This window comes from Pseudoalteromonas rubra (genome assembly GCF_005886805.2).
GTDB lineage: Bacteria > Pseudomonadota > Gammaproteobacteria > Enterobacterales > Alteromonadaceae > Pseudoalteromonas > Pseudoalteromonas rubra_D.
The window spans coordinates 57,672-115,342 of the sequence record NZ_CP045430.1 but is presented as its reverse complement, the minus strand read 5'-3'; the positions used below and the strand labels follow the sequence as shown (position 1 = coordinate 115,342).

45 protein-coding genes (2 of these 45 cut by a window edge) are annotated in these 57,671 nt (G+C 44.8%); 25 read left to right on the top strand and 20 right to left on the bottom strand.

What is annotated here, in order from left to right; genetic code table 11:
- From CWC22_RS20035 to CWC22_RS20015, 5 genes are all read left to right on the top strand, one after another.
- Window positions 1–740, top strand: the 3' portion of a protein-coding gene (locus CWC22_RS20035; protein ID WP_138537936.1) for a TonB-dependent receptor plug domain-containing protein. Its footprint begins 1,252 nt before the window's first position; only the last 740 of its 1,992 coding nucleotides appear in the window; its start codon lies off the left edge, out of view; its stop codon occupies window positions 738–740.
- A 178-nt stretch (window positions 741–918) separates the two neighbouring features.
- A complete protein-coding gene (locus CWC22_RS20030; RefSeq protein WP_125557159.1) occupies window positions 919–1,419 on the top strand; it encodes a hypothetical protein in 501 nt (166 codons plus the stop codon).
- 360 nt (window positions 1,420–1,779) lie between these two features.
- Window positions 1,780–3,969: a M4 family metallopeptidase gene (locus CWC22_RS20025; protein ID WP_138537935.1), complete on the top strand. Its 2,190-nt coding sequence runs from the start codon at window positions 1,780–1,782 to the stop codon at window positions 3,967–3,969.
- Between the two features lie 65 nt (window positions 3,970–4,034).
- A complete protein-coding gene (locus CWC22_RS20020) occupies window positions 4,035–5,906 on the top strand; it encodes a M28 family metallopeptidase (protein WP_138537934.1) in 1,872 nt (623 codons plus the stop codon).
- 77 nt (window positions 5,907–5,983) lie between these two features.
- Complete coding sequence (locus CWC22_RS20015) at window positions 5,984–7,435, top strand: SLC13 family permease (RefSeq protein ID WP_138537933.1); 1,452 nt, start codon at window positions 5,984–5,986, stop codon at window positions 7,433–7,435.
- Between the two features lie 438 nt (window positions 7,436–7,873).
- Here CWC22_RS20015 and CWC22_RS20010 read toward each other — a convergent pair whose 3' ends face one another.
- A complete protein-coding gene (locus CWC22_RS20010) occupies window positions 7,874–8,605 on the bottom strand; it encodes a tetratricopeptide repeat protein (RefSeq protein ID WP_125557147.1) in 732 nt (243 codons plus the stop codon).
- A 463-nt stretch (window positions 8,606–9,068) separates the two neighbouring features.
- Between CWC22_RS20010 and ppc the strand changes: the two genes are divergently transcribed.
- The 3 genes from ppc to cdd all read left to right on the top strand — a co-directional run bounded on the left by ppc (window position 9,069) and on the right by cdd (window position 13,204).
- Entirely contained in the window at window positions 9,069–11,702 is a 2,634-nt protein-coding gene (gene ppc / locus CWC22_RS20005) for a phosphoenolpyruvate carboxylase (RefSeq protein WP_138537932.1), read from the top strand.
- A 182-nt stretch (window positions 11,703–11,884) separates the two neighbouring features.
- Window positions 11,885–12,253, top strand: a complete 369-nt coding sequence (locus tag CWC22_RS20000; RefSeq protein WP_010381034.1) for a hypothetical protein — start codon at window positions 11,885–11,887, stop codon at window positions 12,251–12,253.
- Window positions 12,254–12,334: 81 nt separating this feature from the next.
- Complete coding sequence (gene cdd / locus CWC22_RS19995) at window positions 12,335–13,204, top strand: cytidine deaminase (protein WP_125557143.1); 870 nt, start codon at window positions 12,335–12,337, stop codon at window positions 13,202–13,204.
- On the opposite strand, the gene udp is transcribed toward cdd, so the two are convergent.
- A complete protein-coding gene (udp, locus tag CWC22_RS19990; protein ID WP_125557141.1) occupies window positions 13,201–13,971 on the bottom strand; it encodes a uridine phosphorylase in 771 nt (256 codons plus the stop codon). The genes cdd and udp overlap by 4 nt on opposite strands.
- Before the next feature lie 318 nt (window positions 13,972–14,289).
- On the opposite strand from udp, the gene CWC22_RS19985 reads away from it, so the two are divergent.
- The 3 genes from CWC22_RS19985 (at window position 14,290) to CWC22_RS19975 (ending at window position 17,319) form a co-directional block, all read left to right on the top strand.
- Window positions 14,290–15,069, top strand: coding sequence for a DUF2189 domain-containing protein (locus tag CWC22_RS19985; RefSeq protein ID WP_125557139.1), 780 nt, complete (start codon window positions 14,290–14,292; stop codon window positions 15,067–15,069).
- 282 nt (window positions 15,070–15,351) lie between these two features.
- Window positions 15,352–16,464, top strand: coding sequence for an arginase family protein (locus CWC22_RS19980; protein ID WP_125557137.1), 1,113 nt, complete (start codon window positions 15,352–15,354; stop codon window positions 16,462–16,464).
- 156 nt (window positions 16,465–16,620) lie between these two features.
- Window positions 16,621–17,319, top strand: a complete 699-nt coding sequence (locus CWC22_RS19975) for a substrate-binding periplasmic protein (RefSeq protein WP_125557135.1) — start codon at window positions 16,621–16,623, stop codon at window positions 17,317–17,319.
- Here the strand turns inward: CWC22_RS19975 and CWC22_RS19970 are convergent.
- Together CWC22_RS19970 and CWC22_RS19965 are read right to left on the bottom strand one after the other, a co-directional pair.
- Window positions 17,316–17,564: a VF530 family DNA-binding protein gene (locus CWC22_RS19970; protein WP_138537931.1), complete on the bottom strand. Its 249-nt coding sequence runs from the start codon at window positions 17,562–17,564 to the stop codon at window positions 17,316–17,318. The two genes, CWC22_RS19975 and CWC22_RS19970, sit on opposite strands and share 4 nt — an antisense overlap.
- A 27-nt stretch (window positions 17,565–17,591) precedes the next feature.
- A complete protein-coding gene (locus CWC22_RS19965) occupies window positions 17,592–17,876 on the bottom strand; it encodes a DUF1496 domain-containing protein (protein ID WP_010381046.1) in 285 nt (94 codons plus the stop codon).
- A gap of 153 nt (window positions 17,877–18,029) precedes the next feature.
- On the opposite strand from CWC22_RS19965, the gene CWC22_RS19960 reads away from it, so the two are divergent.
- On the top strand, window positions 18,030–18,260 hold the full coding sequence (locus tag CWC22_RS19960; RefSeq protein ID WP_010381049.1) for a TIGR02647 family protein: 231 nt from the start codon (window positions 18,030–18,032) through the stop codon (window positions 18,258–18,260).
- A 49-nt stretch (window positions 18,261–18,309) separates the two neighbouring features.
- Here CWC22_RS19960 and maiA read toward each other — a convergent pair whose 3' ends face one another.
- Complete coding sequence (gene maiA / locus CWC22_RS19955) at window positions 18,310–18,939, bottom strand: maleylacetoacetate isomerase (RefSeq protein ID WP_138537930.1); 630 nt, start codon at window positions 18,937–18,939, stop codon at window positions 18,310–18,312.
- A gap of 130 nt (window positions 18,940–19,069) precedes the next feature.
- A complete protein-coding gene (gene hmgA / locus CWC22_RS19950; protein WP_010381053.1) occupies window positions 19,070–20,365 on the bottom strand; it encodes a homogentisate 1,2-dioxygenase in 1,296 nt (431 codons plus the stop codon).
- Window positions 20,366–20,492: 127 nt separating this feature from the next.
- Here hmgA and CWC22_RS19945 point away from each other — a divergent pair, with 127 nt between their 5' ends.
- Window positions 20,493–20,924 (top strand): MarR family winged helix-turn-helix transcriptional regulator, encoded by a 432-nt coding sequence (locus tag CWC22_RS19945; RefSeq protein WP_138537929.1) that lies wholly within the window; start codon window positions 20,493–20,495, stop codon window positions 20,922–20,924.
- 198 nt (window positions 20,925–21,122) lie between these two features.
- On the opposite strand, the gene drt3b is transcribed toward CWC22_RS19945, so the two are convergent.
- The 5 genes from drt3b to CWC22_RS19920 form a co-directional block, all read right to left on the bottom strand.
- The gene (gene drt3b, locus CWC22_RS19940) at window positions 21,123–23,048 is read right to left on the bottom strand and encodes an antiviral reverse transcriptase Drt3b (protein WP_138537928.1); all 1,926 of its coding nucleotides are present in this window, start codon (window positions 23,046–23,048) and stop codon (window positions 21,123–21,125) included.
- Window positions 23,038–24,219: an antiviral reverse transcriptase Drt3a gene (gene drt3a, locus CWC22_RS19935; protein WP_138537927.1), complete on the bottom strand. Its 1,182-nt coding sequence runs from the start codon at window positions 24,217–24,219 to the stop codon at window positions 23,038–23,040. Before drt3a ends, drt3b begins: the two co-directional genes overlap by 11 nt.
- Window positions 24,212–24,808 carry an SLATT domain-containing protein gene (locus tag CWC22_RS19930; protein ID WP_138537926.1) on the bottom strand — a complete coding sequence of 199 codons (597 nt, stop codon included), beginning with the start codon at window positions 24,806–24,808 and terminating at the stop codon, window positions 24,212–24,214. Before CWC22_RS19930 ends, drt3a begins: the two co-directional genes overlap by 8 nt.
- Window positions 24,809–25,154: 346 nt before the next feature.
- A complete protein-coding gene (locus CWC22_RS19925; RefSeq protein WP_138537925.1) occupies window positions 25,155–28,313 on the bottom strand; it encodes a TonB-dependent receptor in 3,159 nt (1,052 codons plus the stop codon).
- Between the two features lie 47 nt (window positions 28,314–28,360).
- A complete protein-coding gene (locus CWC22_RS19920) occupies window positions 28,361–29,197 on the bottom strand; it encodes a S1/P1 nuclease (RefSeq protein WP_138537924.1) in 837 nt (278 codons plus the stop codon).
- Between the two features lie 395 nt (window positions 29,198–29,592).
- On the opposite strand from CWC22_RS19920, the gene CWC22_RS19915 reads away from it, so the two are divergent.
- Together CWC22_RS19915 and CWC22_RS19910 are read left to right on the top strand one after the other, a co-directional pair.
- Window positions 29,593–30,315 carry a PhnD/SsuA/transferrin family substrate-binding protein gene (locus CWC22_RS19915; protein WP_228553170.1) on the top strand — a complete coding sequence of 241 codons (723 nt, stop codon included), beginning with the start codon at window positions 29,593–29,595 and terminating at the stop codon, window positions 30,313–30,315.
- Window positions 30,305–31,225 carry a hypothetical protein gene (locus CWC22_RS19910; RefSeq protein WP_125557122.1) on the top strand — a complete coding sequence of 307 codons (921 nt, stop codon included), beginning with the start codon at window positions 30,305–30,307 and terminating at the stop codon, window positions 31,223–31,225. Before CWC22_RS19915 ends, CWC22_RS19910 begins: the two co-directional genes overlap by 11 nt.
- 44 nt (window positions 31,226–31,269) lie before the next feature.
- On the opposite strand, the gene ushA is transcribed toward CWC22_RS19910, so the two are convergent.
- Both ushA and CWC22_RS24470 read right to left on the bottom strand, forming a co-directional pair.
- On the bottom strand, window positions 31,270–32,871 hold the full coding sequence (ushA, locus tag CWC22_RS19905) for a bifunctional UDP-sugar hydrolase/5'-nucleotidase UshA (RefSeq protein WP_138537923.1): 1,602 nt from the start codon (window positions 32,869–32,871) through the stop codon (window positions 31,270–31,272).
- Window positions 32,872–32,942: 71 nt separating this feature from the next.
- Window positions 32,943–33,128: a hypothetical protein gene (locus CWC22_RS24470; RefSeq protein ID WP_138537922.1), complete on the bottom strand. Its 186-nt coding sequence runs from the start codon at window positions 33,126–33,128 to the stop codon at window positions 32,943–32,945.
- Between the two features lie 291 nt (window positions 33,129–33,419).
- On the opposite strand from CWC22_RS24470, the gene CWC22_RS19900 reads away from it, so the two are divergent.
- Window positions 33,420–36,296, top strand: coding sequence for an insulinase family protein (locus tag CWC22_RS19900; RefSeq protein WP_138537921.1), 2,877 nt, complete (start codon window positions 33,420–33,422; stop codon window positions 36,294–36,296).
- A gap of 54 nt (window positions 36,297–36,350) precedes the next feature.
- Entirely contained in the window at window positions 36,351–36,869 is a 519-nt protein-coding gene (locus CWC22_RS19895) for a GNAT family N-acetyltransferase (protein WP_138537920.1), read from the top strand.
- On the opposite strand, the gene CWC22_RS19890 is transcribed toward CWC22_RS19895, so the two are convergent.
- From CWC22_RS19890 to CWC22_RS19875, 4 genes are read right to left on the bottom strand one after another with little or no spacing between them, the layout of a single operon-like run.
- On the bottom strand, window positions 36,850–37,449 hold the full coding sequence (locus tag CWC22_RS19890; protein ID WP_138537919.1) for a PqiC family protein: 600 nt from the start codon (window positions 37,447–37,449) through the stop codon (window positions 36,850–36,852). The two genes, CWC22_RS19895 and CWC22_RS19890, sit on opposite strands and share 20 nt — an antisense overlap.
- Window positions 37,449–39,107, bottom strand: coding sequence for an intermembrane transport protein PqiB (pqiB, locus tag CWC22_RS19885; RefSeq protein ID WP_138537918.1), 1,659 nt, complete (start codon window positions 39,105–39,107; stop codon window positions 37,449–37,451). The genes CWC22_RS19890 and pqiB overlap by 1 nt, the downstream gene beginning before the upstream one ends.
- A complete protein-coding gene (locus CWC22_RS19880) occupies window positions 39,100–40,308 on the bottom strand; it encodes a paraquat-inducible protein A (protein ID WP_138537917.1) in 1,209 nt (402 codons plus the stop codon). Before CWC22_RS19880 ends, pqiB begins: the two co-directional genes overlap by 8 nt.
- 59 nt (window positions 40,309–40,367) lie before the next feature.
- Window positions 40,368–41,174, bottom strand: coding sequence for an acyl-CoA thioesterase (locus CWC22_RS19875; protein ID WP_138537916.1), 807 nt, complete (start codon window positions 41,172–41,174; stop codon window positions 40,368–40,370).
- Between the two features lie 196 nt (window positions 41,175–41,370).
- Here CWC22_RS19875 and dnaK point away from each other — a divergent pair, with 196 nt between their 5' ends.
- The 6 genes from dnaK to CWC22_RS19845 all read left to right on the top strand — a co-directional run bounded on the left by dnaK (window position 41,371) and on the right by CWC22_RS19845 (window position 50,144).
- Window positions 41,371–43,311 carry a molecular chaperone DnaK gene (dnaK, locus tag CWC22_RS19870; protein WP_323744728.1) on the top strand — a complete coding sequence of 647 codons (1,941 nt, stop codon included), beginning with the start codon at window positions 41,371–41,373 and terminating at the stop codon, window positions 43,309–43,311.
- Window positions 43,312–43,540: 229 nt separating this feature from the next.
- Window positions 43,541–44,671, top strand: a complete 1,131-nt coding sequence (dnaJ, locus tag CWC22_RS19865; RefSeq protein ID WP_010381085.1) for a molecular chaperone DnaJ — start codon at window positions 43,541–43,543, stop codon at window positions 44,669–44,671.
- Window positions 44,672–45,255: 584 nt separating this feature from the next.
- Window positions 45,256–45,714, top strand: coding sequence for a Cys-tRNA(Pro) deacylase (gene ybaK / locus CWC22_RS19860; protein ID WP_125557104.1), 459 nt, complete (start codon window positions 45,256–45,258; stop codon window positions 45,712–45,714).
- A gap of 256 nt (window positions 45,715–45,970) precedes the next feature.
- Complete coding sequence (locus CWC22_RS19855) at window positions 45,971–48,223, top strand: acyl-CoA dehydrogenase (protein WP_138537915.1); 2,253 nt, start codon at window positions 45,971–45,973, stop codon at window positions 48,221–48,223.
- A gap of 152 nt (window positions 48,224–48,375) precedes the next feature.
- A complete protein-coding gene (locus tag CWC22_RS19850; RefSeq protein ID WP_138537914.1) occupies window positions 48,376–49,329 on the top strand; it encodes a phosphotransferase in 954 nt (317 codons plus the stop codon).
- On the top strand, window positions 49,326–50,144 hold the full coding sequence (locus tag CWC22_RS19845) for a DMT family transporter (RefSeq protein WP_230090682.1): 819 nt from the start codon (window positions 49,326–49,328) through the stop codon (window positions 50,142–50,144). The genes CWC22_RS19850 and CWC22_RS19845 overlap by 4 nt, the downstream gene beginning before the upstream one ends.
- Window positions 50,145–50,210: 66 nt before the next feature.
- On the opposite strand, the gene CWC22_RS19840 is transcribed toward CWC22_RS19845, so the two are convergent.
- Both CWC22_RS19840 and CWC22_RS19835 read right to left on the bottom strand, forming a co-directional pair.
- A complete protein-coding gene (locus CWC22_RS19840) occupies window positions 50,211–51,854 on the bottom strand; it encodes a S8 family serine peptidase (protein WP_125557096.1) in 1,644 nt (547 codons plus the stop codon).
- Window positions 51,855–52,043: 189 nt separating this feature from the next.
- A complete protein-coding gene (locus tag CWC22_RS19835) occupies window positions 52,044–53,093 on the bottom strand; it encodes an ABC transporter substrate-binding protein (RefSeq protein WP_138537913.1) in 1,050 nt (349 codons plus the stop codon).
- 81 nt (window positions 53,094–53,174) lie between these two features.
- Here CWC22_RS19835 and CWC22_RS19830 point away from each other — a divergent pair, with 81 nt between their 5' ends.
- Window positions 53,175–53,570, top strand: a complete 396-nt coding sequence (locus CWC22_RS19830) for a cytochrome b562 (RefSeq protein ID WP_138537912.1) — start codon at window positions 53,175–53,177, stop codon at window positions 53,568–53,570.
- A gap of 62 nt (window positions 53,571–53,632) precedes the next feature.
- Here the strand turns inward: CWC22_RS19830 and CWC22_RS19825 are convergent, their stop codons facing one another.
- Complete coding sequence (locus CWC22_RS19825) at window positions 53,633–55,480, bottom strand: TonB-dependent receptor (protein WP_138537911.1); 1,848 nt, start codon at window positions 55,478–55,480, stop codon at window positions 53,633–53,635.
- Between the two features lie 261 nt (window positions 55,481–55,741).
- On the opposite strand from CWC22_RS19825, the gene CWC22_RS19820 reads away from it, so the two are divergent.
- Window positions 55,742–57,671, top strand: the 5' portion of a protein-coding gene (locus CWC22_RS19820) for a rhombosortase-dependent cadherin domain-containing protein (RefSeq protein WP_125557882.1). It continues 1,484 nt past the right edge of the window; only the first 1,930 of its 3,414 coding nucleotides appear in the window; it begins with the start codon at window positions 55,742–55,744; its stop codon lies beyond the right edge, outside the window.

Sequence of the window (57,671 nt, the reverse complement as noted above, 5' to 3'; positions counted from 1 at the left end):
TTATCGACATAGACGGCAAGTTGTCTCCGCGCATTGCAACCATTTATCAGTTTAATCCACAGCATGCATTTAAGCTGCAATACGGAGAGTCATTTCGGATCCCGGTGAGTAATGAACTTAATTCTAATGATGATATTACTCAGGGTAATGCGCAGCTTAAGTCAGAAAATATTAAAACGACTGAACTCGTTTGGCATATGGCATACACACGCTGGCAACTCGATCTGGTGTTATTTGAAAACCAGCTGGATGATTTTATCATTCTGGAACCGGTTGATATGGCACAAAGCCGGTTCACGTTTAATAACGCCTACTCTACGAACATGCAAGGGCTCGAGGTCAGTGCTTCATTTGAGTTAAGTGATGCCAGCTGGTTCAAATTAAACTATACCCAGCATTTTGACGATCCATTCAGTGCCAGCTACAAACGTTTTGGATCGTGGCAGTTACACCATAAGTTTGGTAGTTGGCAGATTGGGCTCAATGGGGTGTGGCGATCTCAGGTTAAAGTATTCCCTGTGTTTATACCGGATGATCCTGATTTCCAACATTATGATCAGGAAGCACACTGGTTGATAGGAGGCACTATTACCTGGCACTTTGCTGCGAATAAGCAGCTCAGGATTAAGGCACAAAACTTGTTTGATAAACAAACGAGTGCATTCGACCCCAGAGTGTTCGACGGCCGAGTGCCACAATCCGGACAGCAGCTATCACTAGAATACTCATATTCGTTCTAATTAGTTAATGGCAATCACTGCGGTTTGTGGCGCGATGATCTGCTTTGGCTGTTTACTCTTTGGCAGCCGTACTTTGCGTTTCACTAAGAGAGTTAATTATAAAGGTCTGATTATACTATGCATAATTGCATAACCCTCATATAATAGCGGTATCGTTCACTTTTTATATGCTACTGAAATGAAACTATTTATCTTTGCATTGTTAGTTACTCTGTTGAGTGCCTGTTCGTCTGTGCCTCCTAAACCAGTTATAAAATCGGAGATGCCAAGTGTCTCTTATCAGGGAAGAGGCGCAGCTGCTGGGCCTATGTTGATGGGGGCGTTGGGCCCTGCCGGCATTGCGGTTGGATTCGCTATTGACGTTGGAATAGGTAAGGACATAGCGACTGCTATGGAAGAATCAAAAGATCAGGGATTCCAGCTAATAACAACTCGTATTGCAGAGCAATATCCGGATGTCTCTTCTGCCACTCTGTTGAAAGTGGATTTTCATGCCCAGCGCGGAGACGACGAGCTCGCTTATGCTACCGTTGAGCTATTGCTGGTAACCGCCGAGGGAGAGCAATCAGTATGTCTTCAAACAGAACCCGGGAATTTACCGGAGTTAAAGGAAACTCCAATTAGCTGGTCACTGATTGCCACAGCAATTACAGCCCGCCAAGCATGCTCAAGTGACTAGCATCTGATCAAGATACCACGGTCAAAAAACGTTTTGTTATAGTATAACAACCTTGTATTGGCAACCTTAAGGTACATTTATAGAGCACTGATATTAGCTCGCGTGTAACAAAATTCTTACACTTAGTGCATGCTAAACTCAAATTTGTGTCAGAAGGTTGCCTTTAACTAGATGTAAATAAAGCTAATTTTTAATTTTAAAAAGGTGTAAATTTCGGAATAACTAAAAGTTAATAAAAGTTTATTTTTTTAGCTTTATCACTAGTCTCTATGTTGCGCACTCGTTAAATGTGCGTTTTGCACTGTGGATAGCAATATCCCGGTTGCACATAAAACAACAAGTAATCATGGAGCAAATCAAGTGAAACTATCAAAAATAGCTTTGGCAACAGCTGCCGGTCTGGTACTGGTGTCAGGCACTGCAAATGCAGCTCAAAAGCGCTTCCTCAACACACATAATACCATTTCTGCGATGCTGGAATCTGCGGCACCGGCTGTTTTGTCGGCACAACCAGAGCAGCTCATTGGGCTTGATGCAGGCAGCACACTGGTTGAGCTGAAGTCATACCCTCATGCGAATGGTGCGGTTACGACACGTTACCAACAAATGTACAAAGGCTTGCCGGTTATCGGAGACACAGTCAGCCTGACCTATAACAACGCAGGCGCATTAAAGCGCGCACATGGTGCTGCTGTTTATGAGATTGCGGCTGATTTGAATACCGTCACGCCAAAACTGTCTATGCAGGCAATGCAAAGCCAACTGGAAGCTCAGTTTTCGGCACAACAAAATGGCGAAGAAATCGCGCTGGCTAAGCATAATGAAACCAGCCGACTAGGGATCTGGCTTGATGACCAGTCTCAGGCCAGACTGGTCTACGAGGTGACCTATGTGACCTATGGCAAATCGCCCTCACGACCTTACAAAATTATTGATGCCAACAGTGGCGAGTTGTTGATGGAGTTTGACAACATCCAGCATGCGAATGCAACCGGACCGGGTGGCAACCAAAAAACAGGTCGTTATCAGTATGGTACTGACTATGGTCATTTGGATGTGTCTCAGTCGGGCAACACCTGTACGATGAATAATGCAAACGTTAAGACCATTAACCTCAATCATGGTAGTAGCGGGTCTACGGCGCACAGTTTTACCTGTCCGGAGAATACAGTTAAGGAAATTAACGGCGCCTATTCTCCGTTAAATGATGCACACTATTTTGGTAATGTCGTTTTCAATATGTACAACGACTGGTTAGGTACAGCGCCGTTAACTTTCCAGCTTAAAATGCGTGTTCATTATGGTAATAACTACGAAAACGCGTTTTGGGATGGCAGTGCGATGACATTTGGTGATGGCCAGAATCGCTTCTATCCATTGGTTAGCCTGGACGTGTCGGCACACGAAGTCAGTCATGGTTTTACTGAGCAAAACTCCGGCCTTGTTTATCGTTACAAATCAGGTGGCCTGAATGAAGCTTTTTCTGATATGGCAGGTGAGGCCGCTGAGTTCTACATGAAAGGCAGTAATGACTGGATGGTCGGTGAAGAGATCTTTAAATCCACAGGTGCACTGCGCTATATGGATGACCCCACTAAAGATGGAAACTCTATTGGTCATCAGTCAGATTATACTTCCAGTATGGATGTGCATCACAGCTCAGGTGTATTTAACAAAGCGTTCTATACTTTGGCGAATAAAGCAGGCTGGGATACTAAGAAAGCTTTCATCGTGATGGCGAAAGCAAACCAATTATACTGGACGGCCAGCACTGACTGGGATACCGCAGGTAACGGCGTTATGGACGCTGCTTGTGACCTGGGCTATAACCATGATGATGTTAAAGATGCGCTTGCAGTTGTGGGCGTAACTTCTCAGCTAAGCCCGGGTAGTTCATGTGGCACTACTGAACCACCCCAGGATGAGCTGCTAACCAATGGTGTTGCTCGCACCGGGATCAGCGGTTCGTCTAAAGCTCAAAGCTTCTTCCGTTTGGAAGTTCCGGCTGATGCGACGAATCTGTCGTTTGTGACTTCTGGTGGTACTGGTGACGCTGATCTTTATGTTAAGTTTGGCAGCCGTCCTTCGTTGCAAACTTATGACTGCAATAGTACCACGTCCAGCAGTAATGAAACCTGTAACATCAGCAATGTTCAGGCTGGGACCTATTATGTGATGGTCGAAGCGTGGAATGCGATTTCTGGTGTGTCTCTGACTGGCTCATACACCTCGGGTGGTACAGGTACGCCCCCAATTGACCGAACAGAGAGTAATGTTAGTGTTGGATCGGGACAATGGCAACGCTTTACGCAAGACTTAAGTGCCGGCTATTCGAACCTGACAGTAACTATCTCTGGTGGTTCAGGTGATGCTGATCTGTATGTCAACTATGGTAGCCAATCCACCACATCCACCTATCAATGCCGCCCTTACCGCAACGGCAATAGTGAGACTTGTACTTTTACTAACCCTCAAGCGGGAACCTGGCACATTGACTTACGTGGCTACTCAGCAGCCAGTGGTGTCACAGTGAATATTCAGGCTAATTAATCATCGATTAAGGGAGCATATCGCTCCCTTTTTTTGTTCAATCACATTAATTAAGGGGTGTTGCGATGATAGTTCAACGACCCGTTCGTGTGCTGAGCTTATTAATGGCCGCGAACTTTACACTTTTCTCAGGCGGTGCAGCATTTGCTAGTGTACCGTTAGAGCCCGAAAGAGCTTGGATCACACTAGATACCATGGCCGGGCAACATTATCAGTTACAAAACCTGCTGACAGGTAAATACGTTAACGCACAGGTGAGTGCAATCCCAGGTGTTAGCATAGCGCAGCTTGATGAGATAGAGCATGGTGAACTCAGTCATTTTATGCATGAAAACTACCACCGCTGTGGTGGGTTTGTTGCTCATGAATCGAAAGCTGACGCCGAGGCGTATCTGTCCCAACTGAGTCTGGCACATACCAGCCAACCATTGCAGACGTACACCATAGATAACCCAGCTATGGTTAACGCTATGATAGGAGAGGTGAGCACCACGAGCCTGGATAGTACAGTAGCGAATCTCACTGCGTTCCATAACCGTTATTATACGCAGCAAAGTGGAGTAGATGCGGCTCAGTGGATTAAACAAAACTGGCAATCAATCACACAGTCTCGCAGTGACATCAGTGTAGATTTTTATAACCATAGCTGGTCTCAATCGTCGGTTGTTGTGACGATAGCCGGAGCCGAGAATGCCAGTGAAATCGTCGTTATTGGTGGACACCTCGACTCTATCAATCAGTCTAGTCCTACGGCGGGTAGAGCACCAGGTGCAGATGATAATGCATCTGGAATTGCCGTGTTAACAGAAGCGCTTAAAGCTCTGGTCGCAGCGGATTACAAACCCCAACGGACGATTCAGATCATGGGCTTTGCGGCTGAAGAAGTGGGCCTGAGAGGCTCTAAAGCCATTGCACAAGATTACAAGTCTCAGGGTAAAAATGTGGTCGGCATGGTGCAGTTTGATATGACCGGAAATAATGGCAGTACGCAGGACATCACCATGATTACGGATTACACCAACAGTGGTCAGAATCAGTTTTTGTCGCAGCTGCTTGACGCCTATTTACCCAATTTAAGTTATGGCTATGATCAGTGTGGTTACGGCTGTTCAGATCATGCTTCCTGGTATCAACAGGGGTTTGCAGCCTCTATGCCTTTCGAATCCCGGATGTCTGAAATCAACAGAAAAATACACACCAGCAATGACACTTCGTTTGATGCTACACATGCCAGTAAATTTGCCAAACTGGCGGTCGCTTATCTGGCTGAAATGGGTAAAAACGCCGGTTCTACTCCACCGCCTGATCCTGGCAAGTTACAAAATGGTGTGCCAAAAACGGGTATTAGCGGCATAGCTAAGTCTCAGCATGACTTTTCTCTGGCTGTACCTGCTGGTAGCAGTAACCTGACTTTTAAAACATCAGGCGGCACGGGAGATGCAGATCTGTATGTTAAGTACGGCTCTAAGCCAACACTGCAAAGCTATGACTGTAAAAGCACTACGTCGAGCAGCAATGAAACCTGCACCATTAGTAACGTCAGTGAAGGGACTTATTATGTCATGGTTGAAGCCTGGAATGAGATTCAGAATGTCTCTTTGGTAGGCGAGTATCAACAAGGTGGGACCACGCCAGCTCCCATCAATCGTACCGAATCTAACTTATCAGTGGCGCAGGGCGGCTGGGTTAACTTTTCTCAATCTCTGGGCAATGGGTATCAGTCTTTGACCGTGACATTGTCGGGCGGAGTGGGGGATGGTGACCTGTATGTTAAATATGGCTCAGAGGTTGGGGACAATAGCTACGATTGTCGTCCTTATAAAAGCGGCAATGCAGAAACCTGTACTTTCAATGCACCTGGTGCTGGTAACTGGTTTATCGGTATAAAAGGTTACCAAAGTGCCAGTGGAATGACGTTGTCCATATCGGCACAGTAGACAGATTTTCCATACTCTGTACTTATTTTACTGGCATAATACGCCCAGAGTGTTAAATCCAGGTAAAAATATAAGTAATGGATAATTTGAAGAAGTCAAAACTCTGGACCGACAGGCTATGTCTGCTGCTCGGTCCGGCATTTATGCTGCTGACGTGTTTGACAGCAGCCCCTGAAGGGATGAGTGTTGAAGCCTGGCGTACTGCCGGACTTGCGCTATGGCTGGGGATCTGGTGGGTCAGTGAGGTTGTGCCCATACCGGCAACTTCTCTGGTGCCTTTGCTTGTGGTGCCTTTGGCGGGAATAAACGACATTAAATCTGCTTCGAGTTTATACGCACACCCGCTGATCTTTTTGTTCCTTGGCGGCTTTTTGATCTCTATTGCAATGGAAAGATGGCAGCTACACAAACGTATTGCCTTGCATACCATGTTACGCAGTGGAAACAATCCTAAGACTCAGATCCTGGCAATGATGCTGGTCAGCGGGTTTCTATCTATGTGGATCAACAATACAGCGACCACTTTAATGATGCTGCCAATTGCCTTGTCAGTGATTCATGTACTGAAGGATAACCAATCTCAGGATAATAACTATGGTATTGCCCTGTTGCTGGCGATTGCCTATAGCGCGAGTCTGGGCGGAGTAGGGACCATTATTGGCACCGCTCCCAACGCGTTGATGGTCGCATATCTGTGGGAAAACTATCAGATAAAAATTGGTTTCGCGCAATGGATGGTGATGGCTGTTCCATTCACATTTGGCATGATTTTATTGTGCTGGGTGTGGTTGACGCGTTTTGCGTTTAAAGTGCAAAAAACCAATAATGACACAGATTTGACGCAAATTTTTACCAAGCAATTAGGTGAATTAGGCCGCATGAGCCTGGCCGAAAAAAATGTGCTGCTTGTTTTTGTTTTTGCCGCAGTTAGCTGGATCAGCCGACCTTACCTGGCAAGCTGGACAGGTCTGGACATTACCGACACGGGAATTGCTATGGCGGCTGCGCTTTTGCTATTTGTTCTGCCAGCAAAGAGTGGCAGTGATACTCGCCTAATGGACTGGCAAGCCGCGCAGCAAGTGCCCTGGGGGATCTTATTGTTGTTTGGTGGCGGTTTAACACTGGCGTCCCAGATTAAAGGCTCGGGGCTGGCTGAGTACATTGCCAACATGCTGGCCGGCGCCAGTGCAATACCTTTGGTGCTGGGTGTATTGGCTGTTGCTGCGCTCATTACCTTTTTAACGGAGCTGACCAGTAACACGGCTACGGCTGCGGGTTTTTTACCTTTACTTGGTCCTGTCGCTGAGCAAATTGCCGGCACACCGCTCATCTGGGTAATACCTGCTGCTATGGCGGCAAGTTGTGCTTTTATGATGCCAGTGGCAACACCGCCAAACGCCATTGTGTTTGGATCCGGAGAGATAAAAATCCGCGATATGATCAAGGCAGGCTTTGTTATGAACCTGTTTGCGATTGTGGTGATCACAACATTGACTATGCTGGTGGGCAGCCGGCTGTTTGGCTATTAGACTTGGTGATATTTTCTAAAATTGATAAAAAACAAGCCGCAAATGCGGCTTGTTTTTCGCTATTGAACCGCCTTGATTGAAAGCAGATACTATATGTAATCGTGTTATCGAACAGGTAAAGTCATAGTGCCAGTTTTAATCGTCTTATCGCCCTTAAGCTGTAGCTTGTAGGTAAATGAAACTTCGTTGGTGGTATCGGCTGTATTGTCATTCAAGGCAACATTAGTCCATACCCGAATATAGTTACCGTTTGCCAGAGTTGTACCGGCTTTAATTTCAGTGTAATGATAGGTATAGCTAATGTGCTCGCAACTTCAATTTGACCCTACGTTCCTGTTTGGCTGTCACCTACGAGGGTCATACTTCACTAGGTCGACAAAAGTGAGATTGGCAATCCGTGCAACGATGAATAAGTGACACGGATTGCTTTAGGGCAGATCAGTCTTCTGTAATTTGCGACCCTGCTATATAGGTTCCAGCCTGGATTTTGTGATAAATGGTATCAGCTATCTCTTGTGCATCCTCTCGCTGCGAGCGAGACATGCTTTTTTCATCCAGCCTGCGACTGGTTGAAGCTGGGCGATAGCCATTATACTCTGCCAGTGTGTTCCAGATGTAGGATCGCTGAATGTTCTTTTCTCCACCGAGTCCCTGATAATACAAAAGCGCAAGATTGAACATGGCAAGTGTATAGTTATTAGCGGCGGCACGTTCGTACCAGAACTTAGCCTGGTTATAATCTTGTGTTACTCCATCCCCGTTGGCGTGCATCACGCCGAGGTTAAACTGCGCGGCGGGCATGTTTTTTCTGGCTGCTGCCATAAACAGGTCGACAGCTTTTTGCTTGTCGATTTTTACGCCTTTACCTTGTTCATACATGACAGCCAATGAAAACATGGCGTCGGCACTGCCAAGTTTAACCGCCTGCTGCATAAGCTCAGCCGCTTTATGTGGATTTCTCGGTACACCATATCCACCCTCATACATCTTGGCTAGCTCGTAGATACCTGGTGCGTATCCCATATCAGCAAGATATCTGAATTCTTTGAGAGCAACATCAAATTGTCCGGCATTGGCTGCTGCAATACCTTCTTCGAGCCCGGCTTGTGCTGCGGGCGTATTGGCGAGCAGGCCGACAAAGGCCAGTGCGTAAGTAAGTTTTTGCCACATGAGCGTTCTCCTTCATAACCGATGTTGTAAATCACCAGACCTGAGTGCAGAGTATAGCAGTCTGGGTTGCGCCGGTGCTAGCTAGTAGTAATGCCAAGTGAATAGTATAAGCGATTGAAGCAGAATAAAAAAAGCCCTTTCGGGCTTTTCTGATACATATCAACCGTCACTGATATGAGCAATGTAGCAAGTAAATGAGTACGTTTACCAACTCCCCCTGTGAAAAGTCGTTGGCATATCAACGTTAATGAAGCCGGAAACGGAGAATCGAGCAACGAGGTGTTTAGGACTTCATTGAGAATGATTATCACTTGAGAATGTTTATATGTCAAACAATAAATGATAATTAATTGCATTTGTGGCTTTTATAACTTTTTGCCTCTGTCTGTCATCAAAGTATCTTTTCTTTTTCTTTGTATAGTCAGTATATTGGAGTGAGTGAAAATTGTTCAGGGAGCAAGTTATGCAACAGCAATACACAGAATTGAAAAGAAACGTGAGTCTGCTTGGCGAGCTGTTAGGCACCACTATCGCCCATTCCCAGGGAGCGGAGGTACTCGAAAAAGTTGAGTTGATCCGACACCTGGCGAAATCGTCACGCGGTGGTGATGTACAGGCGAGAGAAACGTTAATTGAAACCCTGCAGTCCTTGCCTGATGAAGAGCTACTGCCTGTATGTCGGGCATTTAGCCATTTCCTTAACCTGGCAAACGTTGCAGAGCAGCAACACACCATTTCTGACTCAGGATGCCCACAAGGTCCATTTGAGACTCTGCAAACCACCTTGTCTGAAATCACGAGAAAAGTAAATCAGGGTGAGACAGATCAGCATAAAGTTGCTGAAGTAATTGAAAATTTATCTATTGAACTGGTACTTACGGCACACCCAACGGAAGTAACCCGTCGCACTTTGATCAGTAAGCATGTTGAGCTGAGTGATTGTCTGTCTGAGCTGGCTGCATGTCAGGATAGCAGCTTGTGTCGGAATGAAGTCATCGCGCGGATCGAGCAGCTGATCTGCCAGGCATGGCATACCAATGAAATCAGGAACAAGCGTCCAACCCCTCTTGAAGAAGCAAAATGGGGCTTTGCTGTTATTGAAAATAGCCTGTGGGATGCGGTGCCTAAATTTACCCGCACACTCACTCAGCTTGCTGAAGGTCAACTTGGTATCACGCTCCCGGAAGAATATGCACCGATTAGTCTGGCTTCCTGGATGGGGGGAGACAGAGACGGTAATCCCAATGTGACTGCCCAAGTGACTCAAAGCGTGCTTGATCATGGGCGCTGGATGGCGCTGGATCTGTATTATCGTGATTTGGATGTGCTGAGTGCTGAACTTTCTATGGCGCCGGCGAATGACGAATTAAAAAAACTGACCGGGGACCATCCGGAACCATATAGGGCGTTACTCAAACAACTCAAAGCTGATATTAATGAGACGATATTGTCGCTGGAGCACAAGATCAAACATAAACCCAGTTCGTATCAGGATAAGGTCCGCTCAAAAGAACAACTGATGACGCCGCTAAATGCCTGTTATCGCTCGCTGACCGAGTGTGGAATGGAAGTGGTGGCCAATGGTATGTTGCTGGATGTCATGCACAGATTAAGATGCTTTGGTGTACAGCTGTGTAAATTGGACATTCGTCAGGACTCAGGCAGGCACTGTGATGTGCTCTCTGAAGTAACACGCTATTTGGGCGTGGGAGATTACGGACAATGGTCTGAGCAGGACAAGCAGGCGTTTCTGTTGTCTGAGTTATCGTCGCGGCGCCCATTGTTACCAAAGCACTGGCAACCCAGCGAGGAAGTACAAGAAGTGCTTGATACTTTCGCTGTTATTGCCAACCAGGATAGAGCCTCTTTGGGGATCTATATTATCTCTATGGCCAAAGAAGCATCTGATGTACTGGCTGTTGAACTGTTACTTCAGGAAAGCGGGTGTCAGTTTAAGCTGCCTGTAGCACCACTTTTTGAAACACTGGATGACCTGAATAATGCACAGAAGGTGATGCAGCAGTTATTCGACTCAAGCTGGTATAAAGGACATGTGGGCCAGCAACAGTATGTCATGATTGGATATTCCGATTCTGCCAAAGATGCGGGCATGATGGCAGCTGGCTGGGCACAGTATCTTGCGATGGAGCAGCTCATTGAAGTAGGCGAGCAATACCAGGTTGAGATGCATCTGTTCCATGGCCGAGGCGGTACCATTGGACGGGGTGGGGCGCCTGCTGCACAGGCGCTGCGTTCACAGCCTCCAGGTTCACTGAGTCATGGCTTACGTGTGACGGAGCAAGGAGAGATGATCCGTTTCAAATTTGGCCTGACACCCGTCGCCATTCAAAGCTTGTCTCTGTACGCCAGTGCGATTATAGAAAATAACCTTTGTCCGCCGCCACAACCTAAGTCTGACTGGCGCGATGCCATGGCTCTGCTGAGTGAGCATTCTTGTAATCAATATCGGGATTTTGTTCGCGGGAATGCAGACTTTGTATCTTATTTCAGGGCTGCGACGCCTGAAATTGAGTTGGCGAAGTTACCTTTGGGTTCTCGTCCGGCTAAACGTAAACCTCAAGGTGGGATAGAAAGTCTTCGTGCCATTCCCTGGATCTTTGCCTGGAGTCAGAATCGCTTAATGTTACCAGCCTGGCTTGGTGCTTTGGCTGGCATACAAAGTGTCGTGAAAGCGCATGGTGAGGCACTGCTAGGTGAGATGAGTGAGCAGTGGCCATTTTTTAGAACACGTCTCGAGATGCTTGAGATGGTATTTTGTAAAACAGATCTCTGGCTAAGCGAATACTACGATGAGCGTCTGGTGCCGGCGCAATTGCGCCCACTCGGGGAGTCTTTGCGCAAAGAGCTGACTGAGGCTACGCTATTTATTGAAAAGTATGCGCCAAAAGGTTCGCTACTATCAGCACAACCTTGGATCCGTGAATCAATTGAATTACGAAATCCGTATACCGATCCACTTAATGTGCTTCAGGTTGAGTTACTTAAACGGACCCGGGACAAAGATAATCAGGACTTAGACAGTGCATTGATGATCACTATGATGGGTATTGCGGCTGGACTAAGAAATACGGGTTAATTTAATTTGCTGCAATAGCAGTTTTATCCCCTCATAACAAAAACCAATCCTATAGGGTTGGTTTTTTCATTTTATCTAGTTTTTTATGGTTGTTTTGTTGACATCAATTCTTAATTAACTAGAATCCCCTGCTACCTTGTAAACGCGCTTAACACGAATTAAGGCAATAGTCAGAGGCTGAAATGTCAACGCTTTCAACCAGTATCACATATGATGAAACCACAACCCTGATCATGATGACCCTTAGAGGGAAAGCAGGGGTAGATGATGTTGTTAATGCCTACAGGGCGGCGAACAATTATGCTTCTAAACACCAGAGTAGTAAGTTGTTGGTGGATGTTTCTGAGTTGGAGCACCGGTTTGCAGCAATAGATGTGGTTAATATTATGCCAAAAGTCGCACATCAGGTGAAAAACATGCAGATTGCCAGAGTGGTGGGTATTGAAGGGTTTATGCATGATTTGTTCTTGCAAAAGGTTCAGCGATTTGGCATTAACGCGGAGAATTTTGAGTGCTTCAAAAGTGCTAAGGAATGGTTGAGTAAAAGCTGATTCAGGCGTAAACTGGTCTGCCATGAAACAAGCGCAAAACAGCGCTGTACAGGCGCAAGTCTGTGCGAATAATAACGATATATGGCAGATACTGACAACAAGCTAATTCCTTCCGTACTGGAAGCGTGTAAAACCGCCAACGGCGTACTAAATTCAGAACTTCAAACTCATATTCAGGCCTTATTGGGTTGCAGTAAAGCTCAGTTAGGGCAGGCGTTGTTGCCATATGCAGCAAGCTTTGCTCAGGCCCCTATCTCTTCTTTTCTGGTCGGTGCAGTGGCATACGATAAGCATAGTGATCACTATTTCCTGGGTGCTAATCTGGAGTTTTCGCACCGGGCGTTGTCTTTGGTGGTGCATGCCGAGCAAGCTGCTATTAACAACGCGTGGCTGAATGGCGCTAAGGAAATTACCAGCCTGGATATTACGGCTGCTCCTTGTGGTTACTGTCGCCAGTTTATGAATGAACTAAGTAATGCAAAACAGCTGAAAATCACTCTTCCAACAGGGGAGACGACGTTAACACAGCTGCTGCCGGGAGACTTTGGGCCCACAGATTTAGGCAATCAGGAATCACTATTTGACAGTGCTCCGGTAGCTATTAATAAGGTGGATGAGCTATCCGATACGCTGGTCAGTCACCTTAGCCAGGTTTATGCACCGTACACCAAAAACATAGCAGCGGCTGAGTTGGTGATGAAAAACGGCAAGCGTTTTTATGGTCGCTATGTCGAAAATGCAGCATACAGCCCAAGTTTATCACCGATGCAAAGTGCACTGAGCCAGTTGGCTATGAGCGGTGAAATACTAGCTGAGGCTAAGCTGGAGCGGGCGACTTTGGTAGAAACAAAAGGAAGAGAAAACCAGCGTGCGGTGACAGAAGCTGTAATAAGCAGCTTTAACGAAACGCTAAAGCTACATTATTATCTAATAGAGTCAAAGCAGGTTTAAGCCTGCTTTGCTTTTTCCAGTACCAGTTCAGCGGCTTTGATGACAACAGAGACCGCATTTTTTTCAACCATCTGATGATCGACGTTCGGGATTTCCTGACGGGTACGGTTAACCAACACGCCTGCAACACAGGCTGCTTTTAGTCCCAGCGCAGCACACATAGTAAACAGGGTAGCTGATTCCATTTCATAGTTCATTACATTGAGCTTTTGCCACTCTTCGCATGAGCCCTGAAATGCTTTTGGTACGTATCCTGAGAAGGTATCATATCGTTCCTGACCCGGATAGAAAGTATCACTCGAAGCAGTAATGCCCGTGTGATAGGTGACGCCCATGTGTTCACAAGCCTCGACCATGGCCGCGGTACAGTGGAAGTCAGACACAGCCGGGTAGGCAAGTGGGGCGAAGTGCTGGCTGGCACCATCAAGGCGCACAGAAGCTGTGCTGACCAGAATATCACCTTCGTTAATATGTGGCTGGATAGCGCCAGTGGTGCCAATACGAAGGAAGGTATTTACACCCAGTTGAGCGAGCTCTTCAATAGCAATCGAAGTAGAGGGCCCACCAATGCCGGTTGAGCAAATCACGATGGATTGGCCGTTGATATCGCCAAGATAAACATGAAACTCTCGGGTTTGAGCCAAACATTTGGGGTTGTCGAGTTGCGAAGCTATACGCTCTGAACGTTTAGGGTCGCCAGGTACGATAGCCAGTGTTGCACCGTTGAGATCTGCTTTCGAAAGACCCAGGTGAAATACCTTTTCCATATATAAACCTTGTATAGTTCTAAAGCCCAATGGTCAATTTTACCTGCATTTAAGTACAGGACGAATGTCCTTATGTTGGCCTTTGAGCATGACAAATGTATTTTTTACTTTAAATCCTATAAATGCTCAGGATAAATCGCCAATTCAAGGTGTAATGGCATCTTAAACAATAGGTTGCTCACTAGTATTATACAAAGATATTAACGCGAAACAGCGCCGTTTGTAACCTTAGGTATCATTCAAATTAACCAATTGCTTGCAACATTGTCGACTGTCTTCTAAACCTTAATAAGGAGAAGCAAATGGGGAATACCTACAATGCCTACAACACAATCGATAGACAAGCACACCGAGTTTGCCCGCTGTTTTGAAAGCAACAAGTTAAGCCCCTTTGTGGCTTTTCACTGGCTCGCATTGGCGTTCAAAGACATCGCCAGGGCTCCTTTACTCAGTCTTATATATGGACTGGTTTTCACAACAATACCAGCTGCGATTATGTGGCTTGCATTTGAAGTTGATTCACACCTTGTGATCTTACCCGCTGCCGTTGCATTTGCATTGATTGGCCCCGCATTTGCCGCAGGTCTTTACGATGTTGCCTGGGAGCTGGAAAAAGGCCATAAGCCTACGCTCGGTCATAGTCTTAAATCTATGTTCAGAAACCCAGCAGGAGAATGGGGATTCGCCATTTTACTGATGGTGATAATGATTGTCTGGATGCGTCTGGCAGCGCTCATTCATGCGCTTTATCCCAATGTGCCAAACCCCAACTTTGAGCAATTATCGGCATTCCTTGGGTTGGGAACCTTGGTAGGGGGCATATTGGTTGTGACTGTGTTTGCCATTTCTGCGTTCACACCACAGATAATGATGGAGCGCCGTGTCGACATTATGACTGCCGTGGTTTCGTCAATCCACGCAGTGAGATCTAATGCTGCAGCGATGATTGTATGGGGCGCGACAATTGGTGTTTTGGTTATAGTTGGCTTCTTAACGGGCACGGCCGGGTTTATCGTGATAATGCCGTTACTCGCCTATGCAAGTTGGCATGGATACATTGCAACGATAAAAACCAAAAAACCCAGAAAATACGAATAAGCAAACACTTAGCCTGCATATTCAACCGCTTTGGCAAACTTCGGTGGTGCCAGGGCGGTTGACTTATCTCCCAGCCATGTTATACCGACACCAGCACAGTATATTTTAGCGTTTTAAAGTCCACTTTATATTCGTAACTCATTGAAAGCTATGGCTTTGATGTTTTTGTTGTGAAAGGTGTTTGATATATTTGGGGAATTTTCCCTGCCTATTCAGTGAACCTGACAATAAATCCGTGAGTAACGGCGTGGCATGTTTATGCAGTTGACTGAGGAGGTCTCAATGAGTGATAGCAAAGCAAAATTTCATCAGAAAATAGAAAACTGTCTGTGTCCGCCAGGAGATGGCGTGTTTACCGTTAACACGGCAAAAGAAAGAAAAGCGGCGTTACGCGAAAAACTCTACGGGCAGACTGAAAACATTGAGCCTCTGTGGAAAGCGTCATTAAATGCACTGGGTGAAAGTGAGCACAAAGCCGCCATTTTGGGGATCAGCTCTGACTGTGGCGGTGGTATCCTGAGAGGCGCGAACTGGGGTCCGTTATTCCTTCGCTCAACATTGCTGACACAGCAGCCACAAGTGAGTGCGTTTGATCTAGGTGACGTGCGTGTTATCCCTCACCTACTACATGATAAGTACCTGAATGAAGGGACAATCAGCAACTGTCAAAAGGCGCTCTATCAGGACGAAAATAGCGAATACCATGTATCGCCTTTGTCTATTACAGAGGATGTTTGTGATGGCTTTTATGCTAATTATCCTGACAAAGGCATTTTTGGTATCGGCGGTGACCACTCAATTAGCTATCCACTTACCAAAGCTTACCTTAAGGCGAAACGTGAGCAGGGTAAACGCACTGCGATTATCCACTTTGATGCACACACTGACCTGCTGGTAGAGCGATTGGGTATTGATCTTTGCTTTGGCTCATGGTGTACACATATATTGGAGTTTTTGCCAGCTCCGCACCATTTGATCCAGTTCGGGATCCGTTCAAGCGGCAAGAGCAAACAGCATTGGGAGTCAACATTCGGTGTTAAGCAGCACTGGGCCAATGAGATCCGTGAACAAGGCGCTGAGGCCATTGTGGAGCAGGTGATTAAGCAGCTCAAAGAAGACAAGGTTGACGAGCTGTACGTGAGTTTTGACATTGATGCGTTGGATGAGCAGTTTGCTGCGGCAACGGGCACACCAGAATCAGGCGGTATGACGCCAGATGAAGCAATGACAATACTGACGGCTCTGAGCAAAGAGTTTCCTATCACAGGTGCTGATATGATGGAGATTGCTCCATTTACGGATAGCTCGCTGGCAGGATTATCGAGCTCAGAAACGACGCTTCGTGAAGGCGCTAAGCTATCAGCTTTCCTGATTGACGCCATCAACAAAGGCTAATCACATGCACAAAGAGGGCGGCAGGCCCTCTTTGTGGCCGCATATCATGCGCATTTATGCTATCACATCAAAAATTTACCTACTTTTATATTCACAGTATCCGAATATTTTCCTATATTAAAAATTGCATTCTGAATCGATCATAAGGAGCGATGCTTGGTACGCTGGTTTGTTTATTTGTGGCTGGCCTTAGGTAATGCAAGCGTATCCGCTTATACACTGACTCTGGTAACTGAGAACTTTGCACATTTTCAATATGTGAACGGAGAGGGGGAGCTGACGGGTCATGCTGCTGAGAAAGTGACTTCTGTGCTTAATGAGGCGCAGATAGATTATCGTATTTCTGTTGATAACTGGAGTAGTTCCTACAACAGTGCTAAACGCGATCCGAATACCTGCATTTTTTCAATTGCTAAAAGTGAGCAACGTAACGCCTTATTTAACTGGGTGTTTCCCATTGGTGCTTTTACGACCTCATTTTATGCCTTGAAGACCGCAAACATCAGTATTGACTCTCTCGATCAAGCCAGACAGTATAAAATTGCTGTGATACGCGACAACTTTAGCCATCAGTATCTTAAAAGTCAGGGGTTTGTAGAAGGCCAACAACTGCTATTGATCCAATCTTTTGATCGAGTATTTCAGCTCCTCGCGACGCGCCGGAACATTGTTGACCTGGTCATTTTGAGTGATGCGCAATTTGAGCATAAGAGCAAGAGTGAACCTATGAGCAGTGAACTCGAGCCGGTTATGACAATAGATAACATGAACACTCAGCTTTATTTCGCGTGTAATAAGAAAGTGCCAGCACGGATAATCAGCCGTATTCAGGCAGCATACAAGCGCTTATACTAGGGCTTTTTAGCCTCAGGCCAGCTGAAGCCATGGAACGTATCCAAATACAGCGCCTCCACCTTGTCTCTTGCCCATGGCGTTTTGCGCAGAAACTTCAGGCTTGACTTCACAGATGGGTCCTTTTTGAAACAATTGATATCCACCGCTTTTGCCATGGCTTCCCAACCAAGTTGCTCAACCAGGCGTTCTACGATGTCCTGAAGTTTGACCCCATGCAAGGGGTTATTGGGTTGTGATCCACTCATACTGCTTTGTTCGCTTAATTAAAACGGCTAGTGTACCCTGATTTTACCTTTCATTTCTACTCTGATTGGTTCGCCCTTGTCGTCCAGCTTAAGCCATATCAACGGGCTTTGCGGCTGGTTTTTATAGCGGTGAGTACAGACATACAACATTTCGGCTTGTTTGATTACCGCGCCTTCAGTATAACGAAGATCCTGATACCAGCACACCGCCTGTAACTGCTCGAGGTAGAGATTCGTCTCGTTGCCATAGGCCACACCTTTGAGTGGAATCAATAAAATTGTAAATAAAAAGCAAATTAGCTTATTTTTCATGGCATAACTCCAAGTTCGAGCTAAATTTAAGGGGGTAAAGCTAATGTACTATACACCTTAGCTATTGGTAATGTGCTGACACACCTTTTTTGGTCTGTCAGTTGTTGTAATACATGCAGAAGTCGGGCCTATTTTATGGTCTCAGGAGGGAATATGGCATTTGATGAAAAACTAATGGCTGAGCTGGAACTACTGGTGAAATTTCCACGTAGTAGTTTGCATCAGGGGATAAAAATACACAAAAATGCAGATCAGGATATTCTATCGGCAGCCGAGCGGTTATATGCCAAAGGGGTGATTGATCAGCCTGATGGGGGTTATCTAACAGATCTCGGGCACGATTTGTTGGTGCATTTAGACCAGGTGCACAGTGCACTTAAATAGTTGGACCGGCGGTATCAGGAGCGTATTCTCAACGCTCCTGAGGCCGTTTTTACTGAGGGGCGTCGGCTTGGTTTTCCGGTGCTGCATCTTTAAATGCCGGCAATGTGTTACAGTGTTCGTAGATACGCGCAATTTTAGGGAAATCATTCATATCGACTTTGAAGCGCAGCGCATTATAAACCTGAGGTACCAGGCAAACATCAGCAAGCGATGGCTTATCACCGAAACAAAACAGGCTGTCGCCTAGCATCACTTCTAACTTTTTGAACCCTTCAATTACCCAATGGCGATACCAGGTGTTTTTTTGCTCATCTGATACGGATAGCTCGTTACTCAGGTATTTTAGTACTCTGAGGTTGTCGATCGGATGAATATCGCAAGCAATAGCGTAACAGAAGTTGCGCACTTGTGCTTTTTCCCAGGCATCAGCAGGCAGTAACGGAGCCGCTTCATAAGTTTCTTCCAGCCATTCAAGAATAGCCAATGACTGAGCCAGTACGCCCTGATCTGTTTCCAGTGCAGGCAGTAGCCCCTGATTGTTTTTACTCAGATAGTCAGTTCCTTGTTGTTCTGACTTTAGCAGGTTAACCGGTACTAATTCATGATCCAGGTTTTTCAGGTTGAGTGCAATTCGCACACGATATGCGGCAGAAGAGCGAAAATAAGTATACAGTTTCATGTTTGTTCCTTTTGTTCACGACGTTGGCTCTGCTATAAAATAGCCTGCTCATTATTGAGGTCGAATAAAATACGATGAAAAGCGGGCATTGAGCCCGCTTAATCTGTCATATGTTATTTACCAATTTATTTTATGCACCTTTGTAGTACTTTTTGATGCCTTTCCAGCAATCAAGGTAATTTGGCTGGCGCTCTTTGCCTTCCAGTGCGTACTTGGTCGGAGAAATGACGTAACGCGATTCAAACATGAAGGCCAGAGTATTTTCATAACGTTGTGGCTCAAGTTCTGCGTTCGACGCTTTTTCGAAAACATCAGCCTCAGGACCATGCGGCGACATACAGTTATGCAAGCTCATGCCTCCAGGTACAAAACCATGCTCTTTTGCATCATAAACACCTTCAATCAGACCCATAAACTCACTCATGATATTGCGGTGGTAGTAAGGTGGGCGGAATGTATCTTCTGCAACCATCCAGCGTGGCGGGAAGATAACAAAGTCGACGTTTGCTACACCAGGTGTACCAGAGGGTGAAGTCAGTACTGTAAAAATTGACGGATCCGGGTGGTCGAAACTGACGGTGTTCATCACGTTAAAGCGGGCCAGATCATATTTGTAAGGGGCACTGTTACCAGTCCAGGCAACAACATCTAACGGAGAATGTCCGATATCACAGCGGAACAGGTTACCATTGAACTTAGCGACGAGCTCGAAATCACCTTCTAAGTCTTCGAAAGAGGCAACCGGATATAAGAAGTCACGTTCGTTTGTATAGCCATTGGCACCGACTGGGCCACGCTCAGGTAAAATGTAAGGATTACCGTAGTTTTCGCAGATGTAACCACGAACCTGTTCGCTCAGTAGTTCAACGCGGAACTTAATTCCGCGCGGGATCACGGCAATTTCCCCCGGCTTAATTGCCAGCTTGCCACACTCAGTGTGAAGCACCAGCTCACCAAGCTGAGGCACAAACAGCAGCTCGCCGTCTGCATTGTAAAAATAACGACCTTCCATAGAAGCGTTGGCAACGTAGACATGGATACCTATACCAGCTTGACCGTTCGCACTACCGTTAGCTGCCATAGTCACTAAGCCATCGACAAAGTCTGTTTTTTCAGCCGGAACTTCAACCGGATTCCAGCGTAACATAGTTGGCGGTGTCGGGACTTCTGTGATCGGTGCTGTACGTAACAGACCATTATCCATAGCCTGATAATCACCCTGTACAACTGAAGGGCGAATTCGGTAAAACCAGTTTCTGCGATTTTCCGCGCGTGGTGCTGTGAAAGCAGTGGTGTTGTACTGCTCAGCATATAAATCATATTTTACTTTTTGTGGTGAAAACTGACCGACTGGCAGGGCACCAGGCAGGGCTTCAGTTTCAAATTCATTACCAAAACCACTCATGTACTCGAATTCTGCACTCATTTTGCATAGACTCCGTTGATGTTTTTTGTAAAGATACTCTCATGTGAGAGTATTTTCAATCTTTGGCCAATATTGATGTGTAAATTTTTATGTACAGGATTTGGGCCGGTGTACCAGGAGCTTGATAGTGGCATTTGATATTAATGAATTTCTTCCTTATCGCATGGTTCGGCTGGCGAATGCCATGAGTGAGGCCTTTTCCGAAGTATATGAGCAAGCAGGTTTGACTGTGCCTCAGTGGCGGGTACTGGTTCATTTGGCTCAGCATCCGGGAGCGACAGCTAAACAGCTATGCGATCTGGCAAGTATGGATAAATCAACGGTGTCACGCGCTATTAAACAGTTACAGCAACAAAGCATGCTCGTGGCGCAGCAAAGTGAGACAGATAAACGTGCAACAGAAATGCACTTGACCCCGCAAGGGGTTGCGTTGTACGAAACCTTAACGCCGAAAGCACTGGCGTGGGAAAGCACATTGTTGAGTGAACTAAAGCCCGAAGAAAAGCAGGCACTGTTAGTGATGATGCAAAAGCTGGAAGGGCACTTTCTCACCCCTTAAACTGAGGTATCAATTCGCATTCGGCATCAATGAATTGAAGTAACATCTAATAACTAGCATGTATGTGATACTTAATAAGAGTCAGCATACGATCCATGACAAGATGATGGCCCGAGTAAATGTAGTGTGTGTTGCATAGCAAATTATACAACTCGGCAGTAAACCGTATAATTCTCGGGCCACCAACATTCTAGTCCCTCAATATGGTGAACGCAATTGTTTCTTTTTTAACAATCTTTTAATGGAGAGTTCGCTCCAATCTACAAACCATTTGTTACTTGTAGTGACTTTGTAGAACTCAGATTTATCAATCGATTTTGGTATGATTTGATTGCTATATAAAGCCTCAACAAAGGACTTCTTATATTTTGAGCTGAGATAAGGGCATGTAAGAGTATCAAAAATAATATGGACACACTCACTATCTTTAAGCGGATTTCGAGTTTTCTGAATTCTTTTTAAAGCTCTATCACATAATTCTTTCTTAACTCTATAGAAACTACTTTGGTTTTTAATAAAGTAAAGACCTACAACTAATTGGAAGTAATTAATAGAAGTGTCCCTATCTGAAATATTTAGAAGACCCTTCAGATCGTTGCTTGATAAGCTATTTTCCGTATTCAGAATTTGTAGTGATAGTGCGAGGTTTAGTGACTCTACATTATCTATTCCTTTGATTGTGTTTTTTATGGAAAACTTGGCTTCTTGAATAATCTTATCGGTAATCATAAGTTCAGACTCATAGCTCAACTTCTTACAAATACCTGATATTTGTATTATTATCTCGCTAACTAGGTATGTAGCACGGACTCTGCTATCCATTGAGTAAACAAAAAACATAAGTTCAGAAACTAATAACAAAAATCTCGAAATGGATTCGCCAGTCTTAGCTTCAATGGCTCTCTCCGAGAAGATATGACCTATCTCAGCCATTTTTTTTCTGAGTATTGTTAGGAAATAGCCTGTAATGCTTTCATATTCAATATTGTGAGAGCTAATTATGCACTTTAACTTAGTGATTAGCTTATTAGATGTCTTATTGTAATTATAGAAGCTAGAGGTTGTTTCTATGTTTAATGATCTAGTATCGATATTAATATGTTCAAACAATTCGTTAAAAAAAGAACTTATAGACATTTTTGCACTAGTTACGCCAGTTATGAATGGCCTTGTGAAGTCTTCATTTTTTGACTCATTAATAAATAGTTTGTAGCTACTGAGAGCTTCCGTTGCTTCATGCATAATGGAGCCAACAAGTTCTTCATCATTGTAAAATAAAAAGTAATCATCAACATATCGCTTAATTACATAATCAGTCCCATAATTGATGTTTAAGGAACTTAACTTTTTCTCAATATGTGAATCAATTTGTTGCAATAGTATTTCAGCGTAAATACGAGAAAACTCTGGACCTATGACTATTCCGTGAGTTCTACTATAATTTGTGTAAGAGAGTAATTCTGAAAATTTTGACTCAAATGTATTTGATGAGTAATGAGAGCTAATGAAAAGTTCTTCGCTTCTTAAGGCTATTGGAAGCATATCAATGGATAGGTTTTCAAAGCACTTTGATATATCAAATTTGTGAAGGTGCCTAAATCTCCTCTCTATTCTATGGAAGTTGTAAGAGTCATAGAACTTGTATAAAAAATTGTATTTTTTGTATGTAAAGAAAGAACTTGCGTATGCTGGTATTAGTTGTTCTGATTCACAGATAGTGTCAACGCCCTCATCTTTTAAATTACTTTCTAAGTCTTCTTCTCTGTTCTCAATATAATATAGTGCTATATCTACAGGATATCTGAGTGAATACCTGCTAAAGCTACATTTAGACTTGATGATATCGTGATACTTCCGATAGAAATCTGTGAATTTTAATTGCGAGTATGGATGAATTAAACTCAACTTACGAAAAGAGCCCTCACTTTTTGTTATCTTAAAATCATAAGGCTTAAGCTCATTGAATGATGAGAATAACTGATCTAAAATGTTGTGCTTGTTATTGTTCTTAATATATGAATAGAATCCTTCGTTTGTGATAATAAAAGGTAGCTCATAAGGCTGCACATCAGTTAAAACAACACGATAATAGTCATGTTTGTTTATTTTTATTTCATTTCCCATGCTTCCAGCACCTTACAATTATAGACAACCTATTGCTCGAGAATTTTACAATGTTTTTATTGATGTAACCTTTAAAGAAAGAAATTTTCATACATTCATCTATAATTTCTTGAGGTATTACTTTGGTGATCTTAGCTAGACTACCTTTTTTTGCTGTTAGAGACTTTCTTAAAAAGGTATTTAGGTCGCTAAGTTGAGTATAATCGTTAATAAACTGATTGTTATAGTAAATTCCAACTCTTAGATTGTTTGATTCGGTATTTGTAAATAACTTATAGTTCCCTGCTAGGAAATTTATTCTATCTAATAGAAGTTGACTATCTCTGTTTTTTCTAAAGTCAACTATAGCGCTAATAATTCTTGTTTTTATAGTTTTTAATTTTTTCGATGATAGCTGTCTAATAATTCCTTTATTGCTGAAATTGAATCTGACTCCTAAATAATCAAACGCTTCAGGCTCATATATGTTCTTAATTACCTGATATTTTTCATTCTCTGAAAGCCCAATTATGGCTAATGATTTCTTCAGCAGTTCCTCAACTTTTTCGACATTATCTAGACACACAATAATGATATCGTCAACATATCGGGAGTAAAAATATACATTTGGGTCGGTTCTTAAGGTTTGGTCGAAGTTACGAAGGTATAGTTCAGAAAGAGTTGAACTAATTGAAAGCCCTCTTGGCAAGCCTTGACAATTTTCCTTGCTAAGATATAGGTCAAGATTATTTAACTTTTTAATCATTAAGCTACCAAGGAAAGAGTCTTTCTTTATTTTACTTATGATATCTTTTCGCCTAACTTCGCCAAAGAAATCTCTAATATCAGCGCGTATGATCTGATAGTCTGAACCATCATTTATAATGTCTATGAACTGCTTGAGTGTTTCATTTCTACTGTTCTGTTTGACCTGATATAGTCTTTTTATTACATAGTTTAGTTTCTTAATAGCAAAGTACTCATTGGTGTCCTTGGTAGAATATACAATTTTCCCGTTTAGTACTTTCTTGCTTATTTTTTTGAAACTGAAATCATCTTGAGATACTTCATAGGAAATGGAAGTGACTGAGTTCATGACAGATGTTTTATCAGTACCTAATTTATGCTTCCTGATGTCATCATCTGAAACTATTCTTAATAACGCCCTAGGGTTGAAAGTCTGATTAAGCATATTTGATACAATAATAAATCATGATTGAAAAAATAATTAGAGAAATTGCCGATATAAGATAAAAAGCTATAATCGGTGCCCAATACTCAATCCAATTCCACCATGAAGGTTTATCAGTATTGCTCAGTGGTTGGTTAGTTTTTTCTAACTTACGCTCGGCTCGACCTCTAGCATAGTTAAACCGTTGGTGGTTATCTGCATTTTTTCTTAACGTGGCGTACTCATTAATAATGTTTCTAGATTCTTCATCGCTGGTTGTTATATCTAGCCTATCTATAAGGTCAATTATATCATTCCCAACTTTTAGACACCTTTCAGACTTGAGTGTAAATGACGCGAAAGAAACTACGAGAGAAAGCACAAGTATTATGATCGACACAACGATAGAAAATAGTTCGATAAGTTCTCCTTTAATTGCTGGGCAAAGATCTAAAGCGTATTTACTAAAAATGCCTATGAAGATTAGTAGAAGTGATGCAGATGTCAGCGCGAAAAGGGACGTGTTGTTTAGTCTTTCGTAACGTTTATGAGCATCAAACTTAGCATATGCAGTTGTTTTCATTCTCTTTTTGATTGCTTGTATATCCATTGCTGTACTCACCTAGTTCACTATAAGCTAGATCTTGCACTACTTAGGTAGTTAAAACAATACTTTGCAATGTATATAGGGAGGTGTAGACATTGAATCGTGAGGGATCTTAATGATTAGCGTTTAGATGATTGCTTTCTGATGAAGTATACGGTCGTCATAGTCCTAGAGTTGAGTTACAAAGTTCTTTTCAGATCTCACAGGCGATGAGGGTTTGCAAGTCGTTGTATCGCTTCGGCTTTGTTTTTCAGTTTTAAGAACAACCTATTTGCGAGTGATGGAACTAAAACGAAAAAAGGTCAACCGAAGTTGACCTTTGAGATTATCTGATTACGTGTGTTAGATATTAGAAAGTGTACTTAACGCCTACACGCATTTCCCAAACAGACGCATCTTTTTGAATTGAAGGCTGTACTGAGTCCGCGTTAAAGCCAGAGTATACGAATCTACCATCAACATTGTTGACTTTAACAATGTTGTTACCCACAAAGTTACCTTTGCGCATAACACCCCATTCGTCATTCAGTAAGTTAGTCAGGTTGTCTATTACGAAGAAGACTTCACCTTTGTGACCATCCATTAGGCCAGGCAGTTCTTGAGTCACTTTAAAGTCAAACTTAACCAACCAGTCGGCATTTTTAGAGTTACGGGCTACGATTTGGCCACGCTCAAGACCTTCCGCTGCAATAAAGTCGTTAAACTCTTTTAGCTCTTCAGCAGACATGTCGTATTCTACGTTTGGATCGTTTTCAAGTGGTACGTAAATTAGTTGACGACCTGAACGGTTCCAGCTTGAATCGCCCCATGTATACGTGCCTGTTTTTCTATCATTTCGATACAGGTAGCTATATGGCTGGCCTTCACTCGCTTGTCCAAACAGGTTGAACTTAGTCGCGTAACCGTCGAAGAACTCATGCTTATAACCTAACTGAAGTGTAAAGCGGTGTGGTACTTCATAGTCAGAAGTTGCCAGACCTGGGTTAGTTGGGTTACTGACTGCAAGGTTGCCGTAGTTAGAGCCTGCAGTAGAGCTAGTCATTGGGTTTACGTCTTTTGAATCAGTGTAAGCATAAGACAATGTGAAGTTGATTCCATTCTCATAACGCTTAGCAACAGAGAAAGACAGAGTCTGCGCTTCACCGTCGTCACCTGAGACGTTGGTCAGCATGTAGTCGCCTGAACGAGAGTCATTCGAGTCATATGCTTCGATGATAGGGCGACCGTCAAATGTTGTTTTACCTGAGTCTTTCAGGGCAACATCAATAACCAGTGCTGAATCACGCTTCTTCGTGTATAGCCAGTCTGCGCTGAATACATACTCATCTTCTGTTGTATAAGTTGCACCAAGGGCAAATTTCCACTCTGAAGGTAGTTCGAAATTAGGAGCAATAAAGTTTACGGCACCGTCACCTGCGCCCACAGTTTTACCAGCTACTTCATCAAACATTTCCTGAGGTACATCGAAGCCAGCGGTACCACCATTGAAGTTTGTGAACGTTGCCCCAGCCAGGTTGTAATCGCGACGAGATGTGCCGATTTGTGTTACACCGTCATTTGAGTAAGAGTTAGACACCCAAACGTTCGGGTTACCACCTGAGTACAGGCCGACACCGCCGCGTAGTTCTAGTGCGTCGTCAACGTACCAGTTGAAACCTACACGAGGTTGCACAAGATCGATACCGTCCATATTTTTACTGTTATCGAGTGGCATACCATCTGCCGTTACATAACGCTCGCTAAAGTTTTCATTTTTGGTGGGGCGGTCATCACTGGTGTATTTGTCATAACGTAAACCGAATGTCAAAGTCGCATCAATATCAGTGAAGCTGTACTCATCTTGGATGTAGAATGTATGCTGCTGATAAGAGAATGATGCCGCGACATCATCCGGGTTGTTTGTGCCAGCCGCGTTATTATAGTCAATTTTAGAGGCTACCTGGTTTTCAAAATTTTCAATAGAGTCAAAAACGAACTCACCTTGCGTTTGCTGCATAAACAGATTGAAAACGTTGAGGTCTTCGTATTCATAGCCTGCTGTGATGGTATGTTGGTCCAGGTAGTATGTACCAGCTAGCTTCAGTGTGAAGTTATCCCAATCCAGGTCATTGGAGTGGCGAGAATCATCAGGGCCGAAGTAAACTGTACCTTCACCGACAGTATCAACCTGGAACTCACCAAAACCGCTTGCCGCATCTAGCGATTGCTGGCGCGCGTCAAGGTCAGATTTTCCAACACGTACTTCTGTAGAGAAATCGTCATTCCAGTCAGAATAGACTGAAGCAACGATAGACGTGAACTCAGCGCCTTGCTCATAGAAGTGGCTACCAAGAGATAACTTATTACTGGCCTGATCAGACTGGTCTAGTCTGAAACCATCATTGTAGTTATACACTAGGTTTGCACGGTGAGAATCATTGATGTTCCAGTCAAGCTTAACGAGTAGTTTCTCGTCTTCTACTGGCATACTCGGTGTCATGCCACCAACATCGTAACCATACTTTTCAGCTGCAATTTTTGTGATTCTGTCAATATCGTCGCGGGTAACAGTTTTTTCTAATGCTGAGTACTGGAACTGCTCTACACCCTCTAGCTTTTCGTAAGAAGTGAACAAGAACAGTTTGTCTTTTATCACTGGTAAACCCACGTTAAAACCGTAGCGTTTTTCAGTGTAGTTACCTGGATCAAATTCTTCGCCGTCTGCTTTGTCACCTTTCATTGAATCGTTGGTGTAGTCATAGAATACGCCACCGTGGATTTCGTTTGAACCAGTCTTAGTTACAGCATTGATATTACAAGACGTGAAACCACCGTATTGAACATCAAAAGGTGCCAGTTCTACTGCTACTTGCTCGATTGAGTCGAAAGAGAAAGGAGCACGTACAGTTGGGTAACCGTTTGAGCTTAGACCGAAGTTGTCGTTCATACGAACGCCATCTAGTGTCAAGCTGTTGAAACGTGGGTGGCCACCACCACACTGGATTGCACCGCGGCTTTCGTCAACGTATACACGTGGATCTGCACGAACGATGTCTTTCAGGTCGCGGTTAATAGCCGGCGCTTCTTGTAGATTTTCTAGAGTGAAAGTTGCCGCTGGACCTGTACCACCAGACATTTGGCTGATAGGACGACCAGTAACCACGATCTGTTCCATGCTTGATTGCGGCTGCAGTTGAACGTTTACTGGGTACTCAGAGCCCAGAGAAAGATAAACGTTTTCCAGCAGCTGATCTTCATATTTGTTTGAATCAACGATAATTTGGTAAGGACCACCAACGCGCAGACCCTTGGCACTGAAGTAACCTGCATCGTTAACACTTGTGACTTTTGTAGAGCCAGTAGGTAAGTGCATGATCGTGATAGTTGTGCCTACGGCAGGGTTGCCGTTAGGGCCAACGATCTGACCTTTAACAGATGAAGAGGTTTCGTTAGCGAATGCAGCACCACTAGCGCCAATACCTGCAATAACTGCAAGCGATAGGGCCGTTTTGCGTAGTTGCGTTTTCATTATGTTGTTTCCCGTGTTATAGGTTTATTAAATAATAATCGTCAAGTTCACTTAACTGCTTTCAATGCAGTTTCGAGTGGCCTTGAATTTTTGTCAAAAATTTGGTTTAGCAATCCAGCTAGCCTAATCCCACCGTGTAGAAGCCGAGACTTTACAACGGGGGTGTACCTGTAAATATACCCCCAGCTGATGTCAGTTTCATTGCTGTCATAAATCTTTTCAGCTATTTGATTTGACTCCAAAAGCCAGTCGGCAGGGCGGCTGTCTAACATGTGAGCAATTTTCTGCTTGTCGCGCGTGATAATAAAGTCGCTTAGCTCGCGATATGACAGAGACTGATGCTCAATGAGTTTAGTATCGAATACGGAATGTAGATTAGTTTCTTCTTTAAAAAAGGTCACTTTAATTAAGTTACCACCGCGATCTTCGCTGCGACCTGCATGAAATGGTTGATGAGCATCACCTACAAGATGCACCAGGAACTTTAAGGCAAACTGCTTGTCTTCTTTTGAGGCTTTGGTATTTTTTAGTGTGGTAACGGCGTAATTGATCCCATCGAGAATATGCTTAACCTGATGTTTGTGCTCAATCGCTTTGTTGTGTTGAGCCATCTTGTTGGGATCTTTAATATTGATGTAATGCCACTTGCCAGATTGTTTTTTCCAAAACGTATCTGGGTTAGCACGCATTTCGTCTGCCCAGGTAGATACCTCGGCCAAAGAATCTTCAGATAACAGGGCTTTTACTGCTTTTTCTGTCGCAGGGGTGAGGTGCTGTTGGGCTAACTCACCTACTACTCTGTGGCCATTCATGCCCCAAGACCAGGCACTGGTGCTTATAAGCAGCGCAGATAACGCTAAACCCTTAATAGAAGCTAGTAACATCAAAATCTCTCATTACCTAAAATGGGTATTGTTTACTCATTTGGAATGCGGCCAATTGTCCGGATTTTTCAGAAAAAGAAAAGGACTCAATGAGATTCATAATTTCTTGTTAATAAAGCAGTAAAAACAAATGCTTATATCTTTTTAGTAAGATTACCTATTGCAATGAGTAATAAAAATTGATCTAATATAGGGGCGCGCAATAAAAGAAATATGATGTTTTGAAATATAATCACTCTCTAAGCAATAAAACAACTATTGTTACAGTTTTGTTTCTCTCAGTCTGGTGCTGTTGGTTACTTGCTAGTAACCTCACGGCCAGACCCATTGGTGAGTTACCAAAACTGGTTGAAAGTAGCGTCTCATGTAAAACACGTTCCAGCAGTAACCAAGCCGTGTTCAGGGTACATGTACCCGTCGAACCATTGGCCCGCAGGCTGGCGCCTGCCTTGTGTCTGAATGAAGTGGTGGCCAAACAATATGGCCACGTCGAAGTGCGCTATAGTGGTGAGCTGGCTGAGCAAATTGACTATATCGCGAAGGGGCTTGCTGATCTGACGTTGTCAAAAGACAATGTTATGGCCGCGCTGAAAGCACAATCGACCTACAATTATATGCCAGTCGTGGGTTACCCTACCTACACAGCCTTTTTTATCTCAAATCGGGAAAAGCCGAGATTAGACAAAGCCTATTTTTTAGATAAAAAAATTGGCTTGCTCGATTATCCCACCAGTCGTTCCGGCCACATTATTCCTAAGCAGATGTTTAAACGGCTTGAACTGGATATGCGTGTTCTGGATATCCAGTACGTCAGCTCCCATCAGGTACTGAGAGAAAAGCTGTCATCTGGCGAGCTGGACATTATCGCCACCTACTGGCAAGAAAGCGACGAAAGCCGCTTTTCTGCTAATTACATTACACCGATTGGAGAAAATATTAGTGGTAGCCGTTGGTACATGAAAATGGATGTCGACAACACGGATCTGGCTTGTGCGTTACAGAATCTATTACAGGAAGTAGCCAAAAACAATGGCTCAAGTTACTTTGACGAATTAGATTTGTACTGGCAATGCAACAAATTACCTGTTTATTTTATTGGAGAAAAAAATGAGTCGTAAAACGGGTATGCTTGCGTTTGCTATATATAGTGTCATTTTTACGGTGATTTTTGCTTTTGCACATGAGCACGCAATTCGACACGCTATCGAGCAAGATTTAGATAGTATTAAGTTAAGAGTGGCGCTGGATAAGAACAGGCTTCCTATTGCGGTCCCACACCTGAATTACGCCGGTGACGCAACCCGGGTGCAGGCGTACATTGATGCGCTCAACGACAACTTACAAAAGAAAACCAGTCGGATCCGGATAGAGAGTATTGCCAGTAGTGACGGAGAGTTGAAAGAAGGCCAGCTGTTACTTTCAGGTGCAGATGGCGATACGGCTATCGGCTATCAGGCTAATACCAGCCATAACTATTGGTTGTACATCATTCCCATTTTAATCGCATTGTTAAACCTGGCTTTTTATAAATCCGTATCAAATAAAAGAGAACAGGCTAAGCGGCAAAAAGCAACAACAGTGACGGCTAAACCTCAACCACAGCACCTGGTTGTGGATTTATACTCAAAGACCTTATGTCTTAGTGGAGACAAAGCGTGTCAGGTTCAGTTGGCCAACAAGCCCTTGTGTTTTTATCTTGCGTTACTGGAGTTTTGTTTACATAACCCGAAAGTATCGTTGAACCAGAATAAAGAGTTGCCAGATGAGCTATTGGATATTGCTGATAAGTACTTTCATCGCTTAGTCGCGTTGGGACATACTATCAGGAAGCGTCCTAACTTTTCGAACAGTCTGGAGAAAACTCTCAGTGAAATACGTGCTGCACTGGATGAGTTACTGACACACCAACCCGATCTCAGGTTAAAGCTTTACCCGCCTAAAGCACATGGCGAAGGTTCACGTTCTAAGTTGCATAGCTATGGGCTAAAGGCATTGGGAGCCAATGACGTTGAAGTTATTGGTAAGTAGCACGTTGGGGTATGTATTTGGTATACCCCAACATTTTTTAATGACTATAAAGACGAGCGCTTGATCGGAGTATGACGTTCAATATAGTCTTTCAGGACCTGAGCATCTGTGCTGTCTGTCGCTGTGAATCCCGGTTGGTCAGTTAACACTGGGTAGCCATCGCCCCCGGCAGCATTATAGCTATTGATACTCATACGATAGGTCTTGTCTGGTTCAACGCGCTGCCCCTGGATTTTTACGTTCGCCAGTTCACCATTGAGTAAATCGAATTCGATACCGTGATATTGCAAATAGGCGCCTGAGTCTGGCGGAAAGCGACTAACCACTGACAAATAGTCTAGGAGCTGTTCGCCACGCCAATCGATATAAGCAATTCGGTTTCCGAATGGGTGCACGGTAAGAATATCTTTATAGCTTATTTCGCCTGCTTTAATACTGGCGCGTATACCGCCACCACTGATAAAGCCAAAGTCTGCTCCAACGGCCGCCATTTGCGCTTTGATAACTAAATCTCCCAATGGACTTTGTTTAAAGCGAACCGTGCTTCTGCGTCCATCCAGAAAGGCATCAACTTCACCAACAGCCCCTGAGATTTTGCTTTCACCTGTTTTCTGGAATGGTGCAAGGAAAGCTTTTAATTCAGGATCGTGTTCGATGTATTTAGTAGCCCATTGTCCCTGAGCGTTTTTAAGATTAACCGGTAACAACTCATAACTTTGTAGTGTTTTTTTGCCGTCTGAAATTTTGAATACCGCTTTACCGACATATTTACCCCATTCATGAGCTTGCATTATCCAGATACCGTTTTGTTGATCTGGTTTACACGCCTTCCCAGGTACGAAGTTATTGTCTTCAGTACCATTTTCGTCGATACATACGGGCTCCTGTGAATGACCACCGATGATCATATCGAGCGTACCTTCAGGCACGTTGCGGGCAAGTGTCACGTCACCTGGTGCGTTAATTCCAAAAGAAGCGTCGTGGTAATGGCCCATGTGGGTTACTGCAATGGTTACATCAGGATTGTATTGCGATTTGATCTGCTCAGATAGCTGGGCAGTGATAGGCGCAGGATCTACAAAATCTAAGCCCCCTACAAACTCTGGATTAGCAATTTTTACTGTATCAACGGTCGTCAATCCAATAATTGCGATCTTAAGACCTTGCTTCTCAATAACAGTATAAGGCTGATAGGCGTGCTCGCCATTGTGCTTATGTAATATATTAGCTGACAGGAGCGGGAAGTTGGCCCAGGCAATTTGTTTATCAAGCACATCCAGCGGATTGTCAAACTCATGGTTTCCGATGGCCATAGCATCATAGCCTAGCCGGCTCATGCCTTTGAAGTCAGGTTCGGCATGTTGTAAATCGGACTCAGGCACACCAGTATTTATATCACCGCCAGACAGTAATACGACACTGTGGCCTTGCGCATGGGCTTTCGCTCTGAGTTGGTCAAGCAGGGTTTTCCTGGCTGCCATACCATACTCACCATCTTCATTGTGCCAAAAACGGCCATGGTGATCATTGGTGTGTAACACAGTGAGGTAGCGGATCGTATTATCTGTTGACGGATTAGTTGACTGTTGTGTCGAATAGCACGCTGTCAGCGATAGTGCCAGCAGCGACGGAATGATAAAGCGCATAAATTTACTTCAGTGGGGACTAAAACTATGCGCTCTAGTTTAAACTAAAAGCTCTAAGTAAATATAGCTGATTATTGAACTTTTGACTTCATTCTTGAGTCACATACTGCATTGTGCCTGCGAGTAAGTTCATCTTTGGCTAACGCCTGTTTGGCATGGCCGGTTGCGACCATCCAGTTCAGAAAGCTCACTGGTAATTTGCAGTATGGTTCTCCGCTGTGTAGCCCAAAATCGCAGATCGGTTGATTTATTTCCATTATGTGCCCCTGATGATCTGTAGTTGTCATTATATTTTGCGCCTAATGTTATCAAATGGATAAACTAATGTGATAAAAAATTCTTTTAAGTTTTGTGATTATTATTACTAATAGGCATAAGAAGGCCTAACGGGTGAGTCCCGAGCGCTTGAAAGATAGGTGTATTGGGCCTGTAAGTGGCTAAAATATATGGCGGAGATTGAATTGTATCGGGGTTAAATGGTAGCGTTTGAATATCGATAATAGCCTTGGATTCACCAGGCTAAAATAGTGTATTGAGATGGATAGTTAATGAAAAAAACGATGTTAGTGGCCAGTATCACGCTGGCTTTGTTGTCCGGGTGTGTGGCAACGCATAACGGAGCGGGAAATACCTCAGTTGCACCTTTAGCTAAGGAGCTGGTTGTCAGCCCGAATGACAATCGACAGTATAAGACGCTTACTCTATCAAATGGCATAGAAGTCATTCTCGTTTCAGACCCTGAAGTTGAAAAGTCAGCAGCGGCGTTAAGTGTCGGCGTTGGTTTACTTCATGATCCTATGTCACAGCAAGGGATGGCCCACTACCTGGAACATATGCTTTTTCTGGGCACTGACCGTTTTCCCGATACACAGGGTTACAAAGACTTTATGAGCCGTAATGGCGGGTCTCACAACGCTTATACCTGGTTAGACATCACTAACTATATGTTCAAGGTAAATAATCAGGCCTATGATGAAGCACTCGACCGCTTTTCTGATTTTTTTAAAGCACCCAAGCTTTACCCTGAGTATACCGACAAAGAGAAGAATGCAGTTAACGCCGAATGGTCAATGCGCCGTGAATTGGACTTCTTTGGTCAATATAAACTGTCACGTAGTATGATGGGCTCGCATCCGGCGAATCGCTTTTTGATTGGAAACCTGGAAACCTTAGGCGACAAGCCTGGCAGTAATCTGCATCAGGAAACCGTTGCTTTTTATAACAAGTATTATTCTTCAAATATCATGAAGTTGGCGATGATATCTAATTTACCTTTGTCTGATATGACTAAAAAAGCGCAGCGATATTTTGCTACGATTGAAGACAAGCAAATAGAAAAGCCACAAGTAGACGCTGAGCTGGATTTTTTGAAGCTAGGAAAGAAGCGTATTCATTATGTGCCTAATGAAGATGTTAAGACGCTGAAGCTGGACTTTACCATCGCCAATAATCGCGAAGAATTTGCGTTTAAGCCAAATTATTTCGTGACGTATCTGCTTAGTAATGAAATGCAAGGCAGTCCGGCGCAGGTGCTTAAACAAAAAGGGTGGATCTCTGAGCTCACAGCTAATGCTACGCCAGATTTGTACGGTAACTTCGGCGCTTTAAGCGTAGATATCCAGTTGACCGATCAAGGCATGCAACAACGTGAGCAAATTGTCGCGACTGTCATGCAATATATTGCATTGATCAAAGAGCAGGGAATCGACAGCAAGTACTTTAATGAGATCAGAACTTCTCTTGCCAATCAGTTTCGTTTCTTAGAGCGGGGTGATGAATTTGCTTACGTTTCTGATCTTGCCGATAGTATGCAAAAATATCCGTTGAACCATGCTATTAATGCACCTTACCACTTTGCTGATTTTAACGAGCAAGCCGTTAAAAGTGTTTTGGAACAACTGAATCCACAACGGCTAAGGGTTTGGTATATCAGCAAACAAGAACCAAATGACCAAAAACTACATTTTTATGATGGTCGTTATCAGATTACCGATATCACAGAGCAAGAAATTGCATCTTGGCAAGGTGAGCCAGCGCCAGAGTTGTCGCTCCCAAGTATAAATCGTCTACTTCCTGAGCAATTCGATGTTGTTACGCAGTCAGAAAGTTCGGATACAGTCGACAAAATATATGAAGATAGTACAGTCGCAGTTTGGCAAAAGACCAGCGAAAAATATGGTGAACAACCAAAGGGTCGCTTATTGGTTCATATTAACTCTCCGCTGATGTTAGACAGTGTGCAGGTGCGGGTTGCCGCAGCACTGTGGGCCGATCTATACGCAATAGAAAAAGCGAAATTGCAAACAGAAGCATCGGTTGCGGGTATGGGGATGCGAATGAGTGTGAACAATGGCTTATTGCTTACCTTATCAGGGTTTACAGATAAGCAGGGGATGCTGTTGTCTCAGTCACTGGAAGGGTTAAAAGTGCAACCAACGGCTAAGCAACTTGAACAGGCCGTTGATCGATTTATCCGCAATATTAAAAATCAACGTCAGCAATTTCCGTTCTATCAGGCATTCGGTCGGTATCAATCTCTTGTACGTACAGGTAATTTCGATGAAGTACGATTGATTGATACGGCCTCTAAGATGACCAGAGATACATTCAGTAAGGCTCAAAATGATATTTTGAACCATCACACTGTGCGAATATTTGGGTATGGTAATTACGATAAACAATTCCTTGCGGAGGTAGTGAAACAGGTCAAGGGAACACTGTCAAAGCCTGTTGAGCGCAATGACTATGTTCGTGCTGATTTTCTAAAACCGAAAGCAGGAGAAGCGCTGGTCTGGCAGCAAGACAGTGAGACGGCAGACGTCGCTATTGTTGATATGTTTGTCCACCCGGTACCTGGGTATGCTCAAAAAGCAGCGGCCCAGATACTTAAATCCCATTTGAGCAGCCATTTATTTAATGCTTTACGCACCGAAGAGCAGCTAGCCTACGCTGTAGGCGCAGTTGCACAAAGTATTGACGAGCACTCGGCGTTTGGCTTTTATATTCAGACTCCCGTATTAGATGTGCAGTCAATGCAGGCACGATTTGACCGCTATCGACAGGAATATACCCAGGCATTGAAAGAGCTCGATGAAGAAGCCTTTATACAGCTCAAGCAGGCTGCCCTTTTGTCTTTGAAGCAGGTCCCTAAGAATCTTGCAGAAGAGTCTCAGCCATTCCTGATTGACTGGTATCGTGACAATTTGACATTTGACTCCAAAGCAAAGCTCATCGCCGCAATGGAACAGGTGACACTGGCTGATATCCAGTCTTATTACCAGCAAAGTATGCTCAATACTGAGGCATCAAGAATCAATGTGCAGATCCGTGGCAAGAAGTTCGCTGATAAACCATTCGCGACTTTACCAAATGAAGTGAAGCTCGACTCTATGGCTGAGCTCTATAAGAAGGCGCGTTTTGAATAAACGGCCATAACGTTTGCGGGACAAGTTGTCCCGCTTTCTCGAGGATCCACTGTTATGTCAGACATAGTAACGCGCACAGAGCGGTTAATTATTCGCAGAGCTCAAATCGCAGACGCGGAGTTGATTTTTGAACTGCTTAACCAACGGAGCTTTATCGATAACGTTGCGGATAAAGAGATCCGAACCTTGTCCGATGCACAAAAGTATATTGAAAGTGCTTTTTTTACACCATACGACCTGGCAGCGCCAAGCCCCTACATTGTCGCGCTAAATGACGGAACTGCGATTGGTATTTGCGGTCTCTATCAGCGGCCTTATCTGGAGTTTCCTGATCTGGGATACGCTTTTCTCGATCGGTATTGTGGGAAAGGGTATGCTTTCGAAGCGGCAGCGGCATTACTGTCATTTGTTCATAAGTGTGGCAAGTATAAGGCGCTCGGAGCTATTACAACCCCTGAAAATACGGCGAGTAACAAGCTGTTAGCAAAGCTCAACTTTGTTTTGGTTGGCCGGTTTGAGCTTGTGCCGGGTATGGCGCAGACTAACTTATACGTTAATCTGCTGGAGAGATAATATCCCCTGACCCGATTTCAGCGTGCAGTTGTGCCATCAAAAGCTGCCAGTTAGCCTGGTGAGCGCTTATCAGAGCCGTGAAGCCATCTTGCGAGAGCGCTGATTGATAGTCAAAGTGTTTAACACGGATCAGCCTGGTTCCATTATCACTTGTTTGATATAGGTGCCAGGCACCTCTCAAAATGGCGCCTTGCTGGTAATGACCGGCCAGATCTGAGACTTCAATAAGCAATCTGAAATCACCAGTATTGAAATCACTGGCATGGGCAGAGAGTACGGGCGACAAGCCTTTACCTTCGAGATGCTTGAGTGTTTCTTTGGTCAGTATTAGCTTCGGGTGTTCTGCCCAATAATGATAGTTAGCAATGTGAACAGTATGCTCTGAAGTATACTGGACCAGTGCTTGCTGGTCGGCAACCCCAACAATGTTGACCTCATCGACGTATACTCTGGGGGCACCAATGCGGGGGCTTTCCTTTGTATCGAGCGCTGAATCAAAGCGGTAGTACTGATATTGAGCTGGGTCTGATCCCGCACAGCCTGTCAGTATGATTGCCAGCAGCGCAATAACCGCTCTCATTAGCGCTGCTTCCTGGGTTCAGGATCTGCCAAAGTCTCTTTATCGAACAGCAGCATATTAGGCTGTTCATTTAGGCCTTTCGACACAGGCTTGAGCGAGTTACTAAGGCTTTCAAGTTCTTGCAGAGTATCTGTCAGTTGCTCGACCATACCTGAGCCTTTCTGGTAGTTGTTTAGTGTTTGCTCAAATTGTTTGAGGCTGGCAGTGAGTTGTGCCAGCGTTCCCTGTAATTGTGTTAGATTTTTTTCCACTTTTTCAGATACTTTCGTTGTGTTGAAACTATTTACCAGTGCCTGCGTTTCTTCTGCCAGTGCTGTGAACGCCTGCATCGTTTGTTGTGCTTCATTGAGCGAGTTATCTAGTGGCAGTTTGTTGAGTTTGTTCAACAAAGCCATAACTTGCTCTGATAAAGCTGTAAATCCACTCGGTACACTCGGCAACACCGGGTACGCGAAATTCATCCCTAAGCTGGTTGGAGGGGTTGAATTGTAAAAATCTAGCTCTATATATACCGCACCTGTTAAAATATTACCACTTTTTAGTGACGCCCTTAGGCCATTTTTAATCCATTGTTCTATATTTTCCTGCCAATATTGTTTGGCTTTGGCATCGACTTCATAAATGCGTCCGTACTCAATTTTGATAAGTACAGGAATAGACGTGTTGCCCTGTTGAAAGTAAAGTGGCTGTCCATTTTGCTCGAGCCTTGCTGGGACTTGCTCAACGGTCCCGATACGCATACCCCGATACTCAACCGGTGCACCGGGTTTTAATCCCCGAATTGATTGTTCAAATTCAACCAAATAGTGATCAAACAAATCAAAGCGACGCTCCAATGCAACCGCGAAATTTTGATGCAGCGTAAATGCTCTGCCTTCCTGAGCAACCTCTGTGCCGTCTTGCCCAGGTGGATAATCTACAGATATTCCGCCTTTAATCATCTTTGCGAGTGAACCTGTATTGAGGTTAATGCCCTCACTAGTCAGCGAAAGCTCTACCCCTGAATTGATCCAGAAAATCGCATTATGAGTGATTAGGCGGTCGTAGGGAGAGTGAATGAACACCCCGTACTCCATTTGTAAAGAGTCGGTATTAAACACTGAGCTCTCAATCTGCCCCACATGATAATTACGGAAAAAGATCCCGGTGCCCACATCCAGCACTTCGCCACTGGTTGAGCTGAGCTGGAAACGCACACCTTCAATGTCTGTCGAGATAAGAGCTGGCTGCTCCTGGAGCGTATATAGACTGGTGCGCTGCTTACTTTCTCCCGGCAGCAACTCGATATATACACCAGATAATAAGGTGTTAAGTCCGCTTATTCCAGATTGATCAATACGTGGTTTCACTATCCAAAACTTAGCGTCTTCTGTGAGCAAATTATCATAATGCTTTTCGATACGCACAGTGGCAACAACGGCTTTCTGCTCTACTTGCAGACGAAGTGATTCAACCACACCAACTTTAACACTGCGGACTCTTATCTCCGTCTTGCCAGCAATGATACCATCGGCACTTTTCATCTTGATGTAAACTTGATGGCCTTTGTTTTGTTGATGCTGATAAAGCATCCAGCCCGTTATCAAAACAGCCAGCAAGGGGACTACCCAGATAACGGAAAGCCTGGGCTTGGGCTCGATATGCGCTTCTTTATTCATGTTTATTTAAAGAGTCCCAAAGTAAACGAGGGTCAAAATTGTTCACAGCAAAGATTTGGCAAATAACCATGGCGGTAAAAAAGACGATGCCTGGCTGTGGCTCCACGCTCAGTACAGTACCAAGCTGTACGAGAGAAACCAAGAGGATCACGACGAAAACGTCTATCATTGACCATTTACCAACCGCTTCGAGGGCCCGGTAGAATTTAGCTGCCACTTTTGGGTTAGTCGGGTAGCTAACGCGGTAGAGTAAATAGAACAATGTACCTGCCTTTATCAGTGGTATACAGATACTTGCTATGAAAATCACAATAGCGATTGGATATGAGCCATTTTTCCAAAGTACCTCTACACCACCATAAATGGTTGCCGGTGTATGTAATCCCAGATTGATCGTGTCCATAATTGGAAAGGATAAGGCTGGTACCATAAATATCAGCGAAGTAATCATCCAGGCTGCGCTACGCGCGACAGAATTGTCTTTACGGTAACGTAATTTTGCCTTGCAGCGCGGGCAGTGAGCACTGCGACTGATCTGCTGACAGACATGGCATTGTTTGAGGCTTTGTGTACTAGCACGCTTGGCACAATGCTCAATTGAAGGGGTAAAATGTGCTTGCTGAAGTTGCCAGAGTTGATGTTGGCTCAATAAAGACAAAGTCTCAATAAAACATAATACGAATAGAATATACGCCCAAAAACCAAGTCCAACTTCAATCTCTGCGAACGCAGTAAGCTTAAATGCACTAATTAATACAGCAACCAAAAAGATATCGGCCAAATTGAGTGGCCTTAGCGCCATTATAAATTTTGCAATGACTCGGGCATTATGCGGGTTCATTTTTTGCCATAAAGGCGTATGCACCAAAAGAATAAGCGTGCTGGCAATGAATGGTAAAATAACGATGCTGGTGCTCAGCAGCACCGCCAGGAACACACTATAGTGTTCGGCAAGCTGCATGATCGCTGCCATTAAGCTAATGGTTTGCTTTAGGCCATGTTGCGCATAGGAAATAAAATGTGGTTGCAGGCTTAATAACAGAAAGATAATTGAGGAAAGACTAAATGCAGCTATCCATTGTGCGTAGTTGCGCTGGGTGGTTGCCAGTACATTACCGCAATGCGGGCAAACAGCCCTTTGCTGTTCGCCCAGATCTTGAATGGACACTAAAAAATCACAATGCTGACAGGCGACTATCACAGTTTAACCAATACTTATGTTAACTCCTACATATAGTGTGAGTGACTTAGTGGCTTTAATCAACTGTCAAATACCGCTACCGTCTGTCTGCTCAATGCCAGTAACTTTCCATCTTGTGAGAATAACTTAGCATCTTCTATGGCATAGCCATGTTCTGCCTGATGCGTAACAGCCTCCATTGCGAACCATTCAGTGCCCGGTAATTCAACATCATCTAAGAACTCAACGTACCAGGACATACTGCTTGCGGGTGTAGGGCCTTTGCATAGTTGCAGCAGAGTCGGAGGCCAGGCATCTGCAAGTGCAAGTAGGTGGAGTACAGACAAATGCGGCTGTGCAGGCGCTTTGAATTTCATCCAACCACCTATATGACTGGAACTGGCATTACTAAACGGCAAGGCACCTTGTTGCAGATTCAGATCGATGTGTTGAATAAAAGCCGGCATTACACCTTCAATATATGGCAGCGTTTGTTTGTCATTAATTTCTTTCAGTGTACTTTCGTCTTGTGCACGGACTGTGATAGCAGATGTGCGCGGTTTACCAAAGCAGGCGAGTGCAACAAGGCAAACCTGGTCATTCTGAGTAATGGTGGTTTGCATCTGAGTTGCATTCTTACCGGCACGCAATAGCTGAGTATTGAGTTCAAATGGCGTTTCGCTCAAAAGTGGGCCGACAAAATTGCAATTGAAAGAAAGCAGACGTCTATTTTGATCGTCAAGTTGATTTAACATGTTTTGTAACATCAAAGCAGCTGAAAGGCCGCCAAATACGGTTCTACCTTGTCCCCAGCTTGCAGGTAATGATGGAAGTTGCGCCTGAGCGTGTTTTAGCTCAGGCAGGGAGATGAGTTGGTCAAATGTCATTGCATTTACTTTTGATTGGTCTTTAGTGTCTCTTATCTGGTCATACCAGAAGTTAAAAGTCAAATTTCGCTGATTTTTGATGAAAAAAACGGCATGGCAAAAAAATTTCAAAAAAAACCACTTTTTTTTTGTTGAGACGCTTGAATTACAAATTGCCGCCCCTATTTATCAAGTCATCTAACAGAACAACGAATTTTTGAAGTCGGAGAAGATTCACATGGGTAAAATTATTGGAATCGATTTAGGTACTACTAACTCTTGCGTAGCGGTACTTGATGGTGATAAGACACGCGTTATCGAAAACGCTGAAGGGGATCGCACAACGCCATCGGTTATTGCATTTACCGAAGAGGGCGAAACGTTAGTAGGTCAACCGGCAAAACGTCAGGCTGTGACTAACCCTCAAAACACATTGTATGCAATCAAGCGTCTGATTGGCCGTCGTTTTGAAGATGAAGAAGTTCAGCGTGACATCAGCATTATGCCATTTAAGATTGCTAAAGCAGACAACGGTGATGCCTGGGTTGAAGTACGTGGCGAAAAGCGTGCTGCACCTCAGATCTCTGCTGAAGTCCTGAAAAAGATGAAAAAGACAGCCGAGGATTTCCTTGGTGAAGAAGTAACAGAAGCCGTTATTACTGTTCCTGCATACTTCAACGATTCACAGCGTCAAGCGACAAAAGACGCAGGTCGTATTGCTGGTCTGGACGTAAAACGTATTATCAACGAGCCAACAGCTGCGGCACTTGCCTACGGTATGGACAAGAAACAAGGCGACAATGTTGTTGCTGTTTATGACCTGGGCGGTGGTACATTCGACATTTCGATCATCGAAATCGACGAAGTAGAAGGTGAGCACACGTTTGAAGTACTGGCGACTAATGGTGATACACACCTTGGTGGCGAAGACTTCGATAACCGCGTAATCAACTACCTGGTTGCTGAATTCAAGAAAGACCAGGGCATTGACCTGAAAACTGACCCGCTGGCAATGCAGCGTGTGAAGGAAGCTGCAGAAAAAGCGAAAATCGAGCTTTCATCTGCACAGCAAACTGAGGTAAACCTGCCTTACGTAACTGCTGACGCAACAGGTCCTAAGCACATGAACGTGAAGTTGACTCGTGCAAAGCTTGAGTCTCTGGTTGAAGACCTGGTTGCACAGTCTATCGAGCCGCTAAAGCGTGCACTCGCTGATGCAGATCTGTCTGTAAGCGATGTAAATGATATCATCCTGGTGGGTGGTCAGACACGTATGCCACTAGTGCAGAAGCAAGTAGCAGAGTTCTTTGGCAAAGAGCCTCGTAAGGACGTAAACCCTGATGAAGCGGTAGCGGTTGGTGCTGCGGTTCAAGGTGGTGTACTTGCCGGTGACGTGAAAGACGTACTTCTGCTTGACGTTTGTCCTCTGTCTCTGGGTATTGAGACTATGGGTCAAGTCATGACTGCGCTTATTGAGAAAAACACGACTATTCCTACTAAAAAGTCTCAAACTTTCTCAACAGCAGAAGACAATCAGTCTGCGGTAACAATTCATGTACTGCAAGGTGAGCGTAAGCGTTCAAGTGACAACAAGTCTCTTGGCCAGTTCAACCTGGAAGGTATTCGCCCTGCACAGCGCGGTGTACCTCAGATTGAAGTAACCTTTGACGTTGACGCGGATGGTATCTTGCATGTCTCTGCGAAAGACAAAGACACAGGTAAAGAGCAGAAGATTACTATTCAGGCATCTTCAGGTCTGAGCGACGATGAAATTGAAAACATGGTTCGTGATGCCGAAGCGAATGCTGAAGAAGACAAGAAGTTCGAAGAGCTAGTTGGCGCTCGTAACCAGGCTGATGCTATGGTTCACGCGACTCGCAAACAAGTTGAAGAAGCAGGTGATGATCTACCAGCTGATGACAAAACAGCCATCGAAGCCGCACTGTCTGAGCTGGAAACAGCCATTAAGGGTGAAAGCAAAGAAGAAATCGATGCTAAGACTCAGGCACTTGCAGAAAAGTCTCAGAAGCTGATGGAAATTGCTCAGGCGAAAGCTCAGGCGCAACAAGCTGGCGGTGACGCAGGTGCGCAGCAAGCAAACAAGGCTGACGACGATGTAGTAGATGCCGAGTTTGAAGAAGTGAAAGACGACAAGTAATTGTTGACTTATCATTGCCCACAGGCTTAGCCTGCGGTGCTAAACAGGGCCTGTTTATCCTTCAAGTTCTAATGAATGGCAGAGGTAAGCAGGCTCTGACGTATTTAAATTTAGGCGATAAGTAGATTGTGAACGGAGCTGGCAAGTCTCATAAGCAGCGCAATCAAACAAATATTCGCCAGGCGGTCATCACAATGGCTGATCGCTCAGTAATAATTGTGTGAGAACTATGTCAAAACAAGACTATTACGACGTTCTTGGGGTATCAAAAGACGCCGGTGAACGTGACATTAAAAAGGCCTATAAACGACTTGCAATGAAGTATCACCCAGACAGAACTGCGGGCGATGCTGAATTGGAAGCAAAGTTTAAGGAAGTAAAAGAAGCCTACGAAGTCTTATCAGATAGTCAAAAACGCCAGATGTATGATCAATACGGCCATGCTGCCTTTGAACAAAACGGTGGTGCAGGCCATGGTGGATTTGGCGGCGGTGCTGATTTTGGTGATATTTTCGGGGACGTATTCGGTGATATTTTTGGTGGCGGAAGACGTCAGTCACGCCAGCAGCGCGGTGCAGATCTGCGATATAGTTTAGATCTGAGCCTGGAAGATGCAGTACGCGGCAAAGAAGTCGAAATCCAGGTTCCGACTTGGGTCTCTTGCAAACCTTGTGATGGCAGTGGCGCAAAGTCTGGGTCTAAACCAAAAACATGTCCTACCTGTCATGGTGCCGGCCAGGTCCAGATGAGACAAGGTTTCTTTGCCGTTCAGCAAACTTGTCCTACCTGTCAGGGAAGTGGGCAGGTTATTTCTGATCCATGTGATAGCTGTCACGGTCAGGGTCGCGTTGAAAAAACCAAAACATTGTCAGTTAAAATCCCTGCGGGTGTTGATACGGGCGATCGTATCAGGTTATCTGGAGAAGGTGAGGCTGGCATGCACGGTGCACCTGCAGGTGACTTGTATGTTCAGGTGAGCGTGAGAGAACACCCCATCTTTGTTCGAGATGGTAACAATCTTTACTGTGAAGTACCGATTAGTTATACCACAGCGGCTTTGGGCGGTGAGATTGAAGTTCCGACTCTGGATGGTCGTGCAAACCTTAAAGTACCTTCAGAGAGCCAGACTGGTAAGATGTTCCGTATGCGCGGTAAAGGCGTGAAGTCGGTACGCAGTGGTGCTGTGGGCGACTTAATTTGTAAAGTCGTGATCGAAACGCCTGTCAATCTTAATGAGAGACAAAAAGAGTTGCTTAAAGAGCTTGAAGAGAGCATGGGCAGTGATGCAGGAAAAAATCGTCCGAAGGCGCAAGGCTTCTTTGACGGCGTAAAGAAGTTCTTTGATGACCTGACGAAATAATGTCAGAGGTTTACCTCTGAGCTGACAGGCATATCAGAAAAACAAAACGGCGCTTTATGGCGCCGTTTTCTCTCAGTTTAACAGCATGAGATAATCCATATCTCCAGTACACTTACAAGCCAGTACTGTTCGACTGTGTCCTGTTAAAAGAAGCCCATCGGTACAGCCTAGTCGCTTACACTTGGACGCACAGGCCACACTGCTTTCCCAAAAATAATATTCGTTGGTTAAGAAAGACAAAGCAAAGTAGCTAACCGCATATACGGCTGCGATACGAACAAGACCTTTGTTCATAACGACTCTCCCGCGCAATAATACAGTGCGTATAGAGTTAATAAGACTTTAGTCTAATTTGGCGTTTTGTCTACCTTAAGATAGGGTTAAAAGTAACCTGTGGAGGATTATGTCTGACTGAAGCGACTAAACTTGTTTCAGCAGATTAACAAAACTTGAGTTGGTACTGAAGTTTATGGCAAAAATGTCGCAATTTTCTCGTCATAATGTGCTCGACTATTCTTCCTAACGCAGACTGCTGTTGGTGAGGTACTATAGAATTTTTATGATAAGGGGCAGGAAACACTTATATGACACCCGCTATTCAGTTACTTAACAAGCATAAGATCAGCTTTGAGGTGCTTAAGTTCGAGCACGATCCGGGTATCACGGAGTTTGCACACGAAGCGACTCAGGCATTGGCGCTGGAGCCGCATAAAGTGTTTAAAACGCTGGTTATCAGTGTTGATGGCAGGTTAAGTGTTGCTGTCACACCTGCTACTCAAATGGTTGACCTAAAAGCGTTTGCTAAAAGCTGCAAAGGCAAAAAAGCACAACTTGCAACGCAACAACAAGCCGAGAATGCGACAGGGTACCAACTGGGCGGTATCAGCCCCTTTGCACACAAAAAACGCTTGCCAGTGATTTTGCACAACTCTGCACTCAACTATGACACGATCTATGTTAGTGGGGGACGACGAGGTTTAGAGCTGGCGCTTAGTCCGACAGCACTTAAAACGCTGTGCTTAGCCCAGGTTGCTGATTTTTAAGCCATCTACTCTTATCTTACCTTTGACTGCTTTCTAATGAACAAAATAGTGTTTTTCTTCCCCCTCTTTTTTTGAATAAAAAATAGTCAGTTGGCTGGTTTCAGCGAACACTTGTAAGCTATTAATTATTTAGAATTTTTTTAAACAACTCAGACCTTTCAGTAAAAAAGCCGTTAAAAAATAGCATAGAGTAATTGATCTAAACGGAATTTTATGCCGTAATGTAACTATATCAATCTGGTCGGATGAGTTTATTATGAGTTTAAGAACACAATTAAGAAAAATATTGCCAAGCATTTCGGTGACTGAACAAGAAGCACTCGATGCGGGTGATGTATGGCTTGAAGGCTCAATCTATCGCGGGAAACCAGACTTTGACGCATTGCGTGCGGTGCCGGAAGCCAAATTAAACAGTGAAGAGCAAGCGTTTTTGGACGGTCCCGTGCAAGAATTAATGGCGATGATCGATGATTCTGTGATCCAGAACGAGAAGCATTTGCCAGAGCACATTTTAGAATTTTTGAAAAAAGAGCGCTTCTTCTCTTTGATTATTCCTAAAGAGTATGGTGGCAGAGAGTTTAGCCCGTATGCGAACTCAACCATTGTAGGCACTATAGCGACAAAATCGTCTGCGGTTGCCGTTACTGTCATGGTTCCAAACTCTTTGGGGCCTGGTGAGTTGCTAATGCATTACGGAACCAAAGAGCAGCAGGCACATTATCTGCCTCGGCTTGCCAATGGTACCGATATTCCTTGTTTCGCATTGACCAGCCCTGAGGCAGGTTCTGACGCAGGTGGCATTCCGGATCAGGGTGTTGTCACTAAAGGCCAATATAACGGTGAAGAAGTGCTTGGTCTGGAAATAACCTGGGACAAACGTTACATCACACTCGCGCCTATTGCGACAGTACTGGGATTAGCATTTAAAGTACTAGATCCGCAAGGCTTTCTCGGTGGCAAAGAGTCTTTGGGAATAACCTGTGCGTTGATCCCCAAATCGCATCCGGGTGTTGAGCTGGGCAACCGCCACGATCCAATGGGTATCCGTTTCTACAACGGTACTACGCGCGGCGAAAAAGTGTTTATCCCAATGGACTTCATTATCGGTGGTCAGCAAAATATTGGTCGCGGATGGCAGATGTTAGTTAGCTGTCTGGGTGCTGGGCGTGGTATTTCTTTGCCAGCGCTGGGCGTTTCTACCAGTCAGGTTGCGTTGAAGTCGGCGTCAGAGTATGCGGCGGTACGTGAGCAATTCGGGCTGGCAATCGGTCAGTTTGAGGGGATCCAGGAAAAGCTTGCGGACATCGCTGGCAAAACTTATCTTCAAGAAGCGATGCGTGTACTGACAACGGAAGGTCTGGGTATGGGTCTGAAGCCGTCAGTGGTAACTGCTATTGCCAAATACCACATGACAGAAACGGGTCGGGATGTTTTGGATTCAGCCATGGATATTTTGGCCGGTAAGGCCATACAGAATGGTCCGCAAAACACGCTGGCCAGTGGTTATGTCGCACAGCCTATCGCGATTACCGTAGAAGGAGCCAACATCCTTACTCGAAACCTAATGATTTTCGGTCAAGGGGTTATGCGTTGTCACCCTTATCTGCAATCAATGGTTGAGGCAATCCACAGTGAAGAAGCGGATGCAGACAAAACCTTTAACAAGATATTGCGTAAGACAGTAGGGTATAGTGTTGCGAATAGTTTACGAGCATTCAAGCTAGGGCTACTGCCATTTACAGCGAGTAGTAACTCGAGTTTGCCAGAAGTACAGGCATACGAAAAAGCGGCACAGCGTTTGTCAGCCAAGCTGGCTGTGTATGCCGATTTCTCTTTGCTGGTTCTGGGTGGCAAGCTTAAGCAAGCTGAAATGCTATCTGCTCGTCTGGGTGACGTAATGAGCTACCTATATGCTGCCATGGCTTCTATCAAGTATTACGAGCAGAAAGTAGCAGTGACAGACCGTGAGGCTGCTGCACCATATTTCCATTATGCAACACGTTACGCGTTGGTCGAAGCCGAGCAGGCACTGCATAAGTTCCTGGATAACTTTCCGGCACCTGGTACACGAAAGTTCATGCGGGTGCTGACTATGCAGTTCGGTCATTCTATGCCGCGTATCAACGACGACATGATACGTGAACTGGCGACGGCTGCGCAATTGGATACCGCATTTAAGGCTCAGTTAACGCATTTAGTTAAGCCGCAAGCTGGTGACGGCCACGACATTAACGAGCAGGCTTATAAGGCTAAAATTGCATGCCTGGACCTGTTGAGTAAAGTTAAGCGAGCACTCAAAAAGCGTGAGATCAAAGCTGGGGTTCGTTTTTACGAAACACTGGACAATGCATTGATAGCCAAAGTCATTAATGAAACAGAGTACGCTCAGTTGATTGATTATAATCGTAAGCGTGAAAAAGCCATTCGGGTTGATGAGTTTGACTTTGACCTAAACTTGATTGACGAAGCTGATTCATCAAGTGTAGTAAAATCGGCGGTAAATCAATAAATTAATTTATTAGTTTGTCTCTTTCAAGCCCCATTTATTCGGGGCTTTTTTGTGACTGCGCAGCGGCACTGTGTCTGGGGAGAGCAGGGCAGACGTGTTACACTGTTTATGAAAGTTAACGGGTAAACGTCACAAGAATCTCAAGGAACGCCATGTCAACCTCCGCACTTGTCTCGCATGTTATGACCATGCTTCCTGACACACAGCAAGCCCAGGCATTATGGAGTGGCTGTGGTTACATTCATAAATTTACTTATCAGGGTGAGTTGCTCGTTGCCAAAGTGGCCACTGTACCAGCACAACTGGCGCATCGCCATATTACCCAGAGCGCCCATTCTTTGCGTCGAAAATATCAATCTTATGAGAAGGAATTGAACTTCTATCGACACACAGCGCAGCATTATATCGCAGTTTGCGCATTGCCTGAGGTTAAAGCGTTGGCACATCAGAACGAGGTTTTTATTCTGGTGCTTAGTGATTTTGAAGCGCAGGGGTATCACAATATAACCGCTGCGTCTCGTGTCCATCTTGATCACATGCTTACTTGGCTCGCACGCTTTCATGCGGTTGGGCTTGTCGGCCCTGATATACTGGCAGGGGTTGCGCGAGGAAACTACTGGCATCTGGACACGCGTCCGGATGAATTCGAACGTATGGTTTCCGGCAAGCTTAAAAATAATGCACAAGTAATCAACCAAAGGTTGCTTGATTGTCCTTATCAAACTTTAATTCATGGCGATGCGAAGCTAGCCAACTTTGCTTTTAGCTCAAAGCAGGCATTGGGTTATGACTTTCAGCATGTTGGTCTGGGAGTTGGGGTAGCTGATGTAATGTTACTCTTGACCAGTTTATACAGTGGCCGAGAGCTCGAAATGCAATCACTGGCGAGTTTGGATAGCTATTTTGAGCAATTAGGCCGTGCTTTGTCCGGGGTTTGGTCGACCGAGCAAATTGCCGAACTAGAGAAAAGCTGGCGGGCGTTATGGCCATATGTCTGGGCTGATTTCCAACGCTTTTTAATGGGTTGGAAGCCCGATCATCAAAAACTGACCGCTTACATGTTTTCTCAGAGCGAATTATGCCTTGCGCAACTTGGTGAGGCATGATGCTGAGTGCGTTAATAAGTGCAATTTGCTGGGCCTGTTTTGACTTTTTACGAAAGCAACTGGCTCAGCAGGTCAGTGCACCTTTGATGTCAGTGATCTTCAGTTTGCTGGTACTGCCTGGCTACCTCATTTACTGGGGTTGGTTGCAAGCACCTTTACCAGAAGTCGAGTACTTCGTTCCGGGTACGATAAGTGGTTTGCTCGCGGCGATTGGGAGTGTGTGTTTTATTCGCGGTCTGGCAGTTGGCAAAATTGCAGTGATGTTGCCGCTGCTTTCTGTAACACCTGTCGTGTCTGGTGCGTTTGCTTGGATTTGGTTGGGTGAACCGCTCGTTGAGGCTCAGGTTCTGGCCTTAGGTGCAATTACACTTGGTTCTTTCATACTGCAAGGTGGCAGGTTTGCGATCCGTGAGCCGGGCGCCGGGTATGTCCTGATAACAGCCTTGTGTTGGGGGATGTGCATTGTGTTCGACAAACAGGCCCTGCAATATGCTGAGGTGAGTTTTCATTTGATTTTTCTTACAGCTTCTGTGGCGCTAATCAATGGGATGATTTTCAGACCTGAGTTAGGTGCTGGCGTGTTATTGAAGTATAAATGGCAATGGGGAGGAGCTGCATTAGTCTTTGCCTTTGCTGTGTTGTGTCAATTGGTGGCTTTGCAACAGCTACAGCCAGGCGTGATGGAGGCAATTAAACGTGCTATTGGTATCACCAGCGCAGCATTGCTCGGGGTGTACTTCTATAAGGAAACACTGAGGCACTATCAATGGTTAAGTATCGCCGTGATTTTGGTCGGCACGGTCTCTTTATATTAATGGAGCAAGCTATTTTGCTTGCTCCAGGAGCGACAACCTCATCCATGAGCGCTGCCTTTTATTGATTTACTTACATTGTGCGCCTTTGCGCCATACATTGCTGAAAATGTCAGGGCGTGCACCTAGTGACCACCAGGTTGCCTGATATTCGTAGCCGCTGTACGATACTTTGTCGCCAGTGTTATAGTAAGTTCCGGCATTCCACGCCTCAACACCACTACAACCACCGCCGTTACTACCGTCAGTTACTGTTACATTCAGGCTCTTCGACGCGGTCTTATTGTTCGCGCCTTTAACCGTCAATGTGACGTTGTAAGTACCTGCTTGTGCGTAAGTATGGCTTGGGCTGGTTTGTGTGCTGGAGTTACCATCACCAAAGCTCCAGCTGTAAGTTCCAGCGCTTGATTTGTTGCTAAATTGAACACTCAGGCCGTTTGATGTCGCGTTGAAATCCGCAACCAAAACTGGCTGACCGCCACATCCCGCATTTACCAGGTAATCATAGGCGGCTTTAGCCTGTACGATACCGTGACCGTAGTAGTTGTCACGTCCGGCAGAACCTTTGTCTTTGGCTGTTGCATTAAGCGCCGAGCGGATTTGGTCCGCGCTACACTGAGGGAAGTTACTCCATACCAGTGCTGCTACGCCTGATACGTGTGGTGTAGCCATTGAAGTACCACTGATGCTCTTGTAGCCTTGGTCATTCCACGTTGAATTTACGCTCACGCCTGGGCCTGCAATTTCTACCTGGCTGTTATATTGTGAGAAAGACGCAACGCGCTCAGAGCTGTCGACGGCTGCGACCGAGACGACTGCATCATATGATGCTGGATAGCTAAATGAGCTGTTTGAACCGTTACCTGCAGCCGCAATATGTAGCATGCCGCGCTGTGCACTTGATGCGAAAGCATTACGCTCAGCAGTCGAGCTGCCGCTGCCGCCTAAGCTCATGCTGGTAACATTTGCACCTGCTGCTTCACACTGCTCAATCGCTTTGATTAGGTCAGAGCCATATGCCCAGCGACCTTGGTCATTGAAGACCTTAACGATATGTAAACCAAGCTGACCTGATGGGTTAACACCTACCACACCCTGTCCATTGCCGCCAAGCGCAGCAATAGTACCGGCTACGTGCGTACCGTGGCCGTTGCCGTCCTGATACCAGTTACCTGTATTATATGAACCGTGACCGTCATTGCCAGTCACACCTGTATTTGGCAGATCTGGGTGGCCACGTGTATAACCTGTGTCCATGATACAGACTTTTTTGTTACCCGCACTGCTGTCACTTACCTGGTTCGCCTGAACCATGGTGATACCATATGGGACAGATTCAGCAAGTGGAACTATAGAGCCCTCAGTGACCTGTGGCAGATAACGCTTAGGGTCAACTTCAATTGACGCAACGTTACCGCTCGCTTCAAGAGCTGATAATTGCTCTGGAGTTAGCTCCATGACCACCGCATTTACGCTTGTCAATGTCTCAATTGCTTCGGCGTTGGCTTGTGTAGCTATGCTAGCAAGACCTTGTGCTTTGAATTGAGCAAGTTCGGCACCAGATACACGCAATGGAAGCGTGTTGGCTACTGCAGAATCTTTAACAGTGACAATGACACGTTGTGTTTCAGACGCCTGTGCTGTGCCGAGTGCTGCTGTGACACCCAATGCTAGCAAAGAGTATTTTACGCTTGTTAGAACTTTGGTTTTCATAAGTTTACCTATATTACATGTTGTTAACCCTTATAACTAAAACAGGGAATGCCAGCGCTGTCAATAATGAAAAAATGAGGAAAATTTTGCTGAGGAAATTTTATACTTTTTGTGGATGGTTCGTAGATTGAAATTTGTTGCAAATGCAACTTGTGTGGCATTTTATTTTTTATATTTCGAATAAAAAAATTAAAATTTTAATTGCTGATTCAGTGTCTTAATATTGTAACTTTGACCACCAGTGGTGAACTGTTTAAAGTCAATGTCATTCAATTCAGCACTGTGTATAGCGCGATACAAAGGGCTAAATTTTTCTGAATATGGCCTAAAGATTGCAATTTTTTGCTCTCCAATAGCGCTAATCTTGCGGTCATGGAATTTTCTAATCTCTGTTAACAAGTAGCCGCCTAATAATACATGCCCACCCAGTGACACATCGATGACGTTTTCATGACCTAAATCCCAATTTATGCCCCCAACCTTAACATTCTCTCTCATATTGAGCTCAGATGCAGCCCGCGCAGCGCCGCGAGCAATGGCATCATTTGCACACCAGATAAGGCGGGTATCTGGAAACCGTTGCAGCAGCCCAAATGCCAGCTCGTAGGCGTTTTGTTCAGACCATTGTGCATCAATACGCTCAACCAGGTTTACTCCATAAGTACGATTAGTGTAGCCAAGCAAGCCTTGTTCGCGTTCAATTGCGGCATTTGTGGCAACATCACCCAGTAAAGCAAGCATTACGTAGCGCTCGCTTGATTGCTTTGTTCTGTCGGGTAAAGCGTCATGGAGCAGTTTGGCTAGCAGTCGACCTGCCTGATAGTTGTCAGGTGTAACGGAACCAAGTACGCCAATGCCTTTGGCTGCGATGCGCTTTAGTGCCAGTTTATCCGGGCTATTCAGTAAAAATGCGACGCGTTTATGCTCACCTGGTACGGTAAGCAGTGCGTCCGTAATAACGCCTTTTTCATCAACGAGAATAAGATAGTCGGTTTTACCACTGAGTGCGTCCTGTGCGAGTTTCTTCATATGAATATGATTCCTCTCGGCGTACAACGTCCTGAGTTCTATATCCAAATCTTGTGCTGCGGCTTCCATGATTCTTGTGACATTTTGCCAGAATGCGCCAGTTGGATTGGTGTGTTTATGGCCTGGATTGACGAAAGTCACAGTGATTGTTTGTGCACAGGGGGAAAAAGCCACGAACAGTAGCACAACAGACATAATTAACACTTTCATTGTGCACCTCGATGCCAGTGCGACAGTTTGTTTGCCGCGCTTTTACTTATATACTAGCCCATTCTTGATTAAGGGGGAAAAATGAAGCTGTTGATAATCTTTCTTTGTTCTGCGCTTTTTGTGCCGTCAGTCGTGGCACAGCAAAGTCAGGATTTGAATCAGACGATGAAGAATATGGGACATGCTTACAAGCAGGCGATGGAGGCTCAACAATCGGAAGAGATCAACAAGCATCTCGAAACTATGCTGCTTTTGATCCAACAAAGTAAGCAGCACAATTTCAAAGCTGATGTAAAAGTGCAATCCCTTCAGGGACTGGATAAGGTGTCAAATGTTATCCAGACGGCGCAAGGGTTGCTGGCTCAGGCGAAAATGCAACAAGCCAAAGATTTACTCAGACAGATTGACGGGTTGCGAAAGGAGTATCACGAATTGCATGAGCCACCTGGGTTCTGGGAATTATTATTCGGGAAGTAACCCTGAGTAGGGGCGTTTTCAGGAGGTAGGGGAAGTGCCAATATCGGCCACTTCCCACTTAGTTAAATCTGCCAACTGATATCAAATTTAACAGTACGCTCGGCATGAAATGGCGCATCTTCGTCCGCGGTTGTTCTATGAAGGCGGTTGAAGAGGTTTAGCACACCAGCACGCAGTGTCCAGCTTTCATCTATGTACCAATTTAGGTTCAGATCTAAGACCAAGCTTTTGTCCAGTTCGGCTTCACCTGACCCTGGCTGATTTTTTGCCAGTTGATAGGTTAACGCGGGCTTAAACTCGAATGAGTCCCATGCATACTGACCGGATATACTCAGTTTGCGAGGTGCGATATCTGACAGGTAATCACCTTTATCACTCTTTCCTTTTTGATGTGTGTATCCCAGCGTATATGACAGTGTGTCGTTAACTTCGACTTGAGTTAATATTTCCGCCCCCGAAATACTGGCCTGATCCAGATTAAGATAGGTTCTGTCTCCTGACTCCAGCTTTATTCGTTCTATATAATCGTCCAGGCGGGTATGAAAGAGGTTCAGGGTTGTCTTGGCAATTTTGTGGTCGTGGCGATAACTCAACTCAAGCCCCTGGCTGGTTTCAGGGTCAAGTTGCGGGTTACCAATTGTATTCCCTCTGGGAGTGATGCCGTTAAAGTAAAGCTCTGTCAGCGTCGGGAAACGAAATGCGTTGGCATAATTGAGCGACACGCTGTGTGATTGCCACTTTCTGGTTACGCCCAGGCTATGGCTTAGGTGATTATCAGACTTACTGACACCGAAGTTATTGGCAGCAAAGTGATCAAATCGTGCACCAAAGTCTACTCGCCAGCTTTGCTCATCCCAGATACCGTTGATAAACGCCGCGATGTTGTCTTGTTGGCCGTCCAACAAAGTGTTTGTTGTTATATCGTCAGTGGCTTTGAGACTGGTTTCCTGATCTGTAATTGAAACTCCCCGTCTGGCAGTCCAGTCGAGGCCTGCTCTAATTGGCAGCTCGTGCCAGTCAAACTCGTGATATAGGTTCGCGCCGAGAGTATGAGATTGGTATGAGGTCAGATTGTGCCGTTTGCCAATGCGAAGCACATCGCTATCCCAGTTTTGGTAGTGATGGAACACATTGACCAGCCACTGTTTTGATTTCACAGAGACTTGTGCCAAACTATGTAGATCTTCCGGATACATGGCAATCTGGCTGTCAGGATAGGCTACACCATTTTTCCCAACGTCTTTGCTGACGGAGGGCAACCAGGACATATTCAGCTCAATGTCTTCTGTTAGCGCATGACGATATCTGAAGCTGGATGAAAATTGCTCATAGCCATTATTGAGCTCGTCGCCATTGGGAGCATGGCTTCGCTCTTTTTTTCTGTATGCGAAGGCTAGGTTGTAGTTTTCTTTACCCGTAATGGCCAGAATACGGCGGCCATTACCTGTATCTTCATAGCCCAGCTCTAGTGTATCTTGCTCGCCCTGAACAGAGTTCATAGCGATAACACCGCCAATTGCTTCTGATCCATATAGCATGGCTGCCGGGCCTTTTTGCACACTAGCAAGTTGCAGCAAGCCCGGGTCAATAAACGAAGCTGAGTTACCAGCGCGACGGTCGGTCAGGAGGACTATACCATTCACCTCAGTTCTGACTCGCCAGCGGCTTAGACCCCTAATACTATAGCTCTGATAAAGTCCACCCTGGCCATTCAGGGACACCCCCGGAACCTGGACTACCCAATCTGCAATAGTGTTGCTTGCTCCATGCAAATCCTCCTTGCTGACATGAGAAATGTTAATGTTTGTAAATGGCTCTGATGCAAGTAAATTTTTACCGCCTATTACTTCAATGGTTTCAATGGCGCTGCCTTGCGCTGCGATCGTAGATAAAAGTAAAACCTGGATCATGTACTGCTAACCCTAAATTGACTGCTTTGACTCGTTAAGAAATCATTCATATTTGATGAAATTCTGTTATTGTTACAATCAAATGTACCCTTAATTGATAACGGGGTTAAGTTAAATGCGGTGAAACCACATTGTTTGTAACTTTCTACATTTGTGCTTAACTTTATTGACGTTTTGGGGTGTAAACGGTACAACGCTAAACTGACGTATCTGTTTACTTACAATCAATTAAAACTATAACTACTCTTACAAGGGAAAAATATGAAACTCTTACATCCTGTGAGCCTGGCTGTTGCAATCGCACTGGGTGGTGCCAGCTATCTGGCGTATCAAAATGCGCAACCAAGTATCTACGAACAAAAAGCGGACTATCTGGCTGCCAAAGCGGAGAAAAAAGCCAATTCACCAAAACGCTATGACAAACCCAAAGAGGCACAAGAGTTTTATATTTCGCAGCGTTTGCCTAAAGGGGCTGAAACACTGCCTACTGAAAAGTATTCTAAAGCGTTAGAGCACATCAAAACGATGACGCGTTTCTCTTTGGCAGAAAACAGCGTTGTATTTGATTATGCACCACGTTTGAACTCGATAGATGGCGTGAATCGTGAACTGGGTGAATGGGAAGAGTTAGGACCAGGTAACATTGGTGGTCGTACTAGAACGTTGATTATCCACCCGACAGAGCATGACATCATGTATACAGCTGGTGTTGCAGGTGGTGTATGGAAAACGACAGATGCAGGTCAATCATGGCAGCCTCTAAGCGATTTGGCGACCAACCTTGCAGTAACTACGCTGACATTTGCGCCGAATGATCCAAATACAATCTATGCTGGAACGGGCGAAGGCTTCTTCAACGCTGACGCTATTCGTGGTGATGGTATTTTCAAATCGACTGATGGTGGTGCGACCTGGGAGCAGCTAGAGTCAACCGCAGGCAATGAGCTATTCCAGTATACCAACAAGATTGTCTTCAGCAAAAATGACCCTGCGACTTTATATGCTGCTACTCGTGGTGGTGTACAGCGCTCTACAGATAGTGGTGCAAGCTGGGAAACTGTGTTTGTGGCTGAAGCTGCCGCGGTAGGGTGTACTGATCTGACACTGGTTGATGGTGGCGACGCAGACGTGTTGGTTACTGCTTGTGGTTCATTCAGAACCGGTGGAATGCATCGCAGTGCTGATGGTGGTGATAGCTGGTCTTCAGTACTAGAGTTGCCGACTCAAGGCCGTTCAACGATTGCTGTTGCTCCTTCTGATAATAATATCATGTACGCGTTGCTTGCGAATGTCGGCGACCATGGTATGGAAGCGGTTTACAAATCCGAAGACATGGGTTTGACGTGGAATGCGACTGTGACGCGTGATTCTGCAGATACCTACAGCAAATTATTGCTTAGTAATACAGTTTACGGCTTGTTCCCGCAGTGTGGATATGGACCAGATCCTCAATTTTACAACCAGGGTTGGTACGACAATATCATCGCTGTAGATCCATCTAATCCAGACGTAGTGTGGACCGGCGGTATAGATCTATTCCGTTCAGATGATGGTGGACAGTCGTTTGTACCAGCCAGTATCTGGTGGTACGACATGGATCACCCTCTCTATGCACACGCTGACCAACACACACTGGTATTCCACCCAGCATATGATGGCGTTAACAACACAACGATGTTTGTGGGTAACGATGGTGGTATTCAGCGCACAGATAATGCCCTAGATGCGCGCTATGACCTTGCTCAGATCTGTGGTGCGGAAGGTGCGGCTGGCCCTGAAGGCAAAGTGAATTGGACAACGCTTAACAATGGTTATGCGGTTACGCAATTTTATCATGGCACGGTAATGCCTGATGGCACTGCGTACTTTGGCGGTACTCAGGATAATGGTACTTTGCTTGGTAACGACGGCGGCTTCAACGAGTGGCGCGAAATTTCCGGTGGCGACGGTGGTTGGACTGCAGTTGACCCGACAAATCCAAACGTTCTGTTCTCAGAATTCACAGGCTTGTCTATTCAGAAGTCGCTCGATGGTGGTGCGACTTTCAACAGAGCTACTAACGGTATCACTGGTGATGGCTTCCCATTCATTACACGCTTTGAAATGGCGCCTTCTAACCCTCAAGTTCTGTGGATAGGTGGTAACCAACTATGGCGTACAACCAATCAAGCTGAAAGCTGGACAGCAGGCA

What these genes read in the sequence shown, in the direction of transcription:
- CWC22_RS20030 (WP_125557159.1), top strand. Translation starts at nt 919, where the DNA reads ATGAAACTATTTATCTTTGCATTGTTAGTTACTCTGTTGAGTGCCTGT.
- CWC22_RS20020 (WP_138537934.1), top strand. Translation starts at nt 4,035, where the DNA reads ATGATAGTTCAACGACCCGTTCGTGTGCTGAGCTTATTAATGGCCGCG.
- CWC22_RS20015 (WP_138537933.1), top strand. Translation starts at nt 5,984, where the DNA reads ATGGATAATTTGAAGAAGTCAAAACTCTGGACCGACAGGCTATGTCTG.
- CWC22_RS20010 (WP_125557147.1), bottom strand. Translation starts at nt 8,605, where the DNA reads ATGTGGCAAAAACTTACTTACGCACTGGCCTTTGTCGGCCTGCTCGCC.
- ppc (WP_138537932.1), top strand. Translation starts at nt 9,069, where the DNA reads ATGCAACAGCAATACACAGAATTGAAAAGAAACGTGAGTCTGCTTGGC.
- CWC22_RS20000 (WP_010381034.1), top strand. Translation starts at nt 11,885, where the DNA reads ATGTCAACGCTTTCAACCAGTATCACATATGATGAAACCACAACCCTG.
- cdd (WP_125557143.1), top strand. Translation starts at nt 12,335, where the DNA reads ATGGCAGATACTGACAACAAGCTAATTCCTTCCGTACTGGAAGCGTGT.
- udp (WP_125557141.1), bottom strand. Translation starts at nt 13,971, where the DNA reads ATGGAAAAGGTATTTCACCTGGGTCTTTCGAAAGCAGATCTCAACGGT.
- CWC22_RS19985 (WP_125557139.1), top strand. Translation starts at nt 14,290, where the DNA reads ATGCCTACAACACAATCGATAGACAAGCACACCGAGTTTGCCCGCTGT.
- CWC22_RS19980 (WP_125557137.1), top strand. Translation starts at nt 15,352, where the DNA reads ATGAGTGATAGCAAAGCAAAATTTCATCAGAAAATAGAAAACTGTCTG.
- CWC22_RS19970 (WP_138537931.1), bottom strand. Translation starts at nt 17,564, where the DNA reads ATGAGTGGATCACAACCCAATAACCCCTTGCATGGGGTCAAACTTCAG.
- CWC22_RS19965 (WP_010381046.1), bottom strand. Translation starts at nt 17,876, where the DNA reads ATGAAAAATAAGCTAATTTGCTTTTTATTTACAATTTTATTGATTCCA.
- CWC22_RS19960 (WP_010381049.1), top strand. Translation starts at nt 18,030, where the DNA reads ATGGCATTTGATGAAAAACTAATGGCTGAGCTGGAACTACTGGTGAAA.
- maiA (WP_138537930.1), bottom strand. Translation starts at nt 18,939, where the DNA reads ATGAAACTGTATACTTATTTTCGCTCTTCTGCCGCATATCGTGTGCGA.
- hmgA (WP_010381053.1), bottom strand. Translation starts at nt 20,365, where the DNA reads ATGAGTGCAGAATTCGAGTACATGAGTGGTTTTGGTAATGAATTTGAA.
- drt3b (WP_138537928.1), bottom strand. Translation starts at nt 23,048, where the DNA reads ATGGGAAATGAAATAAAAATAAACAAACATGACTATTATCGTGTTGTT.
- drt3a (WP_138537927.1), bottom strand. Translation starts at nt 24,219, where the DNA reads ATGCTTAATCAGACTTTCAACCCTAGGGCGTTATTAAGAATAGTTTCA.
- CWC22_RS19930 (WP_138537926.1), bottom strand. Translation starts at nt 24,808, where the DNA reads ATGGATATACAAGCAATCAAAAAGAGAATGAAAACAACTGCATATGCT.
- CWC22_RS19925 (WP_138537925.1), bottom strand. Translation starts at nt 28,313, where the DNA reads ATGAAAACGCAACTACGCAAAACGGCCCTATCGCTTGCAGTTATTGCA.
- CWC22_RS19920 (WP_138537924.1), bottom strand. Translation starts at nt 29,197, where the DNA reads ATGTTACTAGCTTCTATTAAGGGTTTAGCGTTATCTGCGCTGCTTATA.
- CWC22_RS19910 (WP_125557122.1), top strand. Translation starts at nt 30,305, where the DNA reads ATGAGTCGTAAAACGGGTATGCTTGCGTTTGCTATATATAGTGTCATT.
- ushA (WP_138537923.1), bottom strand. Translation starts at nt 32,871, where the DNA reads ATGCGCTTTATCATTCCGTCGCTGCTGGCACTATCGCTGACAGCGTGC.
- CWC22_RS24470 (WP_138537922.1), bottom strand. Translation starts at nt 33,128, where the DNA reads ATGGAAATAAATCAACCGATCTGCGATTTTGGGCTACACAGCGGAGAA.
- CWC22_RS19900 (WP_138537921.1), top strand. Translation starts at nt 33,420, where the DNA reads ATGAAAAAAACGATGTTAGTGGCCAGTATCACGCTGGCTTTGTTGTCC.
- CWC22_RS19895 (WP_138537920.1), top strand. Translation starts at nt 36,351, where the DNA reads ATGTCAGACATAGTAACGCGCACAGAGCGGTTAATTATTCGCAGAGCT.
- CWC22_RS19890 (WP_138537919.1), bottom strand. Translation starts at nt 37,449, where the DNA reads ATGAGAGCGGTTATTGCGCTGCTGGCAATCATACTGACAGGCTGTGCG.
- pqiB (WP_138537918.1), bottom strand. Translation starts at nt 39,107, where the DNA reads ATGAATAAAGAAGCGCATATCGAGCCCAAGCCCAGGCTTTCCGTTATC.
- CWC22_RS19875 (WP_138537916.1), bottom strand. Translation starts at nt 41,174, where the DNA reads ATGACATTTGACCAACTCATCTCCCTGCCTGAGCTAAAACACGCTCAG.
- dnaJ (WP_010381085.1), top strand. Translation starts at nt 43,541, where the DNA reads ATGTCAAAACAAGACTATTACGACGTTCTTGGGGTATCAAAAGACGCC.
- ybaK (WP_125557104.1), top strand. Translation starts at nt 45,256, where the DNA reads ATGACACCCGCTATTCAGTTACTTAACAAGCATAAGATCAGCTTTGAG.
- CWC22_RS19855 (WP_138537915.1), top strand. Translation starts at nt 45,971, where the DNA reads ATGAGTTTAAGAACACAATTAAGAAAAATATTGCCAAGCATTTCGGTG.
- CWC22_RS19850 (WP_138537914.1), top strand. Translation starts at nt 48,376, where the DNA reads ATGTCAACCTCCGCACTTGTCTCGCATGTTATGACCATGCTTCCTGAC.
- CWC22_RS19845 (WP_230090682.1), top strand. Translation starts at nt 49,326, where the DNA reads ATGATGCTGAGTGCGTTAATAAGTGCAATTTGCTGGGCCTGTTTTGAC.
- CWC22_RS19840 (WP_125557096.1), bottom strand. Translation starts at nt 51,854, where the DNA reads ATGAAAACCAAAGTTCTAACAAGCGTAAAATACTCTTTGCTAGCATTG.
- CWC22_RS19835 (WP_138537913.1), bottom strand. Translation starts at nt 53,093, where the DNA reads ATGAAAGTGTTAATTATGTCTGTTGTGCTACTGTTCGTGGCTTTTTCC.
- CWC22_RS19830 (WP_138537912.1), top strand. Translation starts at nt 53,175, where the DNA reads ATGAAGCTGTTGATAATCTTTCTTTGTTCTGCGCTTTTTGTGCCGTCA.
- CWC22_RS19825 (WP_138537911.1), bottom strand. Translation starts at nt 55,480, where the DNA reads ATGATCCAGGTTTTACTTTTATCTACGATCGCAGCGCAAGGCAGCGCC.